Genomic DNA, 57,671 nt, shown 5'->3' with positions numbered 1-57,671 from the left:
GCCCAAGGCACCGTGCTTGTCATCCACGGCTGGCGCTCACGCACGGAATATATGCGCGCGCTGATCGAAGGCTATCGCGGCGCCGGCTACAGGGTCGTCTCGCTCGACCTGCCGGGCCACGGCCAATCGCAAGGCCGCCGCCTGAACATGGTCAACGCGGTCGACGCTGCAAGGGTGGTAGGCGAATGGTTCGGGCCGTTCGCGGTAATCGTCGGCCATTCCTTCGGCGGTGCCGTCGCTGCCAACGCCGTCGCCGGTTCCGTCAAAGGCATCCAGCCGGTGGCGGCCGATCGGCTGGTGCTGATCGCAGCGCCGAGCTCGCTGCCGGCGATCTTCGACGACTTCAGCCGCATGCTCAATGTCGGCCCGCGTTCGCAGGTTGCCATGGCCGACCGGGTCGAAAAACTATCCGGCCGGCCGTTGCGCGAATTCACCGGTGATCGTCAGCTTGCCCAGGCGCCGGTGCCGACGCTGGTCATCCATGCACCCGACGACCGCGAGGTTTCCGCCGATCATGCCAGGCGCTATGCCGGCGCCGGCGATCATGTCAGGCTGCACTGGGCCGAGGGCCTTGGCCACCGTCGCATCCTCGCCGACAAGGGCGTGGTCGAGCACGCCGTCGGCTTCGTTGCCGGCGAGCGCGAGCCGGTAGCTCTGCACTAAATTCTATTTCTTCCTCAGCCCGGGCTCGACCGGCAGCCCGGCCGCCTTCCAGGCGGTGTAGCCGCCCAAGATGTGTTTGACCGGCGCAAGTCCCATGTCCTGCGCTGTCTTGGTGGCCAGCGCCGAGCGCCAGCCGCCGGCGCAGAAGAAGACAAAGTTTCTGCCCGACGCAAAGAACGGCTTATGGTAAGGGCTTTCCGGATCGATCCAGAATTCCAGCATGCCGCGCGTGACATGTTTCGCACCCGGGATCCTGCCGTCGCGCTCCACCTCGCGCGGATCGCGCAGGTCGACGAAGACAGTGCCCTCATCGTCGAGCAGCCCTGCCGCTTCCTCCGGCGACATCACCTCGATCGCGGCATTGGCCTCGTCGAGCAGCTCGCGATATCCTTTTTTCACCCGCACATCCTTCCCGACCGCTCGTTTTCGGCCGACGGATCTCCAGCACAATGACCGGCGTTTGTCACGCAGGGTCGGAGCCGGCCATTGCCTTCCATGCCGCCATTGCCCCGGCCACAGTCCGCATACCGAGCCCTGCGGCGGAAGATGGCGACTCCCCGATTCGGCAAGGCCGAGGAGATCGCCGGCATGGTCGCCTGGCTGGCGGGCCCGAGGCCGATTCGTCACCGGCGCCGCGCTGACCATCGACGGCGGCGCCAACGCCTGACGCAACCCGGTTTCAACCGGCCGGAGCAGAAACGAATTCGCTCAGACCGTCACAAACTTGTGAAACCGTTCTGCAACAGACCCTTCGAAATTTATGGAAGCTTAACGAAATCGGTATGAATCGGTATAGTCGCGCCTTACATCCGCCATGCGGTTGGCAAGATCGTCTAGCGGCGCGGAACGGGAACCGGTTGCAACCGGAGCGGGTGATCCATGAATATCTTCGGAAACAGAGCCGCCGTATTGCCGCTTGCGGTCGCGGCCACGCTGGTCATCGCCGTACCGCAGGCCAGCGCGCAGGGTCTGTTTGACATGCTTTTCGGCGGCGGTGTTCGACATAACCCGCAAGGCGAGTTCCCGCCGCCACCCAAATACAAGCCGCAGCCAAACCCCGGTACCGGTGGCGGTGGCGGCACCAGGATCAGCAGCCCGTCCTATTATACCTACAAGGCCGACCGGCTGGTGCGTGTCGACTTCGCCGCGCTGATGCCGAAACCGCAGCCCGCGGCACCGCAGGATGCCGCTTTCGTGCCGTCCGTCACCGGCAATGCTTTCACTGAGGCGATTGCCGGTCTCGGCGACTATGAGCTTTATGCCGAACCGGATGTCGCCAAGGCGCTGATCGCCTATTACTCGGCCAATCCGGATTTCATCTGGGTCAGCGGAACCGCTCCCAACAGCCGCGCGCAGGATGCGGTGCGGGTGCTTGGCGAGGCCGCGAGCTACGGCCTGACGCCGGCCGACTATACGGTCGACGTTCCGGCCACCGCCATGTCGTCAGCTACCCCCGACGAGCGCCTGAAAGAACTCGTCCGCTTCGAGATGTCGCTGTCGGCACGCGTGCTGCGCTACGCCCATGACGCCCAGAGCGGTCGCGTCGACCCCAACCGCATGACCGGTTACTATGATTTTCCACCAAAGCCGCTCGACATGGAAGGCGTGCTGAAAACGCTGGCGCATACGCAGGAAGTCCGCACCTATCTCGAATCGCGGCATCCGCAGAACCCTGAATACCAGGCACTGCGCGTCGAACTGGAAGCGCTCCAGGCCAGCGAGGAGAACGAGATCGTCGTCGATCCCAAGCTCTTGCTGAAACCCGGCGAGACCAGTCCCGAACTGCCCAAGCTGCTGACGCTGATCGCTCGCAATCTCGACGACGAGATGGGCGGCGACTATGGCGAGGTGCTGGCGAGACTCGGCAAGAGCGAGATCTATGACCCCGAGCTGGTGCCGGTCATCAAGGCGGTGCAGAAGCGGGCCGGCATGAAAGGCGACGGCGTCATCGGCCCGCGTACGGTCGCCTCGCTGGCCGGCACGTCCAAGGCCGACAAGATCGGGAAGGTGGAGGTAGCACTCGAGGAACTGCGCTGGTTGCCTTCCGACCTCGGCAGTCCACGCGTGTTCATCAACCAGCCGGCCTTCACCGCAAGCTATATCGACAATGGCGAGGTGAAGCTGAAGACCCGCGTGGTCATCGGCCGGACGACCAACCAGACCGCCTTCTTCTACAAGGAGATCAAGCAGGTCGATTTCCATCCCTATTGGGGCGTGCCGCAGTCGATCATCGTCAACGAGATGCTGCCGAGGCTGCGCAACGATCCGGGCTATCTCGACCGCGCCGGCTACGAAGTCACCGATTCGCGTGGCAAGCGCGTCCCGTCATCGGCGGTCAATTGGGGTGGCTACGGCGCCAACATCCCGTACAGCGTGCGCCAGCTGCCAAGCGAGGCCAACGCGCTGGGCGAGCTGAAGATACTGTTCCCGAACAAGCACGCCATCTACATGCATGATACGCCGCAGAAGTCCTTCTTCGAGCGCGACATGCGCGCGCTCAGCCACGGCTGCATCCGGCTGCAGGATCCGCGCGGCATGGCGGCGGCGGTGCTCGGCACCTCGGTCGACTATGTCGTCGAGAAGCTGAAGCACGGGCATTCGACCGAGAATGTGACGCGGACCATCCCGGTCTATGTCGCCTATTTCACCGCCTGGCCCGACATGTCCGGCAATGTCGAATATTTCGGCGACATCTACGACCGCGACACAAGGCTGATGCAGGCGCTCGACGCCACCGAAGCGGTCCGCTCGCCGGCGAGCTGAAGCCCCAAAGCCCGGCCGGAGGGTGCGCGACGCGACTTAGGCTCGCTCGAAGAGCGGCCGCTGGAAACCGGCGTCGCGGCCGGCAATCAGCCAATAGACCAGGCCGGCCACGACACCTGCCGCGCCGATGATACCCATATCGGCCCAGCGCTCCGGATTTTCCGATGCGCCCGGCCAGATCAGGGCGAATCCCGCGACCGCCGCGATGGCGCCGAACATCATGTGCAGCAGGGCATTGCGCAGCGAGAAGAACTCGGCGATCAGGGCAAAGACAAGCGTCTGCATCCCGGTCAATATGATCGTCAGGAAATAGATGAACATGCCGAGCGGCGGCACCAGCAGTGCCGCGATCGGGCTAACGCCCACGACGCTGAAATATTCTGGCGCGTTGGGCAGCGAACTCACCATGGCGTAGATCGCCACCACCGCGAACAGCCCCACCAGAACCGCCACCAGATAGCCGGCGAGCATCATCAGGACGCGCTTCGATACGTGCTTTACCACTGCCATGCACCCCCGTGCCCGCAATTATAGAGCCGCAGTCAGCCATCAAAGATGTGCCGGCGCAAGAGCATAGGGCGCCGTGCCATAGGTCTGCAGCGCGTTGGCGATCCTATTTCGTCTCGCCGGTCACGGGATCGTAGGAGATTTCGACTTTCGCCTTGTCGCTCGTATAGTAGGTGATGGTATAGACGCCGCTATCCCAGTCCACCTCCTTCACATAGTGGAAGTCGTTGCGCTGTTCGACCTTGGCGATGATCTCCGACAGCTTCTTGGCATTGGGCGGGGGCAGTGGTTTTTCGTCGGCCGCGAAAGCCGATCCACTCACGAGAAGAACCGCCAGGCTGGTCGCCAGAACAACGATGCGCATGAGTGCCCTCATTTCATGTTGGCGTGATGTGGGTTGGAAACTCGCTTCCAGGCCGGTTTGTTCCGGTGCGCCAAAGGTAGGATCGGATCGTTGCACCACCATTGTTTGCAATTGCGATCCGAGATCATCAAAAACCGTTCCCAATCGCTGCAGCTGCAATCTACGAATGCCATTGAATTTCAATGCGTAAGGACAAATGCCCTATCCGAGATCTCAGATAGCCAGCAGCTAACCATGGCGGAGCCGCGCTCTGCGATACATTAGCTGATCATGGTGGAGCTTTTGCCGTGACCCTGCTAGACTTCCTGCCATGACAGGTCGGTATCTGCGCGCCGGCCTGTCTGAATCTTCATTCAGCAACGCGGCGAAGCGCCCAAGAGCGGGCAATCGCCTGTGTTGGACAGGACCAGAAGGGACCGGGGGGCTCCATTATGGCTGAACGGAACTACACCCGTCAGCTGGCGACAATCATTTCCATCGATGCCGTTGGATTTTCACGGCTGATGGGTATCGACGACGAGTTGGCCGTCGCCGCCTTCGAGGAACGGCGCGACATCATCGCCGATAGCTGTGGGGCGTTTGGTGGCCGCACCTTCGGCGATGCCGGCGACAGCGTCATGGCCGAATTCGGCAGTCCGATCGAAGCCTTGCGTGCGGCCTTCGATTTCCAGGGCCGGATCGTGACGCTCAATGCATCGGCAGCGCAAGACATGCGCATGCCCTTTCGTGCCGGCATCAACACCGGCGACGTCATCGTGCGCGAAGGCCGCCTTTATGGCGACGACGTCAACATCGCCGCCAGGCTGCAGGAACTCGCTCCGCATGACGGGCTCGCCATCTCCGAGACCACCTGGCACCACGTGAAGGACAAGACAACGGCCGAATTCACCGACCTTGGCGAATTCATGCTGAAGAACATCGCGCTGCCGGTGCGCGTCCTGATCGCCGGCCGGGGCGGCAACGGCTCCGCGCCCATGGCCCAACTGGTCGCCATATCCTCGCCCCTTGGCCAGCAGAAACTCGCCCCCAAGGGCCCGCCGGCGATCGCTGTGTTGCCGTTTGCCGGCGACGGCGGCGAGCACGATGTCGGCTACATGGCAGACGGCATTGCCGAGGACATAATCTACGGCCTGTCCAACACCAGATGGCTTTCGGTGATCGCCAAGAGTTCCAGCTTCCAGTTCCGTGACGACAGCCTGGGGACGCGGGTGATCGGCAACGCGCTCGGCGCGCGCTACATCGTCAGCGGCACGCTGACGCGCAATGGCGGGCAAATCCGGCTCAACACGTCGCTTGCCGACACCTCGAACGGGCGGCTGGTGTGGTCGCAGCGCTTTGATCGCGACCTCGTCGACATCTTCAACCTGCGCGACCAGATCGGCAGCGAGATCGTCTCCATTCTCGACAAGGAGGTCGACCGGGCCGAGCAGGCGCGAACCTTCCAGGTGCCCTGGGAAAGCCTGGAGACCTGGCAATTGGTGCGGCGTGGCCGCTGGCACATGAACCGGCGCACCCGCGGCGACACCGAAATCGCGCTGGATTTCTTCGAAAAGGCCTATCGGGAAGACCCCAATTCGAGCGCCGTGCTGAATGAGCTCGCATGGTGGTATTTCTGGCGGGCGTGGCTGCGTTTCGGCGACAGTGACGATCTGGAAAAGGTCGAGCAATATGCTCGCAAGGCCTTGCTCATGGACAGCCTGGACGCACGCCCGCACGCCCATCTCGGCGCGATCGACATCATGAGGGGAGAGCCGCGGGCCGCGGTCGAGCATCTGGAGGAGGCGATCCATATCAATCCGAGCTTTGCCTTCGCAAGCTCGGCGATGGGCAGCGCCCGCCTGCTGCTCGGCGATGCCGCCGGCGCGATACCGTTCTTTCTCGGCGCCGAGCGATTGAGCCCCTTCGATCTCTACAGGTTCCACAATCTAGGGGAACTGGCGGTCGCCTACAGTTTCGTCGAGGACTGGCAGGCCGCCATCGCCATCGCGGATCGCTCGCTCAACCTGTCGCCTGGCTACTTCTACGCCAGGTTCCTCAAGATCGGTGCCTTGGCGCGCAGCGGCCGCACGGAAGAAGCCCGACGGGAGCTGGCCATTTTCACGACAAGGCACCCGGATTTCTCCGACCAGCGGGTGCGCTGGATACCTTTCGTCGACAAGGCGGCGAACGAATTCCTTATCGGCAATTTCGACGCGGCCAGGTCGGGCAAATGATTTGGCCGCTGACAAGTGGTAGAACAAGGGTGACTGTGAAGAACTTAACATACGCAGAGCCGAAGCAAACCTAGGCCATGGGGTTAGCCGGTATCGCAATGACGTGGACAGCCGGGGGGCTTGAACGCGCATGATCAAGATCAAGTATTTCACCGCCATTCTCGCCGCCCAGAAAAGCCAGCGTCCGGTGTCGGAAATGCCGCCCTTTGATCTCGAGCGGCTCCGTTCCAAGGACGGCCTGGCATCTCGCATCGCCGGCTATCTGTTCAGCGATCCCCGCTGGATGCTGGGGCTGCTGCGCCGCTTCTGGCCAAACCTTGCTTTCGGCAATTTCCTGCTGGTGACCAGGAATGCCGACGTTCGCGACATCCTTGAGCGCGGCGACGAATTCGAGACGCCCTATGGCCCCGAAATGGCGGAGCTGGCGCGGGGGTCGAACTTCATTCTCGGCATGCAGGACGGCGCCGCCTACCGGCAGATGAAATCGTCGGTGCTCAGCGCCTTCCCGCCGGCGGAGGTCGAGGCCATGGTCCGGCCGATCGCCGCACATCATTCCAAGGACATCATGACCCGGGCCAACCCCGGCTTTGACGCCATCTCCGGGCTGATGAAGATCGTTCCGGTGCGCATCTGCCGCGACTATTTTGGTCTCGAGATCGACGACGAATCGGAATTCGCCGACTGGGCGATCGCATTGAGCGCGCTGTTCTTTTCCGATCCGACGGCAAGCCCCACCACGCGCCAGCTTGCCGTGGTCGCGGGAGATCGGCTGATCAAGGTCATCGACCGCTCCATCGACGCGATCAGGCAGAGGGGAGGAAAGGACGAGCGGCCGCTGCCCAGGCTCGTCGCCCTTCTCGATCAAGGCCGCCTGTCGAAGCCCGATCTCCATTCGGTCATGCTCGGCATGATCGCCGGCTTTGTCCCGACCAACGTGCTGGCCGGCAGCAACTGCCTCGATGTCATCCTGTCCCGGCCGGACGCGCGGCGGGCGGTCGATGCGGCGCTAGCCGATGACGATACCGGCAAGCTTGACCGGGCGATCATGGAAGCCATGCGCTTCAAGCCGATCTGGGTCGGTCCCTGGCGCTATACCTCGCGTGACGCGACCATCGCCAGGGGCACGCCGCGCGAGCGCCTGGTGAAGGCGGGAACGGTGGTGATGCCGGCCACGCTGTCGGCTATGTTCGATCCCGAAGCGGTGCAAAACCCGAACGACTTCGACACCTCGCGTCCGCTTCGCGATTACATGGTGTTCGGCCACGGCATCCATTTGTGCATCGGCGCCGAGATCGCCAGGATTCAGATCGGCGAAAGCATTCGCGCCCTGCTCCAAAAGGACAGGCTGCGCCGGGCGCCCGGCAAGGCCGGGTGGATGACGAACCTCGGCGCTTATCCGGAAAGCCTCAAGGTCGATTTCGACCGGCCGGCGCTGTGCCGCACGGTCGATCATTCGATGGTGACGGTAGTCTGTCCGATCACACGGGGCGCATCGCTGGATGCCATTCGCAAAAGGGTCGCGACATTAGGCAATCCGGCCACGCAGGCAGTCGGCGAGGAACTCGACATTGCCGGCACCATTCATTTCACCAGCCTGGCCGTTGCCGGCACCGGCGAGACAGATGAGGCGTCAGGCCTTGAGAAAGGCGCCCTCGTTCTCGAAATCTCCGGCGACGGCAGCGCCGATGAGGTGATCGATGCCCTGGCGCAGGCCATTGGCCACCAGTTGCGGCCGATTTTCAAGGATTTCTGCGGTCTGCCCGAAGGCAGCGCGCTGAACGACTTCCTGCGCAAGCACAACGTCGCGATATCACCATCATTCGGCAGCGCCGCCGGTCTGGTGTTTTCGGGCACGCCCGGACATTCGGTCCGACGCATCCTGGCCGAAGCCGACCTCGCCGACGCGGTACGCGACATCGTCGAACGTCCACGTGCAGGCAATGGTGACGCCGCCGCGGTGCTTGCCGAGGCCCGCCAGCATGTCCGGTCGCTCGGAAAGTTCAGCTGGGCATTCGAGCCCGCCGAAAGCCAGCTGGAAAGGCCTCCGGGTCATTGGGGCCGTGCCCTCATGACTACCCTGCTGGTGCCACCGGTTTTTGCGACAGTGGCGGTCATCTGGGCTGCGTGCTGGTACATGACTTACAGTGTGGTGTTCGGCAGATCCATTGACATCAGTTCCCACGAAATCTCCTTCACCGCCATAGCCATAGCAGTCACTTCGCTTCTGTTGTCGGCGCTTGGACTGTTGGCAGCGGTGGCGCTGCTGTTGTTCTTGTGCTTGCTGGCGTTGCGGCGCATCGAGGACAAGGATCGGCCGGAAAACGCATCGATCGGAATATCTGCCTTGAACGAGATACTCGCCAAGGAGGACCATGCGGCGCAGAACCATCTGACCGCGATCTCGACGATGAAGGCCGGTATCTTGCGGACGCTAGCGCTCAGGTTTTCCTTCTACCTGATCTCGATAGCTGCGCAGAAGGTGTTCAAGCCAGGCTTTCTCAACACCATCAACACCATCCATTTCGCCCGCTGGGTGCTGCTGCCGGGCTCCAACAGACTGATGTTCTTCTCCAACTACGGCGGCAGCTGGGAGAGCTATCTCGAAGACTTCATTGCCAAGGCATCCGCCGGGCTGACCGGCGTGTGGAGCAACACCGTGGGCTATCCTCGCACACGCTGGCTATTCCTCGACGGCGCGCGCGACGGCGACCGTTTCAAGCGCTGGGCGCGGCGCCAGCAGGTGCCGACCCTGTTCTGGTATTCCGCCTATCCCCATCTCAACACCACGCGCATCCGCATGAATTCCCGGATCAGGCGCGGCATCGCTTCCGCCGTCGGCAACGAGGCGCGCGACTGGCTGAGCCTGTTCGGTTCGCTACCGCGTCCGATGAGCGAAAGAACCACCGTTCAAAAGACCACCTCGCTGCTGGCCAACATCAGCTCAGCCTTTCCGGCGCCTCTCGAGCAGCAACTGGAAACCGGCGAGATCCAGTCCCTCTTCTTCGGCCCGTTCGGCCCGCTTGGCTATGCGCATATGATTGCGATCGGAGTGCCGGACAAATTGCCGGCGTCCAAACGCCGGGCCTGGCTCGATTTCGTCATCGAACAGACGAGTTTCGGCGAAGGCAGGCCCGCCGGGCGAGCCATGACGGTGGCCTTTGGTCCCGGCGGTCTGCGGCAGCTTGGGCTCGACGCCGGCGCCGACGACGACGACGATCCGCTGAAAACATTCCCGATTGCCTTTCGCCATGGCATGGGCAATCCCGAGCGTGGGCGCATCCTGGACGACCGAAGCCGCGAAGCACCCGACGAATGGGAGTGGGGGTCGTTGAAGAAGCCCGTGGACGTGGTCATCGTCTGCTATGCGGAAAAACCGGAAAAGTTGGCGACCGAGATTGCCATCGTGAAACGAAAGACGACCGGCGCGGGGATGAAGGTCGTCGCTGAACTGCCGCTCGCCGTAAAGCGGGACCCGACCAACACGAACACGAAATCGTCGAATACGGCAAAACCTGACGACAAGTCGCAGCGCGGGCCTGCTTATGAGCACTTCGGCTTCGCTGATGGGATTTCGCAGCCGATCGTGCGGGGCACGACGCGCGCCAGCAGGGGCGCCGCGCCCATGCATCTGGTCGCACCCGGCGAGTTCCTGTTCGGCTACCGCGACGAGCACGGCTTCTATCCGGCCTCGCCCTCTGTAAGCGCCTCGCGCGATCGGAGCGGAATCCTGTCGCAGGTGCGTCGTAGTCGGCAGATTCCGGGCCTGCCTCCACCCCCGCGGGATTTCGGCCGCAACGGCTCGTTCCTGGTCGTTCGCCAGTTCGAGCAGCATGTCGACATTTTCAACGACTATTGCAAAAGGGCAGCGGCGAAGGTTGCTCACGAAACCGGCAATCAGTCCATGACATCGGAGTGGGTTGCAGCCAAGATGCTCGGCCGCTGGCAGAACGGCAGTTCGCTGGTGCGCAATCCCGATCATCCCGGTCGCGTAGTTGACAACAATTTCGCCATCGGCGCCGAGGATCCGCAAGGGCATCGCTGCCCGCTCGGAGCCCACATACGCCGTTCCAACCCGCGCGACTCGCTTGGTGAGGACCGCGAGACGGAGATCAATATCGGCAAGCGCCACCGCATCCTGCGCGTCGGGCGCACCTATGAGAAACAGGACAGTGAGAGTGGAAAGGCCGAAAAGGGGCTGCTCTTCATGTGCCTGAACGCCGACATCGAGCGCCAGTACGAATTCATCCAGCAGACCTGGGTATCGTCGACTTCCTTTCAGGGCCTGGTTGGCGAAAAGGATCCGACGATTGGTGCGCGCGACCAAGACGGGCACTTCACCATCCCGTCGTGGGAGAAGGTCACGATCCTCCGGGAAATCCCGCAATTCGTCACCACGAAGGGCGGGGGCTACTTCTTCATGCCGAGCCGATCGTCGCTGCGCTACCTGATATCGCGGCTCTGATTCGGCCCGGAATCGCTCAGTCGTCGTCCTGCGTTTCGGCGATATGGTTGAGCGCCTTGCTATCGGTTATGCGCAGGCCGCCACGCTTGATGGCGATGATCTGCCGGTTGCGCCAGTCGTTCAGTGTCTTGTTGACCGACTCGCGAGTGGCGCCGAGGAAATCGCCGAGCTCCGATTGCGAGATCGGTATCCAGCCTGCTCCGTCGGCCATGACGCCGGCAAGAAACACCAGGCGCTTCGCCAGCCTGGCCTCGATGCCGAAGAAGGCCTGGTCCCCGAGCTCGCCGCTGACCCAGCGCAGCCGCGCGCACAATAACTCAATCATCGCGCGCGCCAGAGGCGGGTTTTTCTCAATTCGGTCAAAGAGTTGCGTCCGGCTGAGCGAGACCAGCTCGCAAGCCGTGAGACAGATGGCGGTTGCCGTGCGCGGGCGCCCGTCAAGCGCGCCGATCTCTCCGACCAGGCTGCGCTGGAGCTCGATGTTGGCCACCAGCTTCTGGCCGCCGGGCGAGTAGATCGAAATCTCCACCGTGCCGCTCATCACGCCGTAGATGCGGTCGGCGGCATCTTCCTGGACGAACAGGTGCTGGCCGGCTGCGTAGCGTTCCAGCTTGCAGCCGCTGAACAGCAGGTCGAACTGGCGCGGGTCGATCCGTGCGAGGCGCGGCAGATCGTTCCTGTCGTTCGCGCTGGCGAAAGCCATATCGATTTTCCAATTACCCCAACTGCTAAAGTTTACGGCAAGAGAGCGCATCATCAAAGCCCGGCGTTCATGTAAGGCCGCAGCCGAAGCACGGAAGGTCGTCTGCACGCGCGGCGGGAGGTAGCCGAGAGCGCGCGACGGCAGCCGTGCAAATGCTTAGGTGCTCAAAAAAACCCGCCTTGGAGCGGCTGCCTTTTTTCGAAGTCTGGGAAACTCGGGTCGAAGCAGCCGGCCGAAGTGGAACCCCTGGCCACATTCGTGCGGAAGCTGCCGAGCATCTGTGAAGTCCGTCACAGAGACACCTGTCGAATGGCGCGATTGTCATGCAGCCGGCAATCGGCAATATTTGAATGACGAACGATCCTGGAACATAAGCCGGCGCAGCATCAGTTGTTTGGCGGTTTTTCCACCCACACTTGCCAGGATCTGACAGTCGAGACTACGATTTCTACTTCAACCGATTGGGAAAGTGGAGCATGCCATGGCGACGGCAGCGGGACTCCTGATCAAGGTGCGCGGCGATGGTGCCGGTTTTGCCGCGGGCAGCCGGTCATTGCGCCTCGGGGCGGTCGACGTCGAGCCAATCCTGCGCGTGCCACCGGGCGCTTCGGGCGGCAATCTCGGCGCCGCTGCCGATCCAGGCGCGACCTGGCTCAGGCTGAGCGCCAAGGCCAGTTCGGGAAATCCCTGGAACGATGCCCATGCCCTTGTCGGCCAAGGCCAGGCATTCGCGGCGGCAGGCGGCCCTGAAGTCCTGGCCGTGGAGCCGGACATCGTCGAGCACTGGGACTACAAGGACGCCAATGGCGACCGCGGCATGGCAGCGAGCGCCAGTCCGGTCTGCACCTTCGACGACCAGGATCCGTCAGGCGGGCAGGCCACCAAGCCGGGCGTCGTCGCCTGGAATGCCGGAGCGGCCTTCAGCCAGTTCGCCACCGCCCGCGCCAAGGTCGGCGCCAAGCAGGCCAAGATCACCATCGCCCATCTCGATACCGGCTTCGATCCGGGGCATCGCACCTTGCCCGCCGGACTGCTCACCGCGCAGCAGCGCAATTTCGTCAATGACGGTGCCGGCCCGAACGACGCCACCGATCATGCTCCGCCAGGCGGCCTCGCCAGCAATCGCGGCCACGGTACCGGCACGCTCAGCCTGCTCGCCGGCAACAAGCTCGACGGCACCTCGCCGAACTGGCCAGGCTTCAAGGATTTCGTCGGCGCCGCCCCCCAGACAAACATCATCCCGGTGCGCATCGCCGACTGGGTGGTGCGGCTCACCACCGGCACCATGGTGCAAGGCATCGACTATGCTCGCGCGAAAGGCGCGCAGGTGCTGTCGATGAGCATGGGCGGCCTGACCTCGCAGGCGCTGGTCGATGCGGTCAACCTTGCCTATGACAACGGCGTCGTGATGGTCACCGCCGCCGGCAACAATTTCACGATCACGCCACGAAGCATCGTCTTTCCGGCCCGCTACAATCGCGTTCTGGCGGCCTGCGGCGTGATGGCCGACGGCCGCGCCTATTCCGGCCTGAGCTTCGGCACCATGCAAGGCAATTACGGGCCGCAATCGAAGATGAAGACGGCGCTTGGCGCCTATACGCCGAACGTGCCGTGGGCCGAGATCGACTGCGCCAAGATCGTCGACATGGATGGCAGCGGCACATCGGCGGCAACGCCGCAGATCGCCGCCGCGGCAGCACTCTGGCTGGCCGAGCACTGGAACGTCGTGAAGAATTACTCGCAAGCCTGGATGCGCATCGAAGCAGTCCGCTTCGCGCTGTTTTCAGCGGCGTCGAAGACCACGGCCAAGATGGGGGCGGCAGAGACGTTGGAAAAGATCGGCCAGGGCGTGGTCCGGGCGGATGCCGCGCTTTCCATCATGCCCCCGGCGGAGAACAAGCTCCGCAGATTGCCGCCGGCCGAATATTCCTGGGCCTGGCTCGATTTCATCACCGGTGGCGGCAACTCCGTGGCGGCGATGTCGCCCGCCGACATCATACATCGGAAAATGCTGGCGTTGGAACTGACCCAGATGGCACAGCGCGTCGCGTCGGTCGACCAGGCGATCGCCGATCCGGATGTCGACCCCAGCAAGATCTCGGCCGCCGCGCGCAACCGCTACCTGGAAGCCGCGCTCGATGACGGCAATCCGTCCGGGCCGCTGCGGACCTTTCTCGAAGGCGCGCTGGGACGGCCGGGCGCCAGCCCTCCTGCGCCGGCGGCGACGAAACCGGCACCGCAGATCAAGCGCAAGCCGCGCGCGCTGCCGCCGCCCAAGCGCCGCCTGCGCATCTATGCGCTCGATCCTTCCATCGCCAAGCAGCTGGATTCAATATCCGTCTTTCAGGCGACCCTTTCCGTTCCCTGGGACGACGAGCCGTCGACGGCCAAGGCGTTGCTGCGCGGTCCGGTCGGCGAATATCTCGAGGTCATCGACATCGATCCGGCATCCAACCGCGTCTACGACCCGGTCGACCTCAACGACAAGATCCTGCTCGCTCAGGACGGTCTGCCGCCCTCGGAAGGCAATCCGCAATTCCATCAGCAGATGGTCTATGCCGTCGCCATGACCACGATCGGGCATTTCGAGCGCGCCCTGGGCCGCCGCGCGCTGTGGGCCCCGCACTATACCGGCAAGGTCGGCAGCCGTGGCAGCATGGCCATGAAGGCGCATGAAGTGCCGCGCCTGCGCATCTATCCGCACGCGCTGCGCACTGCGAACGCCTACTACAGCCCCGACAAGAAGGCGTTGCTGTTCGGCTATTTTCCGGCCGAGAGCAAGGACGGCGACGTCACCACGCCGGGCACGACGGTGTTTTCCTGCCTGTCGAGCGACATTGTCGCGCATGAGATGTCGCATGCGCTGCTCGACGGGTTGCACCGTCTTTTCGAAGAAGCATCCAACCCTGACGTGCCGGCCTTCCATGAGGCCTTTGCCGATATCGTGGCGCTATTCCAGCATTTCACCCTCAAGGAGCTGGTCAGCTTTGCGATCGCCAAGGCGAAGGGTGATGTGTCCGTTGCCACGCTTTTGTCCGGCATCGCCGCGCAGTTCGGCGAGGGCAGCGGCCGCGCCGGGCCACTGCGCGACTATGGCGGCCCCGGCATGGCCGCGCTCGACTACGCCAAGACCTTCGAGCCGCATGACCGGGGCTCGATCCTGGTCTTTGCCGTCTATCAGGCGTTCCTGGCGATCGCCGACCGCCGCACCGACGATCTGGTCCAGCTGGCGACCGGCGGCACCGGCGTGCTGCCGGTCGGCACCTTGCATCCCAGCCTGGTCGAGCGCCTGACCGACGAGACCGCCAAGATCGCCCGGCAGATGCTGACCATGTGCATTCGCGCGCTCGACTACTGCCCCGCCGTCGACATCACCTTCGGCGAATATTTGCGCGCCCTGATCACGGCCGACATCGATGCCTTCCCCGACGACCCGCTCCACTATCGCCTGGCTTTCATCGAATCCTTCCGCAGATGGAAGCTTCTGCCGCGCGACGTGCGTACCATCTCGGAAGAGACGCTTGCCTGGAGCGAGCCCGACGATCCGTCACCTCCCTGGCTGCAGGGGCTGCTGGACGAAATCGACCTCGGCTGGAACCAGCAACTCGATCGCTCCGAGATCTTCTCCCTCAATGAGAAGAACCGCTATGCGATGTGGCAGGCGATGCACCGAACCTTTACCGCCCATCCGACCCTTCACAAGGAGTTCGGACTTCTGCCCGACCTGCCGCGCTATCGCGACGACGGCACCCTTTTGGCCAAGGCAAAAAAGGGCGAGACCACCTTCAGTATCCTCGGCGTGCGTCCGACCCGACGTGTCGAACCCAACGGCTCGTTCCGTACCGAGGTCATCGCCGTCATCCAGCAGCGCATTCCGATCGATTTCGAAGGCAAGCCCATACCGAACGGCGTGAAGGCGGGCGACGGCTTCATCTGGTTCCGCGGCGGAGCGACGCTCATCATCGACCCGCGCAAAGGCAAGGAAAGCATCCGCTATTCGATCATCAAGAACACCGGCAGCCCCGAACGGCGCAAGCGCCAGGCCGAGACCGCGACCGCGAACTACCTGTCGCCGCTGCGAGCGCTTTATTTCGGCAACGAGGTTTCCGAGCCCTTCGCCCTCCTGCATGCCAGCGATGGAGATGACGATCATGTCTAGGAAGCCGGCAACAAGAACCAGGCGGCAAGAAGCGGCGGATGCGGCAGTGGCAAGGGCGATAAAGCCCGCCGTGACGGTCCGGCACTATTGCCAGGGCATCGGCGACTGCCACCTGCTGAGCTTTCCAACGCCCGACGGCTCACTGTTCCGCATGCTGATCGACTGCGGCGTTCATGTGTCGATCAAGGGTGGCCCGGCGCTGGTGGCGGACATAGTCGCCGACATCGAGAAGGCGACGGATGGCGGCAAGATCGACGTCCTCGTCGTCACCCATGAGCATTGGGACCATGTTTCGGGCTTCCTGACCTCGAAGGACCTGTTCGCGGGCTTTGAGGTCAAAGAGGTATGGATGGCATGGACGGAAAACCCGGCCGACCAGCAGGCCGTCGAGCTCGACAAGTTCAAGGCCTCGGCCCTGACGGCGCTGCAAGGTGTGAGCCAGAGGCTCGATGCCGCCCAGGAGCCGACCGCTCATCTGGCAGGCATTCGTGACGGGCTGCGGTCGGTGCTCGGCTTCCAGTTCGGCGCCGCCGGCGAAAGAGTGCGCTCGGCGCGAGACGCAGCGGCCGGTCTTTCGAAGACCAGGCCGACCTATCTCGAACCAGGCAAGCCGCCGCTCTCGATCAAGGAACTGCCCAATCTGCGCATCTACGTGCTTGGTCCGCCTCGCGACAAGGCGGCACTTCGGCTCGAGGAGAGGGCGGGCGAAATGTTTCCGCTTGCCAGCGGCGGTCCGTTCGCTCGGGCGCTTGCCGCGGGGCTGAAGATGAACGACGGAACCGGCGATGCAGACTATATCGATGAGCTCAGCCCGTTCGAGCGCCACGTCGGCACGGAACTGTCAGCGGCGCTGAACGGCGACAAGGGCAGTGATCCCAGGATCGATATCGGCGCCTTTGTCCGCGAGCACTATGCGGGGCCGGTCTCCCATCCGGCGCCAACGGAGGACCCCGACCAGTCGTGGCGCCGCATCGACGCCGACTGGATGGGGATTGCCGCCGACCTTGCCCTGCAGCTCGATCGGGGCGTCAACAACACCAGCCTGGTCCTGGCGTTCGAGTTCACCGACAGCAACAACGTGTTCCTGTTCCCGGGCGACGCGCAGATCGGCAACTGGCTGAGCTGGAAGGATTTGAAATGGCAACTGGAGCAGACGACGGTGACGACAGCCGACCTCATGGCACGCACGGTCTATCTGAAGGTCGCCCATCACGGCAGCCAGAACGCCATGCCGCAAAAACAGGGCATCGACCTTTTGACCAACGCCGATCTTTCGGCCTTCATCCCGACCAACCAGGATGACGCCAAGAAAGTCCGCTGGCACGAAATGCCCTACGACCCCATCCTGACCGCGCTAGCCGCCAAGGCCAACGGCCGCGTCATCCGCTCCGACGACAAGTGGCTGGCCGACAAGAACGGCAAGCCGCCCTTCGCCACGCCGTCCGGATCGATCCGTGCGGTGCGACACGCGCCACGCGATAAGGCTCGCGGGGAGGGTGGGCTGTGGGTGGAGGTTGATCTCGTTTGAGGCGGTATTATTTGGCGTGAGCGACCGCTGCGCCTTTGATTTCTGAAGGCGCATTACCACATGCGCAACGTGTGGCTAGCCTAGTAGCGCTAGGCCTAGATAGCACCTCTACCCTAACCATGTGTCTCTTCGGTCTACCATTTCTCCTGATTACGCTTGTCAGTCAGCGCCTTGCATTCGCTGAAACCAGAAAGGAAGCTCTAATGGATACATCGACCAAACGTGCCAAACCGAGCCTGCTCAAAACTTCGATACTAGCGGCAGTCGCAAACGTGGGGGCATCATTGGTTGGGGGTGTCGTGCTACTACGCTAGCCACACGCGATGTTTTCATCGAGTATACCCCGCTTCGGCGGGGTTTTTCGTTGCGGAGGTCAAGACCGGCAATCGGCGGGTGCTGGAATACCTGCTCGACCCGCTGATGGAGATGACGGATGAGGCGTTCCATGAACGGTAAAAACGCGTTCTTGAAAATCTTGCATGTCTCCACTCTGACCCTGGCGCTCGGCTGCGATGTTTTCGGACAACAGTGTCTGGCGCGAAATCGCGAGGCAAATTATTCGGATTTCGACGAAAAGGCATTCGAAAACATGGTTCTATCAGATAAATGCGACGAGGCATTTCGCTTTATTTGGCATAGGGTGGCCACAGGTGAGGTTCGACCGACAGAAATACTTGAAAATTATATAGAGAATGGAATAATTATTCTACCTAATTTGAAAAATTACAATATGTCTAGTGCAAAAGTCTCTTTGATGCTTCAAATGAAGGTTTTTGGCCGCAGCAGTCGTGGAAGAGATGATAGATTGATGCATCGCTTGTCGTCACCGGAGATTACGCAACCTGAGGGCAAAAAAGTAGGAGCGTGCCTGGCCGCCTCTAAAGGCTCTGGCGAAGCCGTGCAGGAATGCATCGAGAGCGCAGAAACCGTGGGCGTAATCGACGATTTCATGAATTTCTACTTCTATGCCGACAAAGCAATGGACAATGCCGTTACGGTGCAGTGCGGGAGGAATTAAATATGTCTGATCTGCTCCCATCAAGAAAAATGACTCGCGGGCTACGACGGCGAAGCTGCGGACGAGGTTTTTGGGGCACGCCGACGCCCTGGCGGAAGCCGATAGTTGTGCGGAAGGGAAAACGATCACTGCTAAGTGCTTGAAAAGATGGTGGGCGATGCAGGGATTGAACCTGCGACCCCACCCGTGTGAAGGGTGTGCTCTCCCGCTGAGCTAATCGCCCGCTCGTTGCCCGAAGGCCAAGCGAGCCGCGATATAAGGGAGGCTGCCTCGTGAAGTCAAGGCGATGTGCCACCATTCCGCACGGACTGAAACGTGGCAAGGCCGGGCAGGCGCCGGAGGCTGGTTGCGTTTGTCGCTCAGCCCTCGGCTGCGGCGATCAGCCGTTCCGCCAGATCGAGCGTCAGCGTGTCGAAATGCGAAATCACCGCCGACGGCTCGAATTCGCGCACATGGCGGTCGGTGTAGCCGAAATCGACGGCGACGACCGGAATGCCGGCGGCCTTGGCGGTGTCGATGTCGGTCTGCGAATCACCGACCATCAGCGCCCGATGCGGGTCGCCGCCGGCCAGCTTGATGGTTTCAGTGAGATGGCGCGGATCGGGCTTGCGGAAGGCAAACGTGTCCTGGCCGGCGATCGCCGCGAAATGCTTCGCCAGGCCGAGCGCCTCGATCAGGGCAACCGAATTCGCCTCGTATTTGTTGGTGCACACGGCAAGCAGATAGCCGGCCTTCTCGAACCGGGCGATCGCCTCGACGACGCCGGGGTAGGGGCGCGACTTGCCGGGGATGTTGTCGGTGTAGTGGTCGAGGAACAGTTTCAGCAACCGGTCATGCTCGTCCACCGCCAGCGATCGCCGCTGTGCTGCATGGGCGCGCTCGATCATCACCCGGCCGCCATGGCCGACGTAGCGCTTGAAGCCGGCCTCATCGACGGCCGCCAGTTCGCTGGCGGCGAGACTGTGGTTGAGGCTGTCGAGCAGATCCGGCGCCGTGTCGACCAGCGTCCCGTCGAGGTCGAACACGATGATCGGTCTGGTCATGGCCTGTCCTGTGGCGATTGCATGCCGGCAGGCGATAGCGGCTGCGGCGCGTCAAGGCAAGCGGGCTGGCAAGCAGTCGAGGCATGCAGACCCACCGGATTCGCGGCGAGCCGCCAGAAATGAAAAAACCCGCCACGGCGGCGGGTCGTTGGCGCAAATCAGCACCATGGACAGATATGTAGCATACCTGCTGTCACCGTGTCAACGATTTCAAGGAAGATATTCCTATGAAGGCTGCCCACGCATCGCTCCCTGCGCGTCGCCAGGCGTTACGCTGCTGCCAAGGGCTTTGACCAGACGGGGGCTTTGACCAGACTGGCAAAAATGTTAGGAGCCCGAGACGCTAGAGCAGTTCACCGTTTCATGGAAACGCCGAACCGCTCTATCTCTTTGTTCTACGCAATTCCGGACGGAAAACCGTTTCACACTTTTCCTGGAATTGCTCTAGGGGGCAGCAGCAGCATGGATGCGAGGCAATTGAAGGTCGAGGCCGCGCGGGCAGCCCTTGCTCATGTGAGCGAAGGCATGCGGCTCGGCATCGGCACCGGCTCGACCGCCGAGGAGTTCGTGCGGCTGCTCGCCGAAAAGGTCGCCACCGGCCTCACCATCGTCGGCGTGCCGACGTCGGAGCGCACCGCCGCGCTCTGCCATGAGCTCGGCGTGCCACTGTCGACGCTCGAGGAAACGCCTGAGCTCGACCTCACCGTCGACGGCGCCGACGAGGTCGACCCGGCGCTGACCCTGATCAAGGGCGGCGGCGGCGCGCTGCTGCGCGAGAAGATCGTCGCGGCGGCATCCGGGCGCATGATCGTCATTGCCGACCGTTCGAAAATGGTCGAGACCCTCGGCCGTTTCCCGCTGCCGATCGAGATCAATCAATTCGGCCTGCGGGCGACCGAAATTGCGGTTCGTGCAGCGGCCAAAAGTCTCGGTCTTTCCGGTCCGATTACATTGAGGATGACGGGGAGCCAGCCTTTTGTTACAGACGGCGGCCATTTTATCCTCGATGCATCTTTTGGCCGCATTCCGGATACAAGAGCGCTTTCGAATGCTCTCCACGCCATACCGGGCGTCGTCGAGCACGGTCTTTTCATCGGGCTGGCGTCAGCGGCCATCATCGCCGGCGGCGACGGCATCCAAACCGTCCATGCCGCCCGAAAACCAGGGAGTTCTACCGACCATGATGTTGCATAACCGGGTTCGCAGCCTTTCGGCCATTCTGGTGGCTTCGGCCGTTTTCGCGTTTTCTTCGCCTGTCTTCGCGCAGGACGTGACCGAATCGCACCTGAAGGCAGCGCGCGCCGCCGTCGCCGCGATCCACGCCACCGACCCGTTCGACAACATCCTGCCGCAGGCCGCTGCCGCTCTCGAACAGCAGCTGATCCAGAAGAACCCGGACATGCAGGAACTGATCGGCAAGACCATCACCGACAAGGCGGTGGCATTGGCCTCGCGCCGCGCCGACCTCGAGAAGGAAGCAGCGCTGGCCTATGCCAAGGTCTTCTCCGAGAAGGAACTCAACGACATCGCCGCTTTCTACAGCTCCGACTCCGGCAAGAAGCTGCTTGACAGCGGCCCGACCGTGACGCGCGACCTGGTGAAGGCCGCCGACATCTGGCAGAACGGCCTTGCCCGCGATCTCGCCCAGCAGGTCGGCGAAACGCTGGCCGCGGCGGCGAAGGCCAATGCACCGGCAGCGCCCGCTGCTCCCGCAGATGCCACGGCCCCTGCGGCTCCCGCCGACGGCGCTGCCCCGGCTGACGGCGACGCGCCCGCCGACAACACGCAGAACTGATTTGCCTTTCCAGGCGGCCGGATGGCCGCTGGACCAGAAAGCCCGGCTTTGTCCGGGCTTTTCTTTTGGTGGTTGGCGGCATACCTGTCTCAGACATTTTTGAATGCAAGGATCTGCGCATGGCCGGCTACGACTACGACCTTTTCGTCATCGGCGGCGGCTCCGGCGGGGTGAGGGCGGCGCGTGTCGCGGCAGCGCTCGGCAAGCGCGTCGGCATCGCCGAGGAATACCGCTATGGCGGCACCTGCGTCATCCGCGGCTGCGTGCCGAAGAAGCTCTTCGTCTATGCCTCGCAATTTCCCGAGCATTTCGCAGATGCCGTCGGCTACGGCTGGACGGTGCCCGAGGCGAGCTTCGACTGGCCGACGCTGGTCGCCAACAAGGATCGCGAGATCGCCCGGCTCGAGGCCATCTACGAAAAGAACGTGAAAGGCGCTGGCGGCGAGACCTTCCATTCGCGCGCCATGCTGGTCGACCCGCATGTGGTGCATCTTCTCGGCGAGGATCGCACCGTCACCGCCGACCAGATCCTGATCGCCACCGGCGGCCGCCCGGCGCCGCATCCCGCGCTCCCAGGTCACGAGCTTTGCATCTTTTCCAACGAAGCCTTCGACATCAAGAAACTGCCGAAGGCGATCATGATCGAGGGCGGCGGCTACATCGCCGTCGAATTCGCCAACATCTTCCATGGGCTCGGCGTCGACACCACGCTGGTCTATCGCGGCAAGGAGATCCTGTCGCGCTTCGACATGGACCTGCGGCGCACGCTGCACGATACCATGGAGAAAAAGGGCATAAAAATCCTCTGTCATGCCGTGTCGGAATGGGTCCGCAAGCGGCCGGACGGGCGGCTGGACGCTTTAGTCACCGGCGGCAAGGTGCTGACGGTCGACCAGGTCATGCTGGCCATCGGCCGCATCCCCAACACCGAGAATATGGGGTTGGAAGGCGTCGGCATCGAGCTCGGCAAGACCGGCGCCATCGTTGTCGACCAGTACTCCCGCACCAACATCGACAATATCTGGGCGATCGGCGATGTCACCAACCGCGTGCAATTGACCCCGGTGGCGATCCACGAGGCGATGTGTTTCATCGAGACCGCCTTCAAGGGCAATCCGACCGCGCCCGACCACGACACCATACCGACGGCGGTGTTCTCGCAGCCCGAGATCGGCACCGTCGGCCTGGCGGAGGACGAAGCAGTGAAGCGCTTTTCCGACATCGAAATCTACCGTGCCTCATTCCGCCCGATGCGCCACACGCTGTCCGGCCGCGACGAAAAGATGCTGATGAAGCTGGTGGTCGACGGCGCTTCGAAGAGAGTGCTCGGGGCCCACATCCTCGGACCCGACGCCGGCGAAATGGCGCAGCTTCTCGGCATTCCGCTTAAAGCCGGGCTCACCAAGGACGACTTCGACCGCACCATGGCCGTGCATCCGACGGCGGCGGAAGAGTTGGTCACCATGTACAAGCCGACCTACCGCGTGAAGGACGGCCAGCGCATCGATTGACGCATGTCGCGACAGAGCTCATCGCGGCAACAAGATGCCGCGATGAGAGTGCTCGACGTTGCTAGAGCAGCGTGCCGCGCAGGATGACCAGCGCCACCGAGAAGTAGATCACCAGGCCGGTGACGTCGACCAGCGTGGCGACGAACGGCGCCGACGCGCTGGCGGGATCGAAGCCGATGCGTTTCAGCGCGAATGGCAGCATCGACCCCGACAGCGAGCCGAAGGTGACGATGCCGACCAGCGCCGCGCCGACGGTCGCCGCGATCAGCTCCCAGTGCGGGCCGTAGTCGTAGAAGCCGAAATACTGCCACAGCGTGATGCGGCAGACGCCGACGACGCCGAGGATCGATCCCAGCACAAGCCCGGTCGGCAGTTCGCGCAAGGCGACCCGCCACCAGTCGCCAAGGCCGATCTCGCGCAGCGCCAGTGCGCGGATGACCAGCGAGGTCGCCTGCGAGCCGGAATTGCCGCCCGAACTCATGATCAGCGGGATGAACAGCGTGAGCACGATTGCCTTTTCCAGCTCGCCTTCATAACTCTGCATCGCATTGGCGGTCAGCATCTCGCTGATGAACAGCGCGCAGAGCCAGCCCGCACGTTTCTGGATCATGGCGAGAAAGCTCATCTTCATATACGGCTCGTCGAGAGCCTCCATGCCGCCGAAACGATGCACGTCCTCGGTCGTCCCCTCGACCATCGTGTCGATGATGTCGTCGATGGTGACGATGCCGAGGATCTTGCCGTGGTCCACGACCGGAACGGCGAGCAAATCGTATTTGGAGATCAGCTGCGCCACCTTTTCGCTGTCGGTGAGCGGCGAGACCGTCACCGGCACGCGATCCAGCGCGACATCCATCACCAGATCTTCCGGCTCGCCGGTGATCAGCCGGCGCAGGCCCGTCGAGCGCACCAGGACATGCGTCTCGGGATCGACGATGTAGATCGCGTAGATGGTCTCGCGCGTCCGCTCGACCTTGCGGATGTAGTCCAGCGTGCGGGCCACGGTCCAATCCGAGGGCACGCTGACGAACTCCGTCGTCATCAGCGACGCCGCGCTGCCTTCGGGATAGCCCAGAATGGCAAGCAGCGTGGCGCGCAGCGGCGGCGCGAGTTCGACGAGCAGTTCGGAACGCGCCGGTTCTTCCAGCTCGCGCAGGATATCGGCGGCGCGGTCGACTGACATGGCGGTGAGCAGCTTGCCGGCCTTGGCGCGCGGCAGCGCCTCGACAAGCTCGGATGCGCCGTCGAGTTCCGGCTGGTCGAAGATCTCGACCAGCCGCTCGAACGGCACTTCGCAAAGCAGCTCGATCGCCGTTTCGCGCGGCTCGTGGTTGAGCGCCTCGACAACGTCGGCGACGTGATCGTTTGCAAGGATACGGGCGATAGCGACGGCCTCGTCGCCCGCTACGGGGGAAAGTTCGTTCATTGGTTCACTCCTTGCCGTCCGGCAGGACGTGAACCGCTCAGGTCACGTCTAGGCGGACGGCGGTTGCGTTCGACTACTGTCGCCAGGCATGGCGCGGTGACCTTTCTGCTCGCGGGCTAGCGCATGACCCCGAAAATCGGTTTCGATTTTCGGAAAGGATCATGCGCAAATTCTAGGTTTCTACAGCGTCCTTTGCGCGTCCGAAGTGACGCGCGGCGCTGTAGGTTGAATTCTGCGAGCCGGCGCAACATAGGAGCGCCTCTTGCCGAGTCAATCGCGGCAAAGGGCAAAAACGACACCGGAGGGCGAGATCGCGAGACTGTGATCGCCGCGCGAGGTCGAGCTACCGCGGCTGATGCCGGCGGGCAAGGATGCGCGGTGGCGGGGCTATTTCTGCTTCAGCCGGCGCGGGAAGCGCAGCCATTTGTCCTCGACCGGCCTTGGGACCGGCCTTGGCTGTGCGAGGATGGTGGTGAGTTCGCGCGGCAGGCTTGGAGCCAGCGGCTTCTTGGTCGCGACGCCGTCCGAGATCGCGACCACGCTGTGATAGAACTCGGCGCCGGACAGCGAGCGCGGCGGCGTGGCCTCGTGCATGACGCTGATCACCGTGACGTCTGGGCAATTGTCCTTGATCGCCTGGTGGAAGGCGATCTTGCCTTCGGGATCGAGCGCGCCGGTTGCCTCGTCGAGGAACAGCAGCCCAGGCTGCTGCAGGATGATGCGGGCGACCACCAGCTTCTGCTTCTGGCCACCTGAAAGAACCTGGTCCCAGTTCTTCCCTTCGCGGCTTTCATCGGCCAGGTGCTCGATGAAGTCGCCAAGGCCGGCCTTGTGCAAGGCCGATGCGACCTGCGCATCGCCATGATCTTGCTCGGAGCCGGGCAGGCAGACCAGCTGCTTCAGCGTGACCTGCTGCAGCTTGACCTCCTGGGCGGCATAGAAACTCCTGATCCCTTCCGGGAAGACGATGGTGCCGCGGCCATAGGGCCACAGGCCGTTGATCGCCTTGATCAGCGAGGTCTTGCCGCAGCCCGATTCGCCTTTGAGGAACGTCCATTCGCCACGCCGGAAGCGCAGGTTCGCCACGCTCAGGAATGGTGTCGCGTCCTCGCCCTGATGTGCCAGTTCCAGCTTCTGGATGGTCAGGCCGAAAACCGGGTTCTGGCGGTCGTAGCGGAAGTCGGAACGGCCGGTCTGGCTGTAGAACTCCTGCGGCTGCTGGACGTTCTCGATGGCGTTCGCCAGTTCGGTCACACGCTGGCTGTTGGCCCGCAATGTCGCGATATTAGGCATGACATGGATGAACCATGAACACTGGCTGATCAGCGAATTGACCAATTCGGAGCCGGTAATGTAGCCCTTGAGATCGAAGCCGTTGTGGATGAACGGAACAAGGCCCGGCCCATAGGCGACAATGCGGGCACCTATGAAATTGTAGATCAGCTCGAACGAATTATAGCTGGTGTTGACGATGTTCAGTCGCGCCCAGGTGCGGTCGATATCGACATAGAGCCGGCTGTGCATCGACTTCTGCACATTCTCGCCTTGCGAGGCGGCGACATGGAAACTGCGGCGCAGGAAGGTCGTCAGTTCGCCGCGATAGCTGCCTTCGGACTGCTGCATCCTGACGTTGAGACGTTCCAGCAATCTGCCCAGCTTCACCGCGATCCAGGTGTTCAGCGGCACATAGGTGGCGACGGCCAGGAAGGCCAGGATCGCGCTGCCGTAGCTGCCGAGGAACTCCAGTCCTCTCACTTCCACCGAGGTCTCAAGCAGCTTCTGGCCGACGAAATAGAGTGACGTGGCAACAGCCAGGACGCCCATGGCGAGGCCGATGGCTCCGCCGGTCATGTCCTTGATCGATTCCTGGATGCGCTGGTCGATGTTGTCGGGAGCCGCGTTGCCGGACGAACCATGCTGGGCGTGGAAATGCGTGTGATTGGTGTCGAGCAGCGCTTCGTTGAAGCGGCTGTCCAGCCAGCCGCGCCATTTGCGATGCAGCGTCGCCGAAACGAGGCTGCGGATGCCGGTAAAGCCCGCATCCTTGAGGATGACCAACAGGACCAGGATGCCGGCGTTGGTCAGCAGCGACTTCAGGGGTGCGGTATTTGCGGCATCGTGGAAAAAAGCGATCGAATTGACCAGTTCACCCGACGCTTCGGCGAACCACACGCCCGATTTGCTGGACAGCGCCGTGAGCAACGCGATGACGAGGGTGAGTGTCCAGGCTTCCTTCCAGCGGTCGGAGAACCAGTAGGCCCGCATCAGCCCCCAGAAGGTACGCATCGACGACACCGGCGTCAGGGGCGAAGGCCTTGCGGCCTCGCTAGGTAGTTCTGCCGGTACTGTACGTCGTGGTCTGCCGACCCGAATCACGATCCCGCCTAAACCTTTTTTAGTTTTGTTACGGATAGTAACACCAATTGATCATTTTCTATTAATTTTCTCCCACCCTCTGTGAACACGCGCACGCAACGTTGCCATGGAGCAACAGGTCGAGCTGCGGAAGCAGCGCACAAAAACCGGATTATTGGTAGTTATTCCAATAGGTTGAGCAGCCATGGCGGCGGCCGTATTTACCTTCCCCAAGGGAAGCTTCTCACACGATTTTGTGAACCTTTTCGCCTTGCCGAGCGGCCGATTTTCCTACGAAGGACTGACTGGCAGGTCCCCCAATCGGCTATCCCCGACCACTCCAGCAATACTCTCGTGATGACTCGCGGGCAGCCGAGCCTGCATCGATTCGTCTCGCACGAAGCGTTTTAGGGCGCGGGCAGTTCGCGCCTTCCCAGATGCACGGCAAGCCGCGTTTGACAATGCAGCCGTGCGGATTGAACCTGATCCACACATTTGGCTTAGGGGTCTTCCATGTCTGCACGTACATTTTCAGTCGCGATGCTCGTGGCCTTCGCCTGGATGCCTCTGGCGCATGCGGGTAGCCAGACCATTCCGGCGAGCGCCGAAGGTCAGATCGAGTTCAACACGCCATCAGGCAATATCGGTTGCATCTACACGCCGAAGGGCGGCACCAGCACCTACCAGCCGCAGGACGGCGGGCCGGAACTGAGCTGCTCGCGCGTCGAGCCGAGTTACGTCACCGTCATTCTTGGGCCAAAGGGACCGGCGACGCTGATCAAGAACCCCGGCGAGCAGGGCTGCTGCAGCGACGTCGCCAAGCTGGCCTACGGGAACAGCTGGAAGAAGGGACCGTTCTCCTGCCAGTCATCGACCAAGGGGCTTACCTGCGGCAGCAGCAATGGCCATGGTTTCTTCGTCAGCAAGGCCAAGGTGACGGTCAAGTAGGCTAGCTCGCCGTTTCCAACTCGCCCCGCGCCTTGGCCGCTGCGACCTGGCGGATGGCGTCGGCAAGCGTCTCGGCGTCCTGTGCGCCCATCACAGCATATTTGCCTTCGAGCAGGAAGCACGGCACGCCGGTGATGCCCATGCGCGAAGCAGTTGCGATTTCGGTGCGCACCGCCTCGACATCGGCGTCGGTCGGCAGCAGCGTTTCGACCACGGAGGCGTCCATGCCGGCTTCGCGTGCGGCTTCGACCAGCACGCCATGGTTGCCGATGTTGGCGCCTTCCTCGAAATTCAACTGGAACAGCCGGCGCACCAACCGGTTCTGCACGGCATCGCCGGCAGCACCTGCCCAGCGGATGACGCGGTGGGCGTCGAGTGTATTGGGCGCTACCTTGATGGCACCGAAGGCAAATCTAATCCCTTCCGCTTCGCCGAGAGGCTCGATGCGGGCATGGATCTCGCGGATGCGCTCTTCGCTGCCGAATTTGGCCAGCATGTAGGCGCGGCGATCCTTGCCTTCGGGCGGGATGGTCGGGTCGAGCTGGAACGGCCGCCAGCGCACATTGACGTCGATGTCGCTGGCGGCAGCGATCGCCTTGTCGAGACGCTTCTGGCCGATGAAGCACCACGGGCAAACGACATCGGACACAACGTCGACCGTGATCGAGTTCCCGTCGCTCATCTTCATCTCCTGTCTGGAAGGATCTCAGTTCGCCTTGCGCCACCAGGTCGGCAGTTGATAACCGAATATGGGCGTCTTTTGCGGATGTTCCAGGTAATTCCAGTAGGCAATCCACTGCTGGTCGTTGTGCTGCATCGGCACCATGTAGTTGCCGGAGATCAGCAGCCGGTCGAGAACGCGCACCGCCGCGACATAGTCTTCCCTCGAACGAGCCCTCAGCATCGCATCGATCGCCGCGTCCACGGCCGGATCGGCGACGCCGGCAAGGTTGAACGAGCCTTCCGCTTTGGCGGCGGCAGAGCCCCAGCGCCCGATCTGTTCGATACCCGGCGACAGCGAGTTGTTGAAGCCGCTCGAGCCGATCAGCACCTCGAAATCGAAGCGCTGCTTGCGCGACTGGATCTGGTCGCCATCGAGGCCGCGGATGGTGACGTTGATGCCGATCTTCTCCAGCGTACGCTGGTAGATCGCGGCGAGCCGTTCTTCATCTTGCGATGAAGTCATGATCTCGAAACCGAAGGGTTTTCCCTCGGGATCGAGCATGGTCCCGTCCCTGACGCTGTAGCCCGCGGCCTTCAGCAGGTCGAACGCCGCCTTCAGCTCCTTGCGGTCCTGGCCCGAGCCGTCGGTGACCGGCGGCCGCCAGCTGCCGTCCATGACATCGGCCGGCACGCGGCCGGGGTAGGGCGCCAGCAGCGCCTTCTCCCTGTCGTCGGCGGGATGGCCGAGCGCCGAAAGCTCGGAATTCTGCCAGTAGCTCATGGTGCGGTTGTATTTGCCGGCGAACAGGTTCTTGTTGGCCCATTCGAAGTCGTAGAGCATGCCCAGGGCGCGCCGCACGACCGGATTGGAAAATTTCTGCAGCCTGGTGTTGAACAGGAAGCCCGTCACCACCGGCGGGATGCCGGTGTCGAAGGTTTCGGCCACCACATCGCCCTTGCGAAAGGCCGGAAAGTCCATGTCGCGCTCGCGCTTGACCGGATCGGTCTCGTCGTCAATGGCGCAGATGCCTTTCTTGAAGGCCTCGGTCTTGGCATTGGCGTTCAGGAAATATTCGATGGTAATCTGGTCGTAATTGTCGAAGCCGCGCTTGGCGGGGACATCCTTGCCCCAATAGTCCGGATTGCGCTTGAACACGATGCGCTGGCCGGGCTGCACCTTATCCACCGTATAGGGTCCGCTGCCGATCACCGGCTTTAGCGTCGTCCTGTCGAACGTCTCCTTGTCGAAGGCATGCTTCGGGATGATCGGCGTCAGCGCGATGATCAGCGGAAACTCGCGGTCGGCTTTGTCGTTGAAGGTGAAGCGCACGCTGTGGTCGCCCGTCTTTTCGAGCTTGGCGATCTTGGCCATGCGGTCGCTGTACGGCGGCCGTCCCTTGTCGGTGAAGACATCGTAGGTGAACAGCACGTCTTCCGGCGTCACCGGCTCGCCGTCCGACCATTTTGCATTCGGGTTGAGATGGAATTCGATCGACTTGCGCTCCGGATCCATGTCGGCGCTGTCGGCGAGCAGGCCGTAGAGGCTGAACGGCTCGTCGAAATTGCGCTGCATCAACGGCTCGAAGACGAGGTTGCCGTAGATCGTGTCCATCATGCCGCGTGCCGTGGTGCGCAGGCTTTTCAGGATGAACGGGTTGAGATTGTCGAAGCTGCCGACCACGCAATAGGTGATGCTGCCGCCCTTCGGCGCATCGGGATTGACGTAGTCGAAATGCTGATAGTCAGCCGGCAGCGCCGGCTCACCCTGCATGGCGATGGCATGCCTCGGTTCCGACGCGGCCGGCCGGAGCGAAACGGTCAGAAACGAGATCGCGGCGATCAGCCAAACGAGAACGCGGCCCATGACCGTCTCCTTGCAGGCGGCTTTGTGATTCGCTGTGCACCCTAGAGCATTTCAAGCAGGGATTGAATCGCTCTGCGGGAGAAGAGTTCGGCCTGCGGCGAGCGCTCCGACACAGGGGCTGCCCGTGTCATCTTCGCACCAAGAATCGCGGAGAACGGGCTGGATTCGACATCGCTGGCAGTGTAACACGCGCACCGAAGTCATGCTGTTGCCTCATTTCGGCAACAGGTAGCTGGGACCACGCGGCACGAAGCGGCCGGTTCCGGGATCATTGAGAGGAAGTACACCATATGAAGAGCCTGAACAGCAACGCATACCGCCTTTCGGTCATGGCCGCGGGCGTGGTCGGCTTTCTGGGCGCTGAGCTTCCCGCTGCTTCGGCACAGCAGCAACAGCAGATTCCGCAGGGCTGGTTCAAGGCCTGCACCAAGCAGGAAGATGTCGATATCTGCAACGTCCAGAACATCGTCACCGCCGGCAACGGGCAGCTGGTCACCGGCGTCAGCCTGATCGAGCTGAAAGGCAAGGTAAACCGCAAGGTGTTCCAGGTGACGGTTCCGACCGGCCGTCTGGTGCCTCCGGGCATCGGCCTGCAGATCGACACCGGCAAGGCGCAGAAGCTCGACTACGTGATCTGCTTCCCGGACCGTTGCGTGGCCGAAGTGCCGCTCACCGACCAGCTCGTCTCGTCCTTCAAGAAGGGCCAGGCAATCACGCTTACCTCGGTCAATTTCCAGAACCAGCCGAACCCGATCAAGGTTGCGCTCACCGGCTTCAGCGGCGCCTATGACGGCCCGCCGCTGCAGCAGTCGGACATCGAGGACCGGCAGAAGAAGCTGCAGGACTTCGTGGCCAAGAACAACCAGGACTTCGCCAAGAAGCTCAAGGAAGAGCAGGACAAGGCGAAAGCCGCCAACTGATCGCCGGGACAATCTCGAGTCATGAAAAAAGCGGGGCATGCCCCGCTTTTTTGTTGCCCGCGTCAGTGTCTCAACTGACGTTTCGGCTGGTAGCGGCCGTCGGGCCGCTTGTCGAACATCTCGCCGATCTGCGGATGCCGGACCGGTTCGCCCGACTGGTCCTCAAGCAGGTTCTGCTCGGACACATAGGCGATGTATTCCGTCTCCGAGTTTTCGGCCAGCAGATGGTAGAAAGGCTGGTCCTTGCGCGGCCGCACGTCGGCCGGGATCGCCTCGTACCACTCCTCGGTGTTGGCGAATTGCGGATCGACATCGAAGATCACGCCGCGGAACGGAAACAGCCGGTGGCGGACCACTTGTCCGATCGAGAATTTGGCCGTTTTCATCGTACTCACCACTTAAGTCTTCAAAGCGCCGCAAGGACGCCCTAAGACCTTGAATCTACACATCCCGCCACCAAAATCGAGCCCGACTTTAGGGTGGGTGCCTATTTGGCGCAGACGCCCGGTCAATTCAATCCCGAAGCGCTTGACGTCCGATCAAGCAACGGTCCTGCCGGCAAAGAGGTTTCGGGACGGGGCAAGAATGTCCGATGTCGGCCTGGTTACCGGCGGACCTGTTTCCTGAAGCCCCCAGTGAGCGCCTGGAAGCCACTGCCCGGCCGCAGCCCCTCACGCATGAAGAAGGCGCGCAGCGGTGCGAAGCTGCCAAGCACGCTGAGACCGGCACTGCGCGCCATCTGCGCCGGCAGCATGTCCGACAGCAGCGACCTGTTGAGCAGATTGACCGCGCCGCTGCGCGCCAATATGTCGGGCCGCCGCCTGGAATCATAGGCCGCAAGGCTCATTCTGGAGCCTGGGTCGGATCGATTTTCACAAGCGATTCCAATCAGGTCGTCGATATCCCTGATACCGAGATTGAGACCTTGTGCGCCGATCGGCGGGAAAACATGCGCGGCTTCACCGACCAGCGCGACGCGGTTCTGCGCGAAACGCCCAGGTGACGCCGCCGACAGAGGGTAGACCTGCCGGCCAGGCTCGACGGAGACCCGGCCCAGCATCGACTGCATCTGCTCTTCGACGCGCTGCGAAAGCGTGTCGTCATCGAGTGCTGCAAGCTCTTTCGCCGTCTCCGGTTTCACAACCCAGACGAGACTGGAACGATTGCCGGGCAGGGGAACCTGCGTGAACGGACCGGTTTCGGTATGGAATTCGGTCGAGGTGAAGGCATGCTCGCTGCGATGGCCGAAATTGAGGACGAGCGCTGCCTGCGGATAGGGCCGCACGGAGGCCGGGATGCCTGCCGCCTCGCGCGCCGGCGACAGGCGCCCATCGGCGGCAACCGCCAGCGATGCCGAAATCTCGCTGCCATCAGCCAATGTCGCATGCGCATGGCCGGCGTCGAGGCGCCAGTTCCCCACCATCGACTTCCGCCAGTCGATGCCGGAATGCGCGACAACCGCTTTGGCAAGGGCGGGGAGAAGAACACTGTTGGGCAGGTTCAGGCCGAACTGCTCCTCGCCGATTTCCGTCGCGCGGAAGGTGACCGTCGGGCTGCGGATCAGTCGGCCGGTTGCATCGACGATGCGCATCACCTTCAGTGGCGCCGCCTTCGGCTTGAGGTCGGCGAGCACGCCCAGCCGCTCGAGCACCGCAAGGGCAGGGTTCATCAGGGCGGTGGTGCGACCATCGGCGCCGGCTGCTTCCGGGCCGACCAGCGTCACCGGAAAGCCTGCTTCGGCAAAGCCGAGCGCGGCGATCAGGCCGGCCGGGCCGCTGCCGGCTACCAGTATCCGCGCTGTTTCCTGATGGTCCAATTTCGGCTTCCGGATCGCAATTGAGGCCCAACCGGCCGCCAATCTGTATAGGCCCGATCATGCGGCTTGATCAACGCGGCGATTCGGCCCATTTCGATTGCCATGAGCGACGACTTCAGCCATCTCGACCGGGCCGGCCGCGCCACGGCAAGCGTCGCGCGCAATTCCCGGCTGGCGGTGACCGTCAGCGTCGGCGTGGGCATCGCCCTTGCCTGGGCCATTCTCGGCGCGATGGCGATCCGCGGCGCCGAAAGCCGCTTTGCCGGCGCCGATGCGCCCGGCGATACGGTGCTCAGATATCTGCCGCGGCTGCCGCTGCCGGATTTTCTCGACCGGTTCTTTGCTCTTTGCCTTGCGCCTGCACCGCTTGCCAGCACCGCAGGGATGCAAGCCCTGGCGCTGATGTCGATGTGGTTCCTGATGGCGGTGGCGACCATGCTGCCCTCAGCGGCACCCATGATCCGCACCTATTGCGAGGTCGCCGACACGGCGCGGATCAAAGGCGAGCCGGTCGTCCACCCGCTTGTTCTGGTCGCCGGCTATCTCGGCATATGGCTGGTTGCGTCGACGCTGTTTGCCGCGCTGACGCTCGGCCTCCACGCATTCGCCGCGTCCCGGCAGATGCTCGATCCGGCGGTTGGAATTGCCGGCGCGCTCGCCCTGCTGATTGCCGGCCTCTACCAGTTCAGCGGCCTGAAGGAAGCCTGTCTGACAAAGTGCCGGAACCCGTTTTCGATCCTGTTTGCCAACTGGAGCGCAAAACCCTTGCGCATCTTCAGGCTCGGCATGCAGCAAGGCGTATGGTGCCTTGGCTGCTGCTGGGCACTGATGCTGGTGATGTTCGCCGTGGGCGCCATGAACGTCTTCTGGATGGCGCTGATCAGCCTGTTCACCCTGATCGAAAAACAGACAGCGGGCAGGATGCCAAGCCGGGTTGCCGGTGCGATACTGCTTGTGTGGGCAACCGCGCTGCTATTAGTCTCGGCCTGAGGGGGAGAGAATTCGATGAGCGACCAGGGCTGGGCAATGAAGGGAGAGCTCGTACTCTCCTGCAATTGCACGGTTTTTTGCCCTTGCGTCTTGTCTCTCGGCGGCCATCCGCCGACGGAGGGCTATTGCCAGACCTGGGCCGGATTCCGCATCGACGCCGGCCATTTCGGCGACGTCGACCTCTCCGGCCTCAATCTCGGGCTGATCATGGAAATTCCCGGCTTTATGAGCCGCGGCAACTGGACCGCAGGCCTGTTCATCGACAAGCGCGCCTCGGTCTACGCGGTCAAGGCGCTGACCAGGATCTTCACCGGCAAGGCCGGCGGCACCACGTCGCTGCTCTCCATCCTGGTCGGAAAATTCCTCGGCGTCGAACAGGTGCCGATCAGCTATGAGACGCGTGACAAGACGCGCATCTTCCAGATACCGAAGATCATCGACGGGGCGGTGACGCCGGTTCCCGGCAAGGATCGCGAGAAGGATACGGTGATCAGCAACTCCGAATACTGGATCGCGCCGGAAATCATCGTGGCGAAGTCCGACAAGAGCAAGATGCGGGCCTTCGGCCGCAACTGGAACTTTGCCGGCCGCTCGGCCGAAATCTGCAAGCTGGACTGGCGCGGCCCGTGAGCAAGAACACATCGGCAAGGAAAACGGCCAAGAAAATCGCGGACCGAATTCCGCGGCCGAAGAAGAAAGTCACCTGGCCGCAGGCGCGCGCGTTTTCGGTCCATCTCTTGACCGCGTCGGGCTCGTTCCTGGCCTTCCTGTCGCTGGTCGCGGCAAGCGAGCAGCGCTGGACGGCGATGTTCTGGTGGCTCGGCCTGGCACTGTTCGTCGATGGCATCGACGGCCCGATCGCCAGGAAGCTCGAAGTCAAGGAAATCCTGCCGACCTGGTCGGGCGAAATGCTCGACAACATCATCGACTACGTCACTTATGTGCTTATCCCGGCCTTCGCGCTCTATCAGCGCGGCTTCATGGGCGAAAAGCTGTCGTTCCTGTCGGCGGCGATCATCGTCGTATCCAGCGCCATCTACTATGCCGACACCGGCATGAAGACGAAGGAGAATTTCTTCAAGGGCTTCCCGGTCGTCTGGAACATGGTGGTGTTCACGCTGTTCGTCATCGAACCGGGACAATGGGTTTCGTTTGGCGTGGTGGTGGCGGCCGGCATTCTCACCTTCGTGCCGATCAACTTCATCCATCCGGTGCGCGTGGTGCGGCTGCGGCCGATCAATCTCGGCATGACGCTGCTGTGGTGCGCCTTTGGCGCGCTGGCGCTGGCGCAGGCCGCACTCGCCGCCTTCTACGACCAGATCGGCGTGCTTGGCGAACAGGTCAGCGACTTCACCAAGATCGGCATCACCGTGACCGGACTTTACCTCGCAAGCATCGGCGCTATCATGCAGTTCTTTCCAAATCTCGGCGCCAAGCCCGGCGCCGGAAAGACTGACCCCAAAGCCTGACAGCCGCCCCAGGCGAGCCGTATCCCAAGAGAGACCAATCGATGCCCAAAGCAGTCCGTATCCACGCCCATGGCGGTCCGGAGGTTATGACCTATGAGGACGCCGACCCGGGGCAACCCGGTGCCGGACAGATCCTGATCAGGCACACCGCGATCGGCCTCAATTTCATCGATGTCTACCATCGCTCGGGCCTCTATCCGCCGCCCGGCGGCTTTCCGCTGATCCCCGGCGGCGAGGCGGCCGGCGAGGTGCTGGAAGTCGGTGCCGACGTCGACTGGCTAAAGCCGGGCGATCGCGTCGCCTATGCCGTCAATGTCGGCGCCTATGCCGAGCAGCGCGTGGTTGCCGCCGACCGCGTTGTGAAATTGCCGGACGGCGTCAGCGACGAACAGGCCGCCGCCATGATGCTCAAGGGCATGACGGCCGAGTACCTTTTGCGCCGGACCTTCAAGGTGAAGGCCGGCCACACCATCCTGTTCCATGCGGCGGCCGGCGGCGTCGGCCTGATCCTCGGACAATGGGCCAAGCATCTCGGCGCGACCGTCATCGGCACAGCCAGTTCCGCCGACAAGATCGAGCTCGCCAAGGCGCATGGCTTCGACCATGTCATCAACTACAAGGAGCAGGACTTCGTCGCCGGCGTCGCCGCCACAACCGGCGGCCGGAAATGCGATGTCGTCTACGATTCCGTCGGCAACGACACCTTTCCCGCCTCGCTCGACTGCCTGAGGCCACTCGGCATGTTCGTCAGCTTCGGTCAGTCGTCCGGGCCGATCCCACCGTTCAGCATGTCACTGCTGGCGCAAAAGGGCTCGCTGTTCGCCACCAGGCCGACGCTCTTCGTCTACAATGCCAAGCGCGAGGACCTCGAAGCCTCAGCGGCGGCATTGTTCGACGTCGTGCTTAGCGGCGCGGTCGAGATCAGGATCAACCAGCGCTATTCGCTTAAAGACGCCGGCAAGGCGCACTCCGATCTCGAGGGCCGCAGGACGACCGGAACAACCATTCTCATCCCTTAGTCCCGTCTGCCTTGCTATCCCTTGAGTTTCCGCTGAAATTCTTGAAGCTCTTTCAAGTCGTGTGCCGCTTTCCGACGGGAGCCGGCAGCGCATACCATGCTTGCGGGAACACAGAACATATCTGGCAAACCAGATGGGAGGCACTGTGAGTGCAAATCATGACAGCACGATCCTGCTTGAGGTTCGTGGACTGACCAAGATATTCGGCACGCTGACGGCGTGCGACCATGTTGATCTCAACATCGCCAAGGGTGAGATCCACGCATTGCTCGGCGAGAACGGTGCCGGCAAGTCGACGCTGGTCAAGATGCTGTTCGGCTCGCTCGAGCCCAATTCAGGCGAGATCTTCTGGAACGGCCAGGCGGTCAGGATCACCAGTCCGGGCGCCGCCAAGAAACTCGGCATCGGCATGGTTTTCCAGCATTTTTCGCTGTTCGAGGCGTTGACGGCGGCCGAGAACATCGCGCTGTCGCTGGACGACGGCTCGCCGATCAGCAGCATTGCGGCGAAGGCGAGGGCGCTTTCCTATAGCTACGGCCTGCCGCTCGATCCGGAATCGCTGGTTGGCGATCTTTCGGTCGGCGAACGCCAGCGTATCGAGATCATCCGCTGCCTGCTGCAGACGCCGCAGCTCATCATCCTCGACGAACCGACCTCCGTGCTGACGCCGCAGGAGGCCGACAAGCTGTTCGAAACGCTCGAGCGGCTGCGCTCGGAAGGCAAGTCCATCCTCTACATTTCGCACCGGCTGGAAGAGGTGAAGCGCATCTGCGACCGCGCCACCGTGCTGCGCCACGGCAAGGTGGTCGGCCACTGCAATCCGCGCCAGGAAACAGCTTCATCGCTAGCCCGCATGATGGTTGGCAACGAGGTGAAAGCGGTGGTTCGTGCGCCGGCTGAAGGCATCGAGACCGCGCCGGCACTGCTCGATATCCGTGCGCTGACCCGCAAGCCGGCAACGCCGTTCTCGATCCCGCTCAAGAATATCAGTCTGAGGGTGCGCGCCGGCGAGGTGATCGGCATCGCAGGTGTGGCCGGCAACGGCCAGGGCGAATTCTTCGAATCCGTCTCCGGCGAGGTGCTGCAGCAGGACGCCGGCTCGGTGCGCATTCGCGGCAAGGATGCCGGCGGCCTCACCATCACCGGCAGGCGGCTGATGGGCGCTGCCTTCGTGCCCGAAGAGCGGCTTGGCCATGGTGCAGCACCCCGCATGAAATTGTCGGAAAACCTGCTCCTGTCGCGCCACGCCACCGACGGCAAGGCTTTTATCGGCTCCGGCGGCATGGTCAAAAGCGGTGCGGTCTACAGCGCCGCCCAGCGCATCATCGAAGCGATGGACGTGCGCAAGAGCGCGCCGGATCCGGAAGCCGCCGCACTTTCCGGCGGCAATCTGCAGAAATTCATCGTCGGCCGCGAGCTCGACCGCAGGCCGAGCGTGATGGTGGTCAACCAGCCAACCTGGGGTGTCGACGCCGGTGCGGCCGCGCATATCCGCCAGGCACTGATCGAACTGGCCCGCAGCGGCTCGGCCGTGCTGGTGATCAGTCAGGACCTCGACGAATTGTTCGAGATTTCGGACGCCATCGCGGTCATGCACAATGGCGAATTGTCGAAGCCGCTGCCGATCGCCGAAGCCACATTCGAGAAGATCGGACTGCTGATGGGCGGTGCCGAACCCGGCCACGCCGAACACACGCTGGAGACGGCATGATGCGCCTCGAACTCGTCAAACGCCCGCAGCGCTCCATGCTGTTTTCAGCGCTGTCGCCCTTCATCGCCTTCGGGCTGACGATCGTCGCCGGCGCCATCATGTTCGCGCTGCTCGGCGTCAACCCGCTGAGCGCGTTTCGTATCTATTTCATCGAGCCGATCAGCCAGGTCTGGCAGCTGCATGAACTCGCGATCAAGGCAGCGCCCTTGATCCTGATCGCGGTCGGCCTGTCGGTTTGCTTCAAGGCCAATATCTGGAACATCGGCGCCGAGGGCCAGTTCATCCTGGGCGCCATCGTCGGCTCGATTATCCCGGTGTTTTTTCCTCAGTTCGAGGGACCGCTGGTGCTGCCGCTGATGCTTCTGCTCGGCATGGTCGGCGGCGCCGCCTATGCGGCAATCCCGGCTTTGCTGAAGACGCGCTTCGGCACCAACGAGATCCTGACCAGCCTGATGCTGGTCTATGTCGCGCAGCTCTTCCTCGACTGGCTGGTTCGTGGCCCGTGGCGCGATCCGCAGGGCCATGGTTTCCCGCAGACCATTCAGTTCAACGATTCGGGCATCCTGCCGGAATTGATGCCGGATGCCGGCCGCGCCAACTGGGGCTTCGTCTTTGCGCTGGTCGCGGCGGTGGCGATCTGGATCCTGATGAGCCGCATGCTGAAGGGTTTCGAGGTCCGCGTACTCGGCTCGAGCCCGAGGGCAGGGCGCTTCGCCGGCTTCGGCCTCAACCGCATGGTTTTCTTCGCCTTTCTGCTGTCGGGTGCGCTGGCCGGGCTTGCCGGCATCTCGGAAGTCTCCGGCGCCATCGGCCAGCTGCAGCCGGTGATTTCACCCGGCTACGGTTTCACAGCCATCATCGTGGCCTTCCTCGGCCGGCTCAATCCGCTCGGCATCGTCGCCGCGGGCCTGGTGCTGGCGCTGACCTATCTCGGCGGCGAGGCAGTTCAAAGCGCGCTCGGCATCTCCGACAAGGTGGCACGTGTGTTCCAGGGCATGCTTTTGTTCTTCGTGCTCGGCTGCGACACGCTCATTCACTACCGCATTCGTCTGATCGGATTGGCAGCGCCGAAACTCGAGGCCGCGCCGAAGTTGAAGGAAGCCCGCTGATGGACATCACCGTCAACATCCTTTTGACCATCGCCACGGCGGCGACGCCGCTGCTGATCGCTGCGATCGGCGAACTGGTCGTCGAACGCTCCGGCGTGCTCAATCTCGGCGTCGAAGGCATGATGATCATGGGTGCGGTCGGCGGCTTCGGCGCCGGCTACCTCACCGGATCGCCATGGATCGGGCTGCTCGCGGCCGTCGCCATGGGCGCTGTGTTCTCGCTGCTGTTTGCCGTCATGACGCTGTCTCTGGCCACCAACCAGGTGGCGACCGGCCTGTCGTTGACGCTGCTAGGCCTCGGCCTGTCCGGCATGATGGGAACCAGCTTCGTCGGCCAGCCGGGCGAACGGCTGCCGAACCTCGACATTCCCGGCCTGACGTCGATCCCGGTCGTCGGCAGGCTGCTGTTCGGCCAGGACCCGATCTTCTACATCTCGATCGCGCTGACCGCCGCCGTCATGTGGTTCCTGTTCAAGACCCGCACCGGACTGACGCTGCGCTCGATCGGCGACAGCCACACCTCGGCGCATGCGCTTGGCATCAAGGTCATCCGCTATCGCTATCTCTCGGTGATCTTCGGCGGCGCCTGCGCCGGCCTTGCCGGCGGCCACCTGTCGCTGGTCTACACGCCGCAATGGGTGGAGAACATGACCGCCGGACGCGGCTGGATCGCGCTGGCGCTGGTCGTCTTCGCCTCCTGGCGGCCATGGCGGGTGCTGGCCGGCGCCTACATCTTCGGCGCTGTCTGGATCGGCCAGCTTCATGCACAGGCATTTGGCATTCCGGTGCCTTCGCAACTGCTTTCTTCGCTGCCCTATCTGGCAACCGTCGTGGTTCTCGTTCTAATCTCGCGCAACAAGCGTCTGACGATGATGAACACGCCGGCTTCCTTGGGGCAGCCATTCGTTCCGGATCGTTGACAATAACAAAGACGGGAAGCTCCAAGGCTTAACTCAGAGAGGTAACACAATGAAAAAACTGCTTATTGCCCTGATGACCACCACCGCCGCCATGTCGCTGGCGGTAACCGCCGAGGCTGCGGACAAGTTCAAGGCCTGCTGGGTTTATACCGGCCCGATCGGCGACTTTGGCTATTCCTACCAGCATGACCAGGGCCGCCTCGAAGTGGAGAAGGCGCTCGGCGACAAGGTCGAGACCGCCTATCTCGAGAACGTCGCCGAAGGCCCCGATGCCGACCGCGCTTTCGAGCGTCTGGCACGCGAAGGCTGCAAGCTCATCTTCGGCACCTCCTTCGGCTTCATGGATCCGGAAGTGAAGGTTGCCAAGAAATTCCCCAAGGTGATGTTCGAGCACGCCACCGGCTACAAGACATCAGACAATCTCGGCATCTACAATGCGCGCTTCTATGAAGGCCGCTATGTGCTCGGCCAGATCGCCGCAAAGGAATCGAAGGCCGGCGTTGCCGGTTACATCGTTTCCTTCCCGATCCCCGAAGTGGTGATGGGCATCAACTCCTTCATGCTCGGCGCGCAGTCGATCAACCCGAACTTCAAGGCCAAAATCGTCTGGGTCAATTCCTGGTTCGATCCCGGCAAGGAAGCCGACGCCGCCAAGGCGCTGTTCGACCAGGGTGCCGATATCATCGTTCAGCACACCGATTCCACCGCCGCCCTGCAAGTGGCGGAAGAGCGCAAGCTGCACGGCTTCGGCCAATCCTCCGACATGATCAAGTTCGCGCCGAACGCGCAGCTGACCTCGCTCACCGACGAATGGGGCCCGTACTATATCAGCCGCGTCCAGGCGGCGCTCGACGGCACCTGGAAGCCGGGCAATGTCTGGCTGGGCATCAAGGACGGCGCCGTCAAGCTCGCGCCCTTCACCAACATGCCCGACGACGTCAAGGCGATGGCCGAGGCGACCACGAAGAAGATCGCAGACGGCTGGAACCCCTTCACCGGACCGATCGCCAAGCAGGACGGCACGCCGTGGCTGAAGGACGGCGAAGTCGCCGACGACGGTACGCTGCTCGGCATGAATTTCTACGTCAAGGGCGTCGACGACAAGCTGCCGCAGTAAGCATAGGAAAAATCAAACGAAAAGGGCGCCGCGAGGCGCCCTTTTTCATTCGGCGGGTTGCGCATCGGTGGAGGCGCGACGAAATCGCGCCAGCGTGACCTCAACCGCGCGGCCAAGCCAGGTCTTGAGCGTGCGTTGGACCGGTCGCTCGAAATAGAGCCAGATCGCCCATGAAACAAAGAGCATGAGTACGACGCAGCCCAGGGCAGCGGCCCATTTGCCGAGCAGCGGTGCGGCGGCGTTGATCGCGAGATAGCCGATGTTCTGATGCAGAAGGTAGAGCGGGTAGGTCAACCCACCCAGCGCCAGCGTCAGCGCGGACGGCCTGATATGGTTGCGCAGCAGAACGCCGCCGATCAGCATGGCATGCATGGCGAAATTGGCGGCCACGAGATGAGGCTGCGAAACGGCGAGGCCGTATTCGTTCAGCATCCAGTCGCGCGTCACCGATATCGTGCTACAGGACAGCAGGAAGGAGGCCGCAAGCAGCAGCAAGGCTGGCAGCGAACGGCCATGCGCGTAAATATGGTGGACCAGCGCGCCGGCGGCGAAGAACGGGCCGAACTCGGTGATGAACAGCAGCCTTATCGCATGACTGCCGACGAAGAACTCGTTCAGCGCCGAGATTGCCAGCCAGATGAAGATCAGCTCCAGCTTGCGTTTCTGGAAGATGCCCGTGAACAGAGCGAGCGTCACCCATCCGTAGAAAACCAGCTCGAGGACGATCGACCAGTAGACGCCGTCCATGAACGATTGGCCGAAGGCCGGCGCAAACATGGACAGGTTGGCGGCATATTGAGCGAAGGAGGTTGAAAACAGCGGTTCGCCGACAGAAAGGATGACGATGAAGGTGATCGTCATGCAAGTGAGAAAGCCCGGATAGAGACGCACGAAGCGCGCCATCGCAAACTGTTCCCAGTTGCGGCCTTCCGCCGACCAGGCGATGACGAACCCGCTGATCAGAAAGAACAAATTGACGCCGAGGTAGCCGTACAGGGCGAACGGCGCGGCAAGCGAATAGGCTTCGGCGAGAGCGCCGCCGGAGGCCGCGCCGCGAAAGAAATAGTGGAAGATGACGACAGCCAGCGCAGCCGCCAGCCTCAACAGGTCCAGCGTAGCGATGTAATCCTGCCGCGCCGGTTTGACGTGCATGCGAACCCCCGCATTGACAGTTTGAAACCATTAATGCGGATTGCGGCCGAATGGGTTAAGACGCCGGAACTATCGCCGGTTGTAGTAAATGCGGCGAGGTTGAAACGACGTCAGGCCGCCGAGCCGTGGAGGTCGCAGACGTCGCGCGGTCGATCTTGAAGGATCGCTCGACGGTCTTTCGCAAAGTGTTCAAGCCGGCATTTCTTGTGAGTTCCATGTCTTCGTGCGCCAGTCACAATATCCGTGATGCGGCTCCGTGACCGCCTTCACATACACCAACGGCTTTTACTTCCATGCTGATCTTGCGGCCCGGACTAAATCGGTCCACGTGACAAGCGTCAGCAGAAGGAGGTCTTATGCAATTGAATAAAAAACTCTTGGCGATCATCGGGAAACGCATTCCCGCCATCTTCGACGTCATCCCGCGCGGACCACAGGGGCGGCTTGTGCAGATCGCACTCAATCCTCAGCCGCTCCCGCCTCACGAACTGGGCGCCGCGATCGCCGACGAATTCGTCCGCTGCGCGTGGTTCGCCGAGCGAGGCGGGCTCGGTATGCAAGCGTTATTGAGCGACCTTGACGATTGGTGCCCCACGCGACCGAAGATACCGAAGCTTCCGCCGTGGTGGGGGCCATTTCCAGACCCGGAGCCGCGACCCGATTGGTTCGTGGACTATCATTTAGGATTTGCCGCACGCCTGTCTGTAGTCGCAGCCGAGTCGACGGGCATGCAACTGGATAAGACCCTCGATCAGGTGATCGATCGGTCCCTGGCTGCAATCGAGGCGGTGAAGCTCTGACGAAACGCAACACAGATTACCGAAGCGTGTGCCAAAAAATCTGAGGGCGCCGGGAGGCGCCCTTTCGGCGGCTTCCGGTCTCGCAGGACGTGGCGAACCGCACCGGCCCCGCCTTAGATCCTGAGCCGGCTTCGTATCGCCCGTTCGAAAATGTTGATTCTAAACCGCCGAACCATAGAGATCATAGGCATCGGCACGGTCGATCTTGACGGTGACGATGTCGCCGGCGCGCAGCGGACGGCGCGACTGGATATGCACCGAGCCATCGATCTCCGGCGCATCGTATTTGGTGCGGCCCTTGGCAGACGTGCCATGCGCCTCGTCGATCAGCACCGGCAGCCGCTTGCCGACTTTCTTGGCCAGTTGCGTCGCCGAAATCTTCTGCTGGCGCTGCATAAAGCGGTGCCAGCGTGCTTCCTTGATCTCTTGGCGGACCTGTTCGAGACCGAGGTCGTTGGAACGCGCACCCCTGACCGGCTCGTATTTGAAACAGCCGGCGCGATCGATCTTGGCCTCGTCCAGCCAGTCGAGCAGCATCTCGAAATCCTCGTCCGTCTCGCCGGGAAAGCCGACGATGAAGGTCGAGCGGATGGCGAGATCGGGGCACACCTCGCGCCAGCCGCGAATGCGCTCCAGTGTCTTTTCGCCATGCGCGGGGCGGCGCATGTTCTTCAGCACCTGTGGCGAAGCATGCTGGAACGGGATGTCCAGATAGGGAAGGATTTTTCCCTCGGCCATCAGCGGGATGACGTCGGCGACATGCGGGTAGGGATAGACATAGTGCATGCGAATCCAGATGCCGAGCTTTCCGAGCTCTTCCGAAAGATCGAGGAACTTCGCCCGCACTTCGCGATCGCCGAACATGCTTGTTTGGTACTTGATGTCGATGCCGTAGGCGCTGGTGTCCTGCGAGATGACCAGGATCTCCTTGACGCCGGCCTTGGACAGCTTCTCGGCCTCGCGCAGCACGTCGGCGGCCGGGCGCGAGACGAGGTCGCCGCGCAGCGCCGGGATGATGCAGAAGGTGCAGCGGTTGTTGCAGCCTTCGGAAATCTTGAGATAGGCGTAGTGGCGCGGTGTCAGCTTGACGCCTTGCGGCGGTAGCAGGTCGACATACGGATCGTGGCTGGGCGGTGCTGCTTCATGCACCGCCGCCATCACGCTCTCATAGGCTTGCGGTCCGGTGATGGCGAGAACGTTCGGATGCTTTTCGCGGATGACATCGGGCTCGGCGCCAAGGCAACCGGTGACGATGACCCTGCCATTTTCCGAAAGCGCGGAACCGATTGCGTTGAGCGACTCGTCGCGGGCCGAATCGAGGAAGCCGCAGGTGTTGACGACGACGAGATCGGCGCCGTCATGCTTGCGCGCGATCTCATAACCTTCGGCGCGCAGGCGCGTGATGATGCGTTCCGAATCCACCAGGGCTTTCGGGCATCCAAGACTGACGAAACTGACGCGGGGAGCTGCGGACATTTGCGGTTTCCAATGGACGCGGGCCGGAAACCCTGAGGTCCGGCCCGGAAGTCTCAATACATATCGATCATTTGGGCTCTCGCGGGAGCCTAATTTGCGCGGCGCAATAGCACAGTTCCGCAGTCAAGCAAACCGCGAACGGGTCGCCGCGATGCGCGCCGACCGCCCAAGCTCAATGATGGCTCGGTCCGAACCAGGGCGCCAGGAACGCAAACTGCTCGGGAAACTGCTGCACGGCACCATCCAGAAACATCTTCACCGCGACGTAGAGAATGATCAGGAGGCCGATATAGGCAATCCAGCGGTATTTGTGCAGCAGCCGTGCGACAAACGAAGCGGCGAAGCCCATCAGCGCAATCGACAGCGCCAGGCCGATGATCAGCACCGTCGGATGGTCCATCGCCGCCCCCGCGACCGCAAGGACGTTGTCGAGAGACATTGAAACGTCGGCAATGACGATCTGCCATGCTGCCTGGGCGAAGGTCTTGCGCGGTCCCTTGCTGCCAATCATTCCGTCCTTGTCGTAGTCGACATTGGATAGCGATTCCGTCGCATCATGTTCCTGCTCGTGGGTGACACGCAGCTCGCGCCACATCTTCCAGCACACCCAAAGCAGCAGCAGACCGCCGGCGATGAGGAGCATGGGGCCGATGGCGAGCAGCCACTGCGTGATCAGGGCAAAGAAGATGCGAAGCACAGTGGCCGCCGCGATGCCGACGAGAATCGCCTTCTTGCGCTGGTCGGAGGGAAGGCCGGCTGCGGCAAGGCCGATAACGATGGCGTTATCGCCGGCAAGTACGAGGTCGATGGCGATGACCTGGAGCAGGGCCGAGAGGCCTGCGGCGGTGAAAATTTCCATCGGCTGGAGGCCCTTTGCTTGTTCGCCGAGTGTCGGTCGTCGAATATCCAGACGCCCTAACGTGTATGGTTCGTGCGCGTCAAGAGATTGCAGGGAACAATGTCGGATGCCCGCCTTGCCGCATCAGCGATACACGGCAAGCAGCACTGTCGCCGAAGGCGGCCAAGGCCCGCAAATGCCAGGAATCGGGGGGTAGAGGATTCTAGTCGTAGAGATTGTACTTCGTCCAATCGGCCTGCGGAATTTCGTCGCCGATCCGGTATCGGAGCTGCAGCACCTGCATATGGTCCGGCGCGGTCTGGCACTTGAATTTCAGCCGATACCACTGGCCCTTGCTGCGGAAGGCAGCCCCTGGGCTTCTGATCGCGTCGGTGCCCATTTCCGGGGTCGCGAAGGCGTAGGCGACGACGCGATCCGCCTTGAACTTACGGTCGTCGTGGGAAATCCGGTCCAGCACCTCTGCATCGCAACGCTGTTCGAGCCGCGTCTGTGGATCGAGTTTCAGTAGGCCGGCGCGTAGCGCGCTATCCATCGCGCTGGCCGGCCACGCCAGCGTGAGGGACGCCAGCACCATAAGGCAGAGCTTTTTCATGGGCGCGACAAGCAGCATATTTCGTCCAAGAAATCAACCAAGCGCGATCGCACGCTTCGTCTCGAAACCATCGGGCAGGCAGGCGCAGAACGGCCTGACGTCAGGCGTCAAGTTCAACTCGCCTGCCAATTCCGCATGGTGTATATTCGCCTCCAACACCTTCGCAGAAGCGCTTGTTCGCGGGCTCCCGCTACAGCGTCTGGCCAGTCGCCACAGGGTGATTTGGATGTGAGATTGATCACATCTCACGCGCAGCAGATGCGAGATGATGCGCTGCGATCCGTGACGTCAGCACTGGAGGCGGCAATGCGGGCAACCATTTCAATCTTCGTTCTGGCGGCAGCACTGGCGGCGTCGAATTCGTCGCTTGCCGACCCGGTCCAATCGTCGGAAGACATCATCAAGTTTTTCGCCAAGACGTCCGATCTGGGCGCATCGCGTGGGATATGCGTCGGCGCCCAGGATCAATGCGAGAGCAAGACCGATGCGCCGGCGCCAAGCGGCCTCGATATGCTGATCAACTTCAACCTGAATTCCGCCGAGCTGCTGCCTGAAGCGCGAGCGAAACTGGGCGAATTCGCCAAGGCGCTGAAAGACAACCGCCTGAAGACACACAATTTCGTCGTTGAAGGCTATACCGACGCTTCGGGCGCGCCGGCCTACAACGATCGCCTCTCGGAGCGGCGGGCTCAATCGGTGACGGCATTCCTTTTGTCGAGCGGAATAGAACCGGCACGCGTCAAGGCTGTCGGCCTCGGCGCGACCAATCCGCGCGTTCCCGACCCCTACGATCCGGTCAACCGGCGGGTCGAAATGCGGCTAAGCGTGCAATAGACGGCATTCACCTGACGATGATGCCTGCCAGATGGCAGGCTTGGGTTCTCTAGAACACGCCACCTATACCGATCCCGCCACTGATGTCGGGCGGAGGAGGTGCGGGACGCGAGGCTTGCGGTTTCGACGCTTTGCCGGCTTTGCGGTTGGTTACCGCCTTGCCGCGCGCCGGAGCCAGACCAGTGGAACCCCCCACCGGCTTGGCCTTCACAAGCACGGGATCCTTGCAGACCCTGCCGGAATGCAGGAACAGGTCGCTCAGAAGCTCGACCGTGGGTTCGGTCGTCGATGCTGTCTGCCTGGTGTTCCTGTAGTAGTCGGTGACGGCGCGGACGGAACCCTTGCCCCAGCTACCGTCAATCGTCGTCCGGTAGCAGCCGAGGCGACGCAATTCCGTCTGGATGCTGCGTGCGAGATCGGTTGCTTTCTCCTGGTCTGGCTCGCCCGACTTGCCGACGATCAGCGTTTCGAGGCCGGAGACGACGCTTTGCCGCGCGCCCTCGAGGCTGGCCATCTGCGTGCCGACAGGCTTGGCCGGTGCGGCTGAGGGCGGCGAAATCTCGACCGATCGCAATGTCTGCCCGACGATGATCACCGCGGTCTGCAGATCGCTGGACGCAAGCTCGATCTGCAGTTTTTCCTTGGCGACCGGATCCGACAGAATGCGCGACAGGCTGGCGCTGAGCTGAGCCGGGTCGAGTTCTTGCTGCTCGGTGAAATAGAACTGCTCGCGCAGGTTCGACTGGTCCCATGGCACTTGGCGGCCAACGGTCAGTGCTTCGGTCTCGTTGCGCACCCGGATCATCATGTCCGAAATGCTGAGCCCTGGAATCTCGATGTTCTTCAGCAGAGCCGTGGTGAAGGGGCTGTTGTCGCCCGACCCGTCGACCGTCGTGTTGCCGGGTTGCGTCGCGAAGGCGACAAACGTGTTTTCGCCGACCTCGACCTGAGCGAGACCATCCATGGCGCTCGCGCCTTTGCCCATGGGATTGTTCCGGCACGCATCGAGAAAAATGAACGTCTGCCGCTCCCGGCTGGCAAACCTCGAAATCACGTCGTTGAGCCTGACTGCGCGAGCGGTCAGCTCTGCAAGGTTTTGAGCATCGGGGGTATCGACCGGCAGCAGATAGTTTTCGCCCTGAAGCTGTACCCCGTGGCCGGCGTAGAAGATCAGCACGGCACTGGCGCCGGCAAGCTTGCCGTCGGCTTCCCGAAAGAGCCTGGCAAATCCGTCGGACGAAAGATCCGTTCCTGTCAGCACATCGAAGTTCAGCCTTTTCAGGCTTTCCGAAAGCCTTGTCGCGTCGTTGCCGGCATTCGCCAGATGGGGAAGGTGCGTGCTTTGATAGTTGGAATTGCCGATGACGATCGCCAGCCGTTTGCCAGGCTGCGGCGACAGCTCTTCCACGACCGCGGCCTGAGCTCCGATCGATCCGAACAATGAAACCAGCAGAACTGCCACAATGCGCAGGAAGGGACCGTAGGTCATGTCACGAGCTCGTTTCAGCATGCGACAATCTTCGAGTCACCGAAGTGTCCACCCGCCTGGCGCCGTCCCTCTTCGTGCGCCGAAACCAGTATCTCCGAAGACAGCGGCAATTTTTACACGAGAAACCATCCTGAAGGAAGGCTGCGTGGCAAGGCTCACTTTCGACCTGCGCGTGCGCATTGTCCTGAACATGCCGTCGAGCGCAACCACAGGGCGGCCCTGCCATCTCAGCATGCCGGGGCCAGCGCTTCACACGACTCCATATGCTCGCTGAACATAAAATGGTATGCTCCTTGCCAATAAAGGAGCAATTGTTGCTCTCGCATCTGCAGCAGTCAGTGACGTACTTCATAGTTCATCGGCGAACCGCATGCCCTGATATTCGAGTCTGATATCGCAAGCAGCCAGGAAGGGGACAATGAAAGCAGAGAATTGGCTTCTGCGCCTGTGCACGGCGAGCGCGTTCTCGATCGGCACGGGCTTCATTTTCATGCCCTCCACCGCGAACGCCTGCATCCTCGACAACGATGGGATCTTTCTCGACACGAGTTGCTATATTGGCGGCGCGGCCAACAGCGCGATTGTCGACACCTCCCTGGATGCGCTTGGCAACATTGTCGACGACATCGTCGATGCGGATGTCAGTCCCGCCAAAATAGCCCCACCGGGCCAGGCCGCGCCATTCGGTGTTTTCGCGTCCGGCCAGCTTGCCCATACCGAGCATGACGGTTTCAGGGTTTCGAACAGCATCGATACGTTCGACGGACCGCATTTCGACGTCGATGAATTCTCCGCTGCCGTCAGCGTGGACTTCAATGCCGCGAAGCATTTCGGCTTCGACAACGAGCACGGCCTCAACCTCGGTCTGTTTGGCGGCTATGCCTCGGCCGAGGTGGGCGTCGATGCTTTCGGGTTCTTCGACGGCGGTGAGGCCACGAACAGAAGCGGCATGTTCGGCGGCTATGGCCTCTATCGTCACGGCACAAGCTATGTGCTCGTGGCCGCATCGGCATTCCTCGGCAACACGGACGTCGACCGCTCCGGCACGTCCGGAAGCTACGACACGCAAGGCTATGCGGTAACCGGATCGGTCGGCCGTATCTTCAGCCTGACCGATCGGGTGCGCCTTGACCTGCGCGGCGGATTGCTGGGCGTCACGTTTACCGGTGATGCCTATACGGACGACTCCGACACGGATTTCGGAAAGAGCCGCTTGTCGTTTGGGGCGGTCAAATTCGATCCCGGTATCTATGCCGATTTTCAACTCGGGAACGGCATGGTGATCAGCCCCTATGCGCGGGCAGATATCCAGCAGCGCTTCGGTTATTCGAACACGGCCAGCGTTGAAGGCGTGGAGAGCGAGTTCGACGATGCGGACCTCTCCGTGGCCTTGTCCTCAGGCTTCAATCTCAAGATGACGCAGGCAACCACGCTCAGCAGTGAAATTCGCGGCAAGTGGTCCGAAGACAGCTCAACCATCAGCGGCAAGCTGGGCTTGAAGATCGCCTTTTGACATTCAGCAAAGCGTGGCTTGTGGCCGGATCGAACCTGTCTCGATCCAGGCAACAACTCGTTGCGGTGTTGCGCCGCTCGACTGTCCGAGATGAACCTCGCCGGACGCACGGGAAGGGGGCCGGGTGCCGGCTGCGGCCACACCGTAGCCGCCACAGGCTGCCCCACCGGACCCACTCCGCGACAAAACTTGACCATTTTCATCAAGAAATGTACTGAACCAGAGTCTCGATCAGATAGGGGAAAGCGTGTCCTTCGTTCCGCGCATGGAAAGCCGCATTCAGGGATTTTCCGTCATTGGCGGTTTGAAATGCCACGTCTGGGACGGCGCGGTTGCCGACCTCTGGGATGTGTCATGCGCTGACCGGGCCGAGGGCTTCTATGTCTCTCCCGACCCCCGGCTGTTTGTCGCTCTCGATGTCGAAGGCGACGGCGCCTTCTTCGTCGAAGGGGTCAAGGGCGAAGCGCGCCGCCACGACCGGGCCTTTTCCATGGCCTACATTCCGGCCGGGGTGCCGATTCGTGGCCGGGTCGATGGACTGCACCGGATCAGGCATCTCGACCTGCACTTCGAGGCCGCAGCCCTGACGCGCCGCTTCGGCCGCAGCCTCGATCGCGAGGCCCTGCATGTGTCACGCTTCCAGTTTCGCGACGACCGGATCGCCACGCTTGCCGGCCTGATTGCCGCCGAATGCGACGCTGGCCAGAAGTTGCATGATCTCTACGGCGAGGGCCTGCTCAACGCCTTGTTCGCGAGCCTTTTCCAGATAGACCAGCCGGTTGCCGCGCGGCGCCGGGCGCCATTGTCCCGCCGCAAGCTGCGCCTCGTCATCGATTACATAGACGCGCATTGCCTGGACAGGATCCGTCTCGCCGACCTCGCCACGCTGACCGGCCTGTCCGAAACCGCAACCAGCCACGCCTTCAAGGCGGCGACAGGCGTGCCGCCGCATCGCTGGCAGATGCAGGCGCGGATCGGCAGGGCACAGGCGATGATGGCGCATGATGCCGCCTCGCTCGGTGATATTGCCGAGGCGACTGGGTTTTTCGACCAGGCCCATCTGACGCGGGTGTTCAAGTCGGTCGTCGGCGTGACGCCGGGCGCCTGGATGAAGAGCGCCGTCCGTGAGTGACATTTCCGCAACATGACGCTGCGATGTCAGCCGTTTGGACAAGAACCGACAAACCGCTCAACTCCGTCCAATGACCAGCAGATAAGTTGAGATAAACGATCAGGTATCTCAATGTCGACGGGCGGGCACTTTCCCTATGAGCAGATTTTACCGGATGAAGTCGCTTCTGGCTGGCAGCGTCGCCGCTGTCGCGATGATCTCGCCGATGGCCGCGTTCGCGCAGACCGTGCAAACCGGCACCCAGCTAGAACCGGTGCTGGTCGAGGGCGAGGCGGGCGACAGCGCCACCGGGCCGGTCGACGGCGTGTCGCCAAGAAAACAACGACCGGCTCCAAGGCGGCCACCGAGCTCAAGGACATCCCGCAATCGGTCTCGGTGATCGGCCGGCAGGAAATCGACGACCAGGGCGCGCAGAAGGCCGACGAGGCACTGCGCTACACCGCCGGCGTGTTCGCCCAGCCTTTTGGCCCTGACAGCGACACCAATTGGATGTTCATCCGCGGCTTCCAGGCGACGGCCACCGGCACCTACATGGATGGCCTGCAGCTGTTCAGCTACGGTTTTGGCGGTTTCTATGTCGACTCATTCGGATTGGAGCGCATCGAGGTGCTGAAGGGACCGGCCTCCGTTCTCTATGGCGGCAGCAATCCGGGCGGCATGGTCAACTATGTCAGCAAGCGGCCGGATTTCGAACGCAAGCGCTATGTCGAAACTGGCGTCAACGACGCCGGCAATGTCTATCTCGGCTTCGACATCGGCGACGTCGCCAACAATGGCGCGGTCAGCTATCGGGTGACGGGCAAGGTCGCCGGCGGCGATACCTACAGCGACTTTCAGGACGGCTGGCGCGGCTTCATTTCGCCAAGCATCAGCTGGAAACCGGACGAAGCAACCACGCTGACCATCCTGGCCAACTACAGCCACATCGATGAAAACCACAATGGCGGCAGTTTCCTGCCTTACATCGGCACGGTGACGGACCGGATCGTCAACGGCGTGAACTACGGCCGCATCGACCCCGACGCCAACTTCACCGAACCAACCGTCGATCTCTACAGGCGCGAACAGGGCTCGATCGGCTACGAGTTCGAGCACACTTTCGACAATGACTTGACGGTGCGCTCCAATGCCCGCTTCACCGCCGCCGACATCAATGAAGTCAGCGTCTACCCCAACGACTGGGTGAGCCCTACGTCGACGCAGCTGAACCGCATCAACTTCGGGCACGACACCGACGCGATGACGTTCCTGTCGGACCTGCAGATCGAGGGAAAGGTGGAGACCGGCCCGCTCGAGCACACGCTGCTGGCCGGCATCGACTACAAATACTACAACATCGACCAGGTGCAGTCGTCGGCCCTCTTCGGAACGACCCCGCCGATCGACGCCTTCGACCCCGTCTATGGTGCGCCGCTTACAGAGCGGGTCAGCTATCTCAACCAGGATCTGACGCAGAAGCAGCTCGGCTTCTATGCCCAGGACCAGTTGCGCTTCGGCGACGGCTGGCTGGTGACGCTGAACGGCCGCTATGATCGCGGCTGGCTCGAAGCCGACAATAGCCCGACATATTACTCGGCGAGCTCCAGCACGCAGAACAGCACCGTTGGCGATTTCTCCGGCCGCGCCGGCCTCGCCTATGAGTTCGCCAATGGCATCACCCCCTATGCCAGCATCGCCACCTTCTTCAACCCGATCATAGGAACCGACGCCAACGGCGATCTGTTCAAGCCGGAAGAGGGCGTGCAGTACGAGGCCGGTATCAAATACGTGCCGACCTTCATCGACGGGCTGTTCACCCTGTCGGTATTCGACCTGACCCGTCAGAATGTGCCTTCGAATGTTACCCTGTTCACGCAGTTGCAAACCGGCGAGGTGCGCTCGCGCGGCGTGGAACTGGAAGGCAAGGTGAACATCACCGAGGATTTCCGGGCAACGGGCGCTTTCACCGCCTACGACATCGACATCACCAAGGACGAGGATGCGTCGCTGATCGGCAAGACGCCTTTTATCGTACCAGAAGTGATGGCCTCGGCCTCGGTCGACTACACTTTCCGCGGCGGCTGGTATGACGGCATCTCGATCGGCGGCGGCGTGCGCCATCTCGGCTCCTCATGGGCCGACAATGAGAACACTGCGAAGGTGCCGGCTGTCACGCTGGCCGACCTGAAGCTTGGCTATGAAAGGGAGAACTGGGGCGTCGATCTCAACATCACCAATCTGTTCGACAAGACCTATGTTGCCAGCTGCCAGACGACGCTGACCTGTTCGTATGGCGAAGGCCGGTCGTTCAAACTGAAGGCGCATACCAGTTGGTGACGACCCAAGGAGGAAGGCGGCGACGAGCCTTCCGCGTCAGCTTGTATGGTCCAGTAGTCTGGTGGTGGTGTCACGACGATGTTCTGAATTGGCGCGATCGATGCCGTCTACGGTGATCGCGAACATCCCGTTTTCGATCCTTGCGATCCAGCCTTTTGCCTTTAGATACCAGAGATGAAACTCCAGGTGTTCACGCGGACAGCCTGACAAGCGTTCGAGTTCTGTATCGCCAATGCCGGGATTGTTCACGTCTTGTCGGCGTTTGACATAAAGAAGCGAGAGCACTTTGGCCTGAATGACGACGTCCCGTTCGATCCCTTTGGTGTTGCCGGCTTCCTCGGTCAACTCGCGCCGAAGGTTCAAATGGTCTTTATACTGAATGTCATACTGCGCGCGCTTGACCGGATCTCTGAGCGTATTATGGGCCTCCACGATTTCGCTGAAGCGTGCTTCATCGCCGGTGTTTTGATTATCGGGATGGTAACGCATAGCAAAATGACGAAATATCCGTTCTATCGTTTCCGAATTCGCGTTCGGGCTGATTTCCAGAACTTCGTAGTAGTCAATGAACATAGTGGCGCCCCCACGACATCGCTATTGCGCACACCGGCGGGCCTCCGCCGGCGTCCGCTGGCGGAAGCGCAAGTTGTCTAGACTGTTTGGTGGGCCCACTGCGCCCCTCCCGAGTTCGACCACGCCGTAATATCAGCATAAAGCTTGTACGAACTCTTTACGAAAGTCGGAGATCGGACCTCTGCCGCCATTGCTCAGACCTCTCGCATCAGACTAGAGGACTTCGGTTGAGTCGGCATGATACAAACGTCGACAAATCCGCACATTCTTTGCCGTCGTGAGTTGTAACTGCAAGTGGTTGATTCCCGGGATGTAGGTGCTGGGGGCGCGCCACGGTCCTGCCAAGCATTTATTGGCATGTGCTGCCTGGTCAGCAGGAAGGCGCCGCAGCGGTGGTTGACGCCGCCCTCGATGCCGCTCTACAGGAATGAACAGCGAACCGGTCGGGAACGCTTCGGTGCCAATCCGGTGCCAACTGCTCAAAACTGACCGAACGCGACAATCCTAAGTGATTGAAAAATCACCACGGAGGGATGGCCGAGCGGTTTAAGGCACCGGTCTTGAAATTCGCTTACACCCGTACTGCCTTATCCCGTCCTGTCCCGCTCTGTCTCGTATTATCAATGGGATAAGCGGCATTCTTGCGCCTTTGGTCCCGTCTCGTCATTGGCCGTGCTACCGAGTTCGGTAGCAAAATGGTAGCAGCGTGTTCGCGGGTTGTTCCACAAACGAAAAAGCCCGCCACCGTGAGGCAGCGGGCTTACTGGGGTTGAAAATACCCCGGTACGATCAGCCGGCGGCTTTGCGATCGGCAATCACCTTGTGGTGGCAGGCGTCGGCCGATGCATTCAAGCGCTCCGCAAGGTCGCGGGCGATCATCGCCAGCGCGTGTATCTCGTCCGCGTGGGTGTTGCGAGAGCCGTCCGCGCGTTCGAATTGCTGCTCTGTCGTCTGGTCGTACAGGACCGCAAGCAGGTGAGCGAGATTGCCGATGTCGGACTGGAGGTCGTCGAGCGAGTTGGAAGGCGCGCTCATGACACTTTTCCTTCGATGGCTTCGTAATAGGCTTTCTTCACCTTCATCGACATCTGCATCGCCAAGCCTGCGACAAAAAGCAGGCGAGACCCTTCTGTTTCGGTGAGAATGTAGTTCCCTTCCGGAACCTTGCCGAATGCGTTTTCAAGCAAATCCTGAAGCACGTCGACCATGTTGTCGGCATCACAGATCAGGGGTTCCAGATCGCCGATGGTCATCTTCTCCTTGGCGTCGCCCAGCATGTGCGCGTTCATGACTGTGCCTCGAAATAGGCCAGCGCAGCGGCAAGCAGCGGGCCGTTGATGTCGCTTGCCTGGGAGACGACATTCTCCTCGGCGACGAGCCTTAGCGCTTCTAGGGCGCCCCTGTACGTCTTTGCGGGCTGCTCCCATTCCGCCAGCACCTCGAGCGACGGTGCATATGAGATTTCGGCATAAGCGTCAGCCTCATCGCTGTCGTCTGGCGCGTTGACGTTGTAGTCGTCCATGCCGGCGCGATAGGCGCGGATGGCGTCGAGAAGAGGGTCGTTGATGGTTTCTGGTGCGGTAGAGCCGGTTGACGGAAAAGCCTCTGTAGCGGCTCCTATGGCCGGCAGCGAGGCTATGGCGCCAAGTGCGGCGCGACGTGTGATCGTGGTCATGTGTGACTTCCTCTCCAAATGTTGAGGAAGCCGGGCAAACGCCTAGCGAATCTGTGACGGAGTGCTAAATCTGATGTGTGTCACTGCAGGCCCTGCAAGGCTTCCGGTGGCAAAGTGCCGGTCGGTAGCGACGAACTGCCGACCGGCGCGCCTAAGGTGTTCTAATCCGCTGGAATCGTCAAGCGCGCCACTACAGGAAGGGTTGATGACGTTCTCTTATATCCACGTCATAGGTGCTTTTGCCGCTGCTATCGCGATCGTCATGATCGTTCTCCTGACGGCACCGAACCTGACTGTTGGCACAGACCGCCTCAGGCTAGGGGTGACAGTCCTGTGCCGTACAGTTGCCAGCGTTGGCTACGTCCTATTTTTGGTCATGCTCGTCTGGGGTGTCACCACGCGCAGTGAAACTTTGATGTACACCTCTATGTTGCCGCTAGCGGTCGCACTTCTGACGTCAAAGTTTATGCAGCGCAATGGACTCTAAGCTACGCGATTTTTTGTTCCCGCGCCGTTCGCATATATTAGCTATCGCTTGACTAAGCCCACGCTCGCTCCAGAATCATGGAATGGCGCGGGGAATAGGCATTGGCGATCTGGTGGCGGTGACAGGCGCTGGCGTAAGGTTGCGGAAATGAAATTTATTGCGGAAATGAAGATTATCGTCACTGCAGCGCTCATCGCATCAGCACTCGCCGTCGCTTCCTTCCTACATGGCGGGCGGTATCAAGCGCTTGCGGTAGGCGAGAGCGCCTACGTGGTCGACCGGTTCACCGGGTCAGTGAGGTCTTGCTCCATCATTGGCTGCACTGTTCTCAAAAGTATCCGACGAACTGATCAATCGGATGCGCCAAGGGATCGTTGAGTCAGCCCGTTGATCGGCCGTGTGAAGCACCTGCGCGGCGAGGAAGACCTGCGGCATGCTTCGCTGCAGGATTTCAGGCTTTATCTGAGAATCGGTCATTTGGTTATTCCAAGACGAACGGCGCGCCGACCGTCAACGCGACGACCAAAATCGTCAGCATGAAAAGAACGACGACAAAAGAGCGATCGAGGCCGCAACAGAGAAGTTGCTGGCGAGCCTCCAGGCCGTCGACATCGTGCCGGATTAAGTCACGTACCATATCGCCTTGGCGTCGGCCCCGGGATGGCGATCGCGGGCTAGCCGCGCGGGAACGCCGCAGTCGGCGCCGTGAAGCCGCTGTCGCTGTTGTAACGCGCCACGCCCTTGGTAATGCGAAGCTCTTTCAGATGGCCATTGAAACCATTGGTCGTTGATGTGGATCTCATGCCAATGGCCAGGACGGCGGATGAGTTGAAAAGCGCATTCGCGCCGATCGTGGTCGAGCTCGTCTCCATGACACCACCGGTATAGAGCCGAAGCTTGGAGCCTGATCGCTCAAAACACAGATGCTTCCAGGTCGTGAGAGGCACACCGCCGCTTGCACCAACCAGGTTGAATGTCGAAGATCCGTTGCTCGACCAGACGTTATCCTGCTGGTTAGACGCGTTGCACCGCCATGTGTAAGAGATGTTGCCGGACGAGCCTGCATGGACGAGCATATAGTTGCTGTTCGAGGTCGCAGCAGTGCGGGCGAACAATTCAATTGTGAAGTCGCCGGTCCCGAAATTGAAATCCTCACTGTCAGCGACAGTCAGATAATCACCCGTCCCGTCGAGCAAGAGCGATGACGTTCCGAATGGAGGCGCAACGCCGGTATCGAGTTGCGCGTTACCGAACACGCTCAACGAATGACCGGACAGGCTTTCATCCGTCATCGTCGTGGAGCCGTCCGTGCCGTCGAAGCCGCAGAGCAGAACGACGTTCGAAAAATACAGGTCGCCGTAGACCTGGAGATTGAACGGCGCGAGATCGGAAGTCGCGCCAACATTGTCTGTGACCCTGATCACAATGCCCGTTGAGGTTCCTATCGTGGTCGGTGTTCCCGAAACAAGGCCGGTTGAGCTGTTCAGGGTTATGCCAGTCGGCAACGTTCCAGCATGGACCGAAAAGGTATAGGGCGCGGTGCCGCCAGTCGCCGTGACGGTGAACCCGGCATAGGGCACGTCCTCTTGGGTTGAAGTGACCGGAGTTCCAAAGATGGATAGGGCGCCACTGCCGGTGTTGCCGAACATCTGGCCTGAAAAAAGCAGCACGTTTTGCCTCCTAGAGTTCGAAGAGTTCGAAAATGGCGTGGCCGGCG

General features: G+C 61.9%; 47 protein-coding genes, 1 tRNA gene and 1 pseudogene (1 of these 49 cut by a window edge). 26 read left to right on the top strand and 23 right to left on the bottom strand.

Annotation, left to right across the window (positions count from 1 at the left end):
* Positions 1–663 carry the 3' portion of an alpha/beta hydrolase gene (locus tag ACFX5Q_RS07680; RefSeq protein WP_404276692.1) on the top strand. It extends 249 nt beyond the left edge of the window, so only the last 663 of its 912 coding nucleotides appear in the window; the start codon falls outside the window, past its left edge; it ends in the stop codon at positions 661–663.
* 3 nt (positions 664–666) lie between these two features.
* Here ACFX5Q_RS07680 and ACFX5Q_RS07675 read toward each other — a convergent pair whose 3' ends face one another.
* Positions 667–1,062, bottom strand: coding sequence for a rhodanese-like domain-containing protein (locus ACFX5Q_RS07675; RefSeq protein ID WP_404276691.1), 396 nt, complete (start codon positions 1,060–1,062; stop codon positions 667–669).
* Between the two features lie 480 nt (positions 1,063–1,542).
* Here ACFX5Q_RS07675 and ACFX5Q_RS07670 point away from each other — a divergent pair, with 480 nt between their 5' ends.
* Positions 1,543–3,426, top strand: coding sequence for a murein L,D-transpeptidase (locus ACFX5Q_RS07670; RefSeq protein WP_404276689.1), 1,884 nt, complete (start codon positions 1,543–1,545; stop codon positions 3,424–3,426).
* 36 nt (positions 3,427–3,462) lie between these two features.
* Here the strand turns inward: ACFX5Q_RS07670 and ACFX5Q_RS07665 are convergent, their stop codons facing one another.
* A complete protein-coding gene (locus ACFX5Q_RS07665; RefSeq protein ID WP_404276687.1) occupies positions 3,463–3,936 on the bottom strand; it encodes a hypothetical protein in 474 nt (157 codons plus the stop codon).
* A 103-nt stretch (positions 3,937–4,039) separates the two neighbouring features.
* Positions 4,040–4,297 carry a PepSY domain-containing protein gene (locus ACFX5Q_RS07660; protein WP_192181213.1) on the bottom strand — a complete coding sequence of 86 codons (258 nt, stop codon included), beginning with the start codon at positions 4,295–4,297 and terminating at the stop codon, positions 4,040–4,042.
* A gap of 431 nt (positions 4,298–4,728) precedes the next feature.
* Between ACFX5Q_RS07660 and ACFX5Q_RS07655 the strand changes: the two genes are divergently transcribed.
* Both ACFX5Q_RS07655 and ACFX5Q_RS07650 read left to right on the top strand, forming a co-directional pair.
* Positions 4,729–6,510, top strand: coding sequence for an adenylate/guanylate cyclase domain-containing protein (locus ACFX5Q_RS07655; RefSeq protein ID WP_404276685.1), 1,782 nt, complete (start codon positions 4,729–4,731; stop codon positions 6,508–6,510).
* Positions 6,511–6,640: 130 nt separating this feature from the next.
* Positions 6,641–10,972, top strand: coding sequence for a cytochrome P450 (locus ACFX5Q_RS07650; RefSeq protein WP_404276684.1), 4,332 nt, complete (start codon positions 6,641–6,643; stop codon positions 10,970–10,972).
* 16 nt (positions 10,973–10,988) lie between these two features.
* Here the strand turns inward: ACFX5Q_RS07650 and ACFX5Q_RS07645 are convergent, their stop codons facing one another.
* Positions 10,989–11,675, bottom strand: a complete 687-nt coding sequence (locus ACFX5Q_RS07645; protein WP_404277123.1) for a Crp/Fnr family transcriptional regulator — start codon at positions 11,673–11,675, stop codon at positions 10,989–10,991.
* Between the two features lie 481 nt (positions 11,676–12,156).
* On the opposite strand from ACFX5Q_RS07645, the gene ACFX5Q_RS07640 reads away from it, so the two are divergent.
* The 3 genes from ACFX5Q_RS07640 (at position 12,157) to ACFX5Q_RS07630 (ending at position 18,380) form a co-directional block, all read left to right on the top strand.
* Positions 12,157–15,834: a S8 family serine peptidase gene (locus ACFX5Q_RS07640; protein WP_404276682.1), complete on the top strand. Its 3,678-nt coding sequence runs from the start codon at positions 12,157–12,159 to the stop codon at positions 15,832–15,834.
* Positions 15,827–17,362 (top strand): MBL fold metallo-hydrolase, encoded by a 1,536-nt coding sequence (locus tag ACFX5Q_RS07635; RefSeq protein ID WP_404276680.1) that lies wholly within the window; start codon positions 15,827–15,829, stop codon positions 17,360–17,362. The genes ACFX5Q_RS07640 and ACFX5Q_RS07635 overlap by 8 nt, the downstream gene beginning before the upstream one ends.
* Before the next feature lie 445 nt (positions 17,363–17,807).
* A complete protein-coding gene (locus tag ACFX5Q_RS07630) occupies positions 17,808–18,380 on the top strand; it encodes a hypothetical protein (protein ID WP_404276678.1) in 573 nt (190 codons plus the stop codon).
* Between the two features lie 148 nt (positions 18,381–18,528).
* Here the strand turns inward: ACFX5Q_RS07630 and ACFX5Q_RS07625 are convergent.
* Both ACFX5Q_RS07625 and ACFX5Q_RS07620 read right to left on the bottom strand, forming a co-directional pair.
* A tRNA-Val gene (locus tag ACFX5Q_RS07625) sits at positions 18,529–18,603 on the bottom strand.
* A 136-nt stretch (positions 18,604–18,739) separates the two neighbouring features.
* Entirely contained in the window at positions 18,740–19,423 is a 684-nt protein-coding gene (locus ACFX5Q_RS07620) for a phosphoglycolate phosphatase (RefSeq protein WP_404276676.1), read from the bottom strand.
* Between the two features lie 462 nt (positions 19,424–19,885).
* Here ACFX5Q_RS07620 and rpiA point away from each other — a divergent pair, with 462 nt between their 5' ends.
* From rpiA to gor, 3 genes are all read left to right on the top strand, one after another.
* Positions 19,886–20,617 carry a ribose-5-phosphate isomerase RpiA gene (gene rpiA / locus ACFX5Q_RS07615; RefSeq protein WP_404276674.1) on the top strand — a complete coding sequence of 244 codons (732 nt, stop codon included), beginning with the start codon at positions 19,886–19,888 and terminating at the stop codon, positions 20,615–20,617.
* On the top strand, positions 20,604–21,218 hold the full coding sequence (locus tag ACFX5Q_RS07610; RefSeq protein ID WP_404276672.1) for a DUF2059 domain-containing protein: 615 nt from the start codon (positions 20,604–20,606) through the stop codon (positions 21,216–21,218). Before rpiA ends, ACFX5Q_RS07610 begins: the two co-directional genes overlap by 14 nt.
* Positions 21,219–21,337: 119 nt before the next feature.
* A complete protein-coding gene (gene gor, locus ACFX5Q_RS07605; protein ID WP_404276670.1) occupies positions 21,338–22,729 on the top strand; it encodes a glutathione-disulfide reductase in 1,392 nt (463 codons plus the stop codon).
* Between the two features lie 61 nt (positions 22,730–22,790).
* Here the strand turns inward: gor and mgtE are convergent, their stop codons facing one another.
* Both mgtE and ACFX5Q_RS07595 read right to left on the bottom strand, forming a co-directional pair.
* Positions 22,791–24,155 carry a magnesium transporter gene (gene mgtE, locus ACFX5Q_RS07600; protein WP_404276668.1) on the bottom strand — a complete coding sequence of 455 codons (1,365 nt, stop codon included), beginning with the start codon at positions 24,153–24,155 and terminating at the stop codon, positions 22,791–22,793.
* 387 nt (positions 24,156–24,542) lie between these two features.
* Complete coding sequence (locus ACFX5Q_RS07595; protein WP_404276666.1) at positions 24,543–26,441, bottom strand: ABC transporter ATP-binding protein/permease; 1,899 nt, start codon at positions 26,439–26,441, stop codon at positions 24,543–24,545.
* Positions 26,442–27,023: 582 nt separating this feature from the next.
* Between ACFX5Q_RS07595 and ACFX5Q_RS07590 the strand changes: the two genes are divergently transcribed.
* Positions 27,024–27,458 (top strand): hypothetical protein, encoded by a 435-nt coding sequence (locus ACFX5Q_RS07590; protein ID WP_404276664.1) that lies wholly within the window; start codon positions 27,024–27,026, stop codon positions 27,456–27,458.
* A gap of 1 nt (position 27,459) precedes the next feature.
* Here the strand turns inward: ACFX5Q_RS07590 and ACFX5Q_RS07585 are convergent, their stop codons facing one another.
* Positions 27,460–28,140, bottom strand: a complete 681-nt coding sequence (locus ACFX5Q_RS07585; RefSeq protein WP_404276662.1) for a DsbA family oxidoreductase — start codon at positions 28,138–28,140, stop codon at positions 27,460–27,462.
* 24 nt (positions 28,141–28,164) lie between these two features.
* Positions 28,165–29,985: an extracellular solute-binding protein gene (locus ACFX5Q_RS07580; RefSeq protein ID WP_404276660.1), complete on the bottom strand. Its 1,821-nt coding sequence runs from the start codon at positions 29,983–29,985 to the stop codon at positions 28,165–28,167.
* Positions 29,986–30,275: 290 nt separating this feature from the next.
* Here ACFX5Q_RS07580 and ACFX5Q_RS07575 point away from each other — a divergent pair, with 290 nt between their 5' ends.
* Positions 30,276–30,905 (top strand): invasion associated locus B family protein, encoded by a 630-nt coding sequence (locus ACFX5Q_RS07575; RefSeq protein ID WP_006199773.1) that lies wholly within the window; start codon positions 30,276–30,278, stop codon positions 30,903–30,905.
* A gap of 62 nt (positions 30,906–30,967) precedes the next feature.
* Here ACFX5Q_RS07575 and hspQ read toward each other — a convergent pair whose 3' ends face one another.
* Together hspQ and ACFX5Q_RS07565 are read right to left on the bottom strand one after the other, a co-directional pair.
* Entirely contained in the window at positions 30,968–31,291 is a 324-nt protein-coding gene (gene hspQ, locus ACFX5Q_RS07570; RefSeq protein WP_192181119.1) for a heat shock protein HspQ, read from the bottom strand.
* A gap of 218 nt (positions 31,292–31,509) precedes the next feature.
* Positions 31,510–32,721, bottom strand: coding sequence for a UbiH/UbiF family hydroxylase (locus ACFX5Q_RS07565; RefSeq protein ID WP_404276658.1), 1,212 nt, complete (start codon positions 32,719–32,721; stop codon positions 31,510–31,512).
* Positions 32,722–32,823: 102 nt separating this feature from the next.
* Here ACFX5Q_RS07565 and ACFX5Q_RS07560 point away from each other — a divergent pair, with 102 nt between their 5' ends.
* The 8 genes from ACFX5Q_RS07560 to ACFX5Q_RS07525 all read left to right on the top strand — a co-directional run bounded on the left by ACFX5Q_RS07560 (position 32,824) and on the right by ACFX5Q_RS07525 (position 41,056).
* A complete protein-coding gene (locus tag ACFX5Q_RS07560; protein WP_404276656.1) occupies positions 32,824–33,711 on the top strand; it encodes a DUF2182 domain-containing protein in 888 nt (295 codons plus the stop codon).
* 15 nt (positions 33,712–33,726) lie between these two features.
* On the top strand, positions 33,727–34,341 hold the full coding sequence (locus tag ACFX5Q_RS07555) for a DUF1326 domain-containing protein (protein WP_404276654.1): 615 nt from the start codon (positions 33,727–33,729) through the stop codon (positions 34,339–34,341).
* Positions 34,338–35,180, top strand: a complete 843-nt coding sequence (pcsA, locus tag ACFX5Q_RS07550; RefSeq protein ID WP_404276652.1) for a phosphatidylcholine synthase — start codon at positions 34,338–34,340, stop codon at positions 35,178–35,180. Before ACFX5Q_RS07555 ends, pcsA begins: the two co-directional genes overlap by 4 nt.
* A 41-nt stretch (positions 35,181–35,221) precedes the next feature.
* Entirely contained in the window at positions 35,222–36,199 is a 978-nt protein-coding gene (locus tag ACFX5Q_RS07545; RefSeq protein WP_404276650.1) for a quinone oxidoreductase family protein, read from the top strand.
* A gap of 133 nt (positions 36,200–36,332) precedes the next feature.
* A complete protein-coding gene (locus tag ACFX5Q_RS07540) occupies positions 36,333–37,910 on the top strand; it encodes an ABC transporter ATP-binding protein (RefSeq protein ID WP_404276648.1) in 1,578 nt (525 codons plus the stop codon).
* Positions 37,907–39,019 carry an ABC transporter permease gene (locus tag ACFX5Q_RS07535; protein WP_404276646.1) on the top strand — a complete coding sequence of 371 codons (1,113 nt, stop codon included), beginning with the start codon at positions 37,907–37,909 and terminating at the stop codon, positions 39,017–39,019. The genes ACFX5Q_RS07540 and ACFX5Q_RS07535 overlap by 4 nt, the downstream gene beginning before the upstream one ends.
* Positions 39,019–39,939 (top strand): ABC transporter permease, encoded by a 921-nt coding sequence (locus ACFX5Q_RS07530; protein ID WP_006199782.1) that lies wholly within the window; start codon positions 39,019–39,021, stop codon positions 39,937–39,939. Before ACFX5Q_RS07535 ends, ACFX5Q_RS07530 begins: the two co-directional genes overlap by 1 nt.
* 49 nt (positions 39,940–39,988) lie before the next feature.
* A complete protein-coding gene (locus ACFX5Q_RS07525) occupies positions 39,989–41,056 on the top strand; it encodes a BMP family ABC transporter substrate-binding protein (RefSeq protein WP_404276643.1) in 1,068 nt (355 codons plus the stop codon).
* Between the two features lie 45 nt (positions 41,057–41,101).
* On the opposite strand, the gene ACFX5Q_RS07520 is transcribed toward ACFX5Q_RS07525, so the two are convergent.
* On the bottom strand, positions 41,102–42,208 hold the full coding sequence (locus tag ACFX5Q_RS07520) for an acyltransferase family protein (RefSeq protein ID WP_404276641.1): 1,107 nt from the start codon (positions 42,206–42,208) through the stop codon (positions 41,102–41,104).
* 356 nt (positions 42,209–42,564) lie between these two features.
* Here ACFX5Q_RS07520 and ACFX5Q_RS07515 point away from each other — a divergent pair, with 356 nt between their 5' ends.
* Entirely contained in the window at positions 42,565–43,008 is a 444-nt protein-coding gene (locus ACFX5Q_RS07515) for a hypothetical protein (RefSeq protein ID WP_192181129.1), read from the top strand.
* Between the two features lie 159 nt (positions 43,009–43,167).
* Here the strand turns inward: ACFX5Q_RS07515 and rimO are convergent, their stop codons facing one another.
* The 3 genes from rimO to ACFX5Q_RS07500 all read right to left on the bottom strand — a co-directional run bounded on the left by rimO (position 43,168) and on the right by ACFX5Q_RS07500 (position 45,953).
* Positions 43,168–44,484, bottom strand: coding sequence for a 30S ribosomal protein S12 methylthiotransferase RimO (gene rimO, locus ACFX5Q_RS07510; protein WP_404276639.1), 1,317 nt, complete (start codon positions 44,482–44,484; stop codon positions 43,168–43,170).
* Positions 44,485–44,656: 172 nt separating this feature from the next.
* A complete protein-coding gene (locus ACFX5Q_RS07505; protein WP_120018552.1) occupies positions 44,657–45,343 on the bottom strand; it encodes a TerC family protein in 687 nt (228 codons plus the stop codon).
* Positions 45,344–45,545: 202 nt separating this feature from the next.
* Positions 45,546–45,953, bottom strand: a complete 408-nt coding sequence (locus ACFX5Q_RS07500) for a DUF930 domain-containing protein (protein ID WP_006199789.1) — start codon at positions 45,951–45,953, stop codon at positions 45,546–45,548.
* A gap of 288 nt (positions 45,954–46,241) precedes the next feature.
* Here ACFX5Q_RS07500 and ACFX5Q_RS07495 point away from each other — a divergent pair, with 288 nt between their 5' ends.
* On the top strand, positions 46,242–46,769 hold the full coding sequence (locus ACFX5Q_RS07495; RefSeq protein ID WP_404277121.1) for an OmpA family protein: 528 nt from the start codon (positions 46,242–46,244) through the stop codon (positions 46,767–46,769).
* A gap of 49 nt (positions 46,770–46,818) precedes the next feature.
* Here ACFX5Q_RS07495 and ACFX5Q_RS07490 read toward each other — a convergent pair whose 3' ends face one another.
* Positions 46,819–48,258 (bottom strand): caspase domain-containing protein, encoded by a 1,440-nt coding sequence (locus ACFX5Q_RS07490; RefSeq protein ID WP_404276636.1) that lies wholly within the window; start codon positions 48,256–48,258, stop codon positions 46,819–46,821.
* Positions 48,259–48,676: 418 nt separating this feature from the next.
* Here ACFX5Q_RS07490 and ACFX5Q_RS07485 point away from each other — a divergent pair, with 418 nt between their 5' ends.
* From ACFX5Q_RS07485 to ACFX5Q_RS07475, 3 genes and pseudogenes are all read left to right on the top strand, one after another.
* Positions 48,677–49,771, top strand: a complete 1,095-nt coding sequence (locus ACFX5Q_RS07485) for an autotransporter outer membrane beta-barrel domain-containing protein (protein WP_404276634.1) — start codon at positions 48,677–48,679, stop codon at positions 49,769–49,771.
* 247 nt (positions 49,772–50,018) lie between these two features.
* Complete coding sequence (locus tag ACFX5Q_RS07480; RefSeq protein ID WP_404276631.1) at positions 50,019–50,903, top strand: helix-turn-helix domain-containing protein; 885 nt, start codon at positions 50,019–50,021, stop codon at positions 50,901–50,903.
* A 154-nt stretch (positions 50,904–51,057) separates the two neighbouring features.
* Positions 51,058–53,219: pseudogene (locus ACFX5Q_RS07475) on the top strand (TonB-dependent siderophore receptor).
* A gap of 36 nt (positions 53,220–53,255) precedes the next feature.
* Here the strand turns inward: ACFX5Q_RS07475 and ACFX5Q_RS07470 are convergent.
* From ACFX5Q_RS07470 to ACFX5Q_RS07455, 4 genes are all read right to left on the bottom strand, one after another.
* A complete protein-coding gene (locus ACFX5Q_RS07470; protein WP_404276629.1) occupies positions 53,256–53,792 on the bottom strand; it encodes a DnaJ domain-containing protein in 537 nt (178 codons plus the stop codon).
* A 789-nt stretch (positions 53,793–54,581) separates the two neighbouring features.
* Entirely contained in the window at positions 54,582–54,827 is a 246-nt protein-coding gene (locus tag ACFX5Q_RS07465) for a hypothetical protein (RefSeq protein WP_404276627.1), read from the bottom strand.
* Positions 54,824–55,081, bottom strand: a complete 258-nt coding sequence (locus ACFX5Q_RS07460) for a hypothetical protein (protein ID WP_404276625.1) — start codon at positions 55,079–55,081, stop codon at positions 54,824–54,826. The genes ACFX5Q_RS07465 and ACFX5Q_RS07460 overlap by 4 nt, the downstream gene beginning before the upstream one ends.
* Complete coding sequence (locus ACFX5Q_RS07455) at positions 55,078–55,467, bottom strand: hypothetical protein (protein WP_404276623.1); 390 nt, start codon at positions 55,465–55,467, stop codon at positions 55,078–55,080. Before ACFX5Q_RS07455 ends, ACFX5Q_RS07460 begins: the two co-directional genes overlap by 4 nt.
* Before the next feature lie 205 nt (positions 55,468–55,672).
* Between ACFX5Q_RS07455 and ACFX5Q_RS07450 the strand changes: the two genes are divergently transcribed.
* Positions 55,673–55,954, top strand: coding sequence for a hypothetical protein (locus tag ACFX5Q_RS07450; RefSeq protein ID WP_404276621.1), 282 nt, complete (start codon positions 55,673–55,675; stop codon positions 55,952–55,954).
* A gap of 291 nt (positions 55,955–56,245) precedes the next feature.
* Here the strand turns inward: ACFX5Q_RS07450 and ACFX5Q_RS07445 are convergent, their stop codons facing one another.
* Complete coding sequence (locus ACFX5Q_RS07445) at positions 56,246–56,431, bottom strand: hypothetical protein (RefSeq protein WP_404276620.1); 186 nt, start codon at positions 56,429–56,431, stop codon at positions 56,246–56,248.
* Positions 56,432–56,628: 197 nt separating this feature from the next.
* Positions 56,629–57,624: a LamG-like jellyroll fold domain-containing protein gene (locus ACFX5Q_RS07440; RefSeq protein ID WP_404276618.1), complete on the bottom strand. Its 996-nt coding sequence runs from the start codon at positions 57,622–57,624 to the stop codon at positions 56,629–56,631.
* Positions 57,625–57,671 lie beyond the last annotated feature (47 nt).

Origin of the sequence: Mesorhizobium sp. IMUNJ 23033 (genome assembly GCF_044778005.1) — a bacterium.
Lineage (GTDB): Bacteria > Pseudomonadota > Alphaproteobacteria > Rhizobiales > Rhizobiaceae > Mesorhizobium > Mesorhizobium amorphae_A.
The sequence above is the reverse complement of the archived record's forward strand: the minus strand, read 5'-3'. Positions and strand labels throughout refer to the sequence as shown.

Coding starts and splice junctions, on each gene's coding strand:
- ACFX5Q_RS07590 (WP_404276664.1), top strand. CDS start 27,024: ATGTCTGCACGTACATTTTCAGTCGCGATGCTCGTGGCCTTCGCCTGG.
- ACFX5Q_RS07650 (WP_404276684.1), top strand. CDS start 6,641: ATGATCAAGATCAAGTATTTCACCGCCATTCTCGCCGCCCAGAAAAGC.
- ACFX5Q_RS07545 (WP_404276650.1), top strand. CDS start 35,222: ATGCCCAAAGCAGTCCGTATCCACGCCCATGGCGGTCCGGAGGTTATG.
- ACFX5Q_RS07495 (WP_404277121.1), top strand. CDS start 46,242: ATGCGGGCAACCATTTCAATCTTCGTTCTGGCGGCAGCACTGGCGGCG.
- ACFX5Q_RS07580 (WP_404276660.1), bottom strand. CDS start 29,985: ATGGGCCGCGTTCTCGTTTGGCTGATCGCCGCGATCTCGTTTCTGACC.
- ACFX5Q_RS07535 (WP_404276646.1), top strand. CDS start 37,907: ATGATGCGCCTCGAACTCGTCAAACGCCCGCAGCGCTCCATGCTGTTT.
- ACFX5Q_RS07530 (WP_006199782.1), top strand. CDS start 39,019: ATGGACATCACCGTCAACATCCTTTTGACCATCGCCACGGCGGCGACG.
- ACFX5Q_RS07560 (WP_404276656.1), top strand. CDS start 32,824: ATGAGCGACGACTTCAGCCATCTCGACCGGGCCGGCCGCGCCACGGCA.
- ACFX5Q_RS07670 (WP_404276689.1), top strand. CDS start 1,543: ATGAATATCTTCGGAAACAGAGCCGCCGTATTGCCGCTTGCGGTCGCG.
- ACFX5Q_RS07540 (WP_404276648.1), top strand. CDS start 36,333: ATGGGAGGCACTGTGAGTGCAAATCATGACAGCACGATCCTGCTTGAG.
- ACFX5Q_RS07655 (WP_404276685.1), top strand. CDS start 4,729: ATGGCTGAACGGAACTACACCCGTCAGCTGGCGACAATCATTTCCATC.
- ACFX5Q_RS07645 (WP_404277123.1), bottom strand. CDS start 11,675: ATGGCTTTCGCCAGCGCGAACGACAGGAACGATCTGCCGCGCCTCGCA.
- rpiA (WP_404276674.1), top strand. CDS start 19,886: ATGGATGCGAGGCAATTGAAGGTCGAGGCCGCGCGGGCAGCCCTTGCT.
- ACFX5Q_RS07450 (WP_404276621.1), top strand. CDS start 55,673: ATGACGTTCTCTTATATCCACGTCATAGGTGCTTTTGCCGCTGCTATC.
- ACFX5Q_RS07585 (WP_404276662.1), bottom strand. CDS start 28,140: ATGAGCGACGGGAACTCGATCACGGTCGACGTTGTGTCCGATGTCGTT.
- ACFX5Q_RS07505 (WP_120018552.1), bottom strand. CDS start 45,343: ATGGAAATTTTCACCGCCGCAGGCCTCTCGGCCCTGCTCCAGGTCATC.
- ACFX5Q_RS07485 (WP_404276634.1), top strand. CDS start 48,677: ATGAAAGCAGAGAATTGGCTTCTGCGCCTGTGCACGGCGAGCGCGTTC.
- ACFX5Q_RS07630 (WP_404276678.1), top strand. CDS start 17,808: ATGAACGGTAAAAACGCGTTCTTGAAAATCTTGCATGTCTCCACTCTG.
- ACFX5Q_RS07665 (WP_404276687.1), bottom strand. CDS start 3,936: ATGGCAGTGGTAAAGCACGTATCGAAGCGCGTCCTGATGATGCTCGCC.
- ACFX5Q_RS07465 (WP_404276627.1), bottom strand. CDS start 54,827: ATGAGCGCGCCTTCCAACTCGCTCGACGACCTCCAGTCCGACATCGGC.
- ACFX5Q_RS07500 (WP_006199789.1), bottom strand. CDS start 45,953: ATGCTGCTTGTCGCGCCCATGAAAAAGCTCTGCCTTATGGTGCTGGCG.
- gor (WP_404276670.1), top strand. CDS start 21,338: ATGGCCGGCTACGACTACGACCTTTTCGTCATCGGCGGCGGCTCCGGC.
- ACFX5Q_RS07455 (WP_404276623.1), bottom strand. CDS start 55,467: ATGACCACGATCACACGTCGCGCCGCACTTGGCGCCATAGCCTCGCTG.
- ACFX5Q_RS07575 (WP_006199773.1), top strand. CDS start 30,276: ATGAAGAGCCTGAACAGCAACGCATACCGCCTTTCGGTCATGGCCGCG.
- hspQ (WP_192181119.1), bottom strand. CDS start 31,291: ATGAAAACGGCCAAATTCTCGATCGGACAAGTGGTCCGCCACCGGCTG.
- ACFX5Q_RS07520 (WP_404276641.1), bottom strand. CDS start 42,208: ATGCACGTCAAACCGGCGCGGCAGGATTACATCGCTACGCTGGACCTG.
- ACFX5Q_RS07460 (WP_404276625.1), bottom strand. CDS start 55,081: ATGAACGCGCACATGCTGGGCGACGCCAAGGAGAAGATGACCATCGGC.
- ACFX5Q_RS07635 (WP_404276680.1), top strand. CDS start 15,827: ATGTCTAGGAAGCCGGCAACAAGAACCAGGCGGCAAGAAGCGGCGGAT.
- ACFX5Q_RS07490 (WP_404276636.1), bottom strand. CDS start 48,258: ATGACCTACGGTCCCTTCCTGCGCATTGTGGCAGTTCTGCTGGTTTCA.
- ACFX5Q_RS07555 (WP_404276654.1), top strand. CDS start 33,727: ATGAGCGACCAGGGCTGGGCAATGAAGGGAGAGCTCGTACTCTCCTGC.
- ACFX5Q_RS07640 (WP_404276682.1), top strand. CDS start 12,157: ATGGCGACGGCAGCGGGACTCCTGATCAAGGTGCGCGGCGATGGTGCC.
- mgtE (WP_404276668.1), bottom strand. CDS start 24,155: ATGAACGAACTTTCCCCCGTAGCGGGCGACGAGGCCGTCGCTATCGCC.
- ACFX5Q_RS07470 (WP_404276629.1), bottom strand. CDS start 53,792: ATGTTCATTGACTACTACGAAGTTCTGGAAATCAGCCCGAACGCGAAT.
- ACFX5Q_RS07595 (WP_404276666.1), bottom strand. CDS start 26,441: ATGCGTACCTTCTGGGGGCTGATGCGGGCCTACTGGTTCTCCGACCGC.
- ACFX5Q_RS07660 (WP_192181213.1), bottom strand. CDS start 4,297: ATGCGCATCGTTGTTCTGGCGACCAGCCTGGCGGTTCTTCTCGTGAGT.
- rimO (WP_404276639.1), bottom strand. CDS start 44,484: ATGTCCGCAGCTCCCCGCGTCAGTTTCGTCAGTCTTGGATGCCCGAAA.
- ACFX5Q_RS07515 (WP_192181129.1), top strand. CDS start 42,565: ATGCAATTGAATAAAAAACTCTTGGCGATCATCGGGAAACGCATTCCC.
- ACFX5Q_RS07610 (WP_404276672.1), top strand. CDS start 20,604: ATGATGTTGCATAACCGGGTTCGCAGCCTTTCGGCCATTCTGGTGGCT.
- ACFX5Q_RS07620 (WP_404276676.1), bottom strand. CDS start 19,423: ATGACCAGACCGATCATCGTGTTCGACCTCGACGGGACGCTGGTCGAC.
- ACFX5Q_RS07525 (WP_404276643.1), top strand. CDS start 39,989: ATGAAAAAACTGCTTATTGCCCTGATGACCACCACCGCCGCCATGTCG.
- ACFX5Q_RS07445 (WP_404276620.1), bottom strand. CDS start 56,431: ATGACCGATTCTCAGATAAAGCCTGAAATCCTGCAGCGAAGCATGCCG.